Genomic DNA, 55,979 nt, shown 5'->3' with positions numbered 1-55,979 from the left:
GAAGCAGGAGATCGCCACGATCAGGATTTCCTGCCGGATCTCCGCCATCGAGCCCGGTACGCCCCGCCTGACCTGCAGCGCGAGCTGCATACCGATGACGATCAGGCCGGCGACGCCCGCCGCCGAAATGCACCAGGCCAGCAGGTTCAGAAGATTCAGCTGGGACGGGAGGCCGTTGCTCCCTTTCGCCTGGGACGGATCGTAGGTGGGGATGGTAGGCGGCGGAACCGGATCCGCCGTCACCGCCTTGAAACTGTCACAGACGAGTTTCGCCGCCTGCACCGTGCCGGACAGGGAGCATTCCTGGGCGCCTGTCACATCGACGTCCCGCTTGATCGGGCCGTGGAGGACGTGCAGATACATGACGAGGTGGTCGCCGGGGGTGTACGGAACCGAGAAATGGTGCTGCTGGCCCGCCAGCATGCCGCCGTGGCAGGGGCCGTCCTTGCTGCCCTGCGCGGCCGTCGTGTCACTGCCGACGCACGTCTTGATGGTGTACGCGCCGTGGTTCTCGAGATGAACCTTCCAGATCCCCGAGCCGGGACCCTGCCATCCCATGCCACCCGGCGCGGCGGCGGTGAGCGACGTCGTGGCGGTGGCAGTCGGCGCGGGCGCCGGTTCCGTGGTCGGCGCCGGCGCGGGATTCGTGGTCGGCAAGGGCTCCGCCAGGGCGTACGCGGGACTCATCCCCGTGAACCACACGATGACCAGGACGAGAACGGCGCTCACGAGCTTCATCGGCTTCACTGCGCGACGCCGAGTTCCCGGAGCTGCCGGTCGAGCAGGTCCACCTGCCTCGGCAGCCGGCGGGGCTGCTCGCCCAGCCGCCACTCGGTGATCCACGGAATCCGCTGCACCGGCGCGACGGAACGCAGCACGCGTACCCGGTTGAGGAGGGCGCGCGGCAGCGAGCCGGGCGCGTCGGCCACCAGGACCAGCGCGACGAGCTCCATTCCGGACGGATGCCGTCCCTCGCGCATCGCGTTCAACGTCTGCGATGCCGCCTGCAAACCACTGGCATGGGTACGCGCCACCAGGAACACCCGGGCCGGCTCGGCCCGGTCCGGGTCGGGCCAGCGGCAGCCCAGGTCGGCGCCGCCGAGCAGCCCGGCGAGCGTGCTGACACCGGCCCCACCGTGTGCCCCGATCCAGCCGGTGCCGTCCGGCGTGAGCCTGCCGACCGGCGCCGTCGCGGCGGGGTTCCTGCCTACCAGGCTCACCGTCCTGCGCCGTAGATCAACGCTCATCTCACTTCCCCGTCCTGGCCTTCGCGGAAAATCCCCTCTGACAACGGCGCGGATCCGAAACGGTTCACGAGGATCTGGCGGCCGGCGTGAGCCGAGGGTCCGGGCAAATCTATTTGCCGTAGACGATGATCGATGACATGGAGTTGTCCGGAATGCAGTAGCCCTGACCGTCCAGCTCACGGGTGTATCCCACGTTGATCCAGTACACCCCTCCTTGGGCGTTGAAGTCCGTGTAGATCCACGCGGTGTGATCGGTTTTGTTGATGATGGACGACGCGTTGTCGTTGACGGGCGTGCCGTCGGCGAAATGCCAGTTGCTGGTGAAGTTCCACGTGCCGGTCTTGACGATGAGCACGCTGCCCCTGAGATTGTGCTCGGCGTAGATGCAGACCTCGCCGTCCTGGCAGATATAGGCTGCTTGCGCGGCGGATTCCAGCCCGAACAGGCTCGCCGAAATCGCCAGCACGGAGCTGAGCGCAGTGCGCAGTAAGATGTTTGTCTTCATGGAGGCAATTCCGTTCCGGTCAAGTGTCGGCAGCCCGCCGCCGATGGAGCCTAGAAAGTAATTCGAGGCTCTTGACCATCACTTGATGAGAACTGGATCCCGGTCCACAGCCGGTCAACCCCGCGCGATTACGTTTCCCGCCACGGTGGCTCCTCGACGACCACCCGCCGTAACGGCCCGATGAGGAAGCAGACGAGGCGGGAGCCCCCACAGCATGAGAGACCTCAGCGCGGGGCCCATGACCGTCGCGGCCGGGTGCGTCCGGTGATGGGACCGGCCCTGAGGATGCGCGTGCTCGGACCCCTGCGGGTCTGGCGCGGCGACACCGAACTCGATCTGGGACCACGCCAGCAGCGATGTCTGCTGGCACTCCTCCTCGTCCGTGACGGCCAGCCCGTCGGCGTCACCGAACTCGTCAGCCAGATCTGGGGGAGCGACCCTCCCGCCACCGCCGTCAACACCATCCACAAGGGTGTCGGATCGCTGCGGCGGATACTCGAGCCGGGAATCCCGCCCCGGTCATCCGGGTCGTACCTGTGCCGGCACGGCTCCGGATACCGGTTCGTGGCGACGGCGGAGACACTCGACCTGGCCGCGTTCCGGCGCCTGGTTGCCGAGGCCGAGAGCGACCCCGGGGTTGCGCTCGACCGCTACCTCGAAGCGCTCCGGTTGTGGCGTGGGCAGACCGGCGATCTGGTGTCGAGCAGCGCCGTCGCCACGGCGGTGTTCGCTCGCGTCGACGGGGAGATGCTCGACGTCGCCGTCCGCGCCGCCGGGATCGCGATGCGCCTCGGCCGCGCGTCCGAGGTTCTTGTTCCGCTGCGTACGGCCGCGGGGATCGGCCGTTTCCATGAGCCGGTCCATGCGAGCCTCGTCGCGGTGCTCGCCGCCACGGGACATCGGGCTGAGGCCGTGGCCCATCGCCGGGAGGTGAGCGAGCGGCTCCGTGGGGAACTCGGTATCAGCCCCGGGCCGGCGCTACGGGAGGTCCACCGGAGGATGTCGGACCGTGCCGGTCCCCTTCTGCAGGCGCTCGTCGAAGGGTTGCGGGAGAGTTCACGTATCGGCGCCATGGTGATCGCGGTCGACGGCCGGCCCGGAGTGGGCAAGTCGGCGATCGTGCGACAGTTCGCCCATCAGTCAGCCGGGGATTTCCCGGACGGCCGGCTCTACGTCGACCTGCGCGGCGACGCCGGCCTTCCGGCCATCGACGCTCTACGTTCTCTCGTACGCGAACTCGGCGGCCGGGCGATCGCGGAACGGGAGACGATGGACAGCCTGATCGAGCGGTACCGGGTGCTGACCGTCGGAAAACGGCTGCTGGTCGTGCTGGACAGCGTCGCGGACTGGTCGCAGGCCCGGCACCTGATGCCGCACTCGGCGGAGAGCCTGGTACTGCTCACGAGCCGGGAGCCGCTGACCGGGCCGGACGCACCGAGAGGCGTCTGCCGCCTGCCGTTACCGGCGTACTTCTGAACAGCCCTTCCAGTGGCCGTCAACAATCCGCGGCTACCCTTCGTTCGTCCGCACATACCGTGACATGGCTGCAAGCAATGGGGAGGACAGCGATGGCGATCAGACGGATACGCTCGACCGAGCAGGTCGAGCAGTTGCTCCTGCACTCCCCGGACATCGAACTGCAGATGAGCCAGGACTGTGCGGACCTGGAGATCGAAACCGTCAGCGCCCAGTCGACCGACGGCACCGTGACCGTCACCGTGGGCGGGATGGGAAAGATTCATGCGGTACGCGTGGATCCCGCGGCTCTCGAGACCGGAGACCAGGCCGCATTGGAGTCGGCCGTCGCCGAGGCGTTGTCCGCGGCTGCCGGGCTCGCCTCGGACCTGGCGTCGTCACGGATCGGCCCGACGCGGGTCGCTCTCCACTGAGCATTGTCGTCCTGCGCGGCCGTCTTCGACATGCTGCTCGGCCGTACCCCCGTTGTTCGAAGGCCTCGCTACGGTTGGCGTTTCCTTCGACGGGTCCGGAACGGAACGGTGGCCGCTGCGTCCCGGCGTGATAAGGACGTCGTTCACTGCCGGTGTCTACCGTTGGTGTCTCCTGACGGCCTGGGAACAGATCCCCCTGCCATGAACCCTCGCGAACATTCTTCCGTTGTCTGATGGACGAGCCGATGCGGAGAGCATTCGGCCTCAGTTCCGGTGGAAGCTCTATCGGGGAGGGAAGTCGTGCCGTACGACCTGCAGAGCCTGGAATGTTCCTTCGGTAGCCAGGGAGGGGAACCGCCGCACTTTGCTCCGAAATCATTTTTCGCCGCGCCGATCCTGCCCTGCGCCAGTAATGCCGGTACGTCGCTGCAGAAGTCAGGGAAAGAGGTCGGGTGATGAGTTCTTCGGAAACTTCAGGAGCGGGTCAGCGGGCACCTTCGCAGGCGTCATCGGTCAGGTCTCAGCCGCAGATGGCGCCGGCGGTGCCGTATCGGTCGGAGCTTTTGGGTGCGTTGGGCACCGATGGGGTACTGCCTGTCCCGGGTGCGAGTTCGGTGCCTTCGCAGGCGTCATCGGTCAGGCCTCAGCCGCGGATGGCGCCGGCGGTGCCGTATCGGTCGGAGCTTTTGGGTGCGTTGGGCACCGATGGGGTACTGCCTGTCCCGGGTGCGAGTTCGGTGCCTTCGCAGGCGTCATCGGTCAGGCCTCAGCCGCGGATGGCGCCGGCGGTGCCGTATCGGTCGGAGCTTTTGGGTGCGTTGGGCACCGATGGGGTACTGCCTGTCCCGGGTGCGAGTTCGGTGCCTTCGGCCGGCGGATGGAGGCAGCCGTCATTCGCGGCGCCGCAGAACATGCAGTATGCCCCTGCCGTCTCAGCGGGACCGCAGATGATTGGCCACCTGCCGGGCGGATCCGGGCATCCTGCACCGACTACGAACCTCGCCCCCGACATGGGGCCGAGGCCGATGAAGACAAAGACCCAGGAGACCGACCGATTCTGGGCGGAGCACATTGCGGATTACGTCCGGAAGCATCAGTCCGGAGAATTGCGGAACCTGGAACAGTATGCGGTTTCGCAAGAAGACGTCAATGCAAGGACCATGTCGAATATTGTCAGTGGAAGGTTCCGGCCGGAAATTTTCAACAGCCTCGGCGCGCGCGAGCAGCATTACATCCTCGATCGCCTTGTCCTTCCTTCTGTGGCGATAGAAATGCGCGGAGTCTTGGCGGTGAAGCCGCGCCCGCAGCCTACTTCTTTGGCTGCGGTAGCAGCGCCGATGAGCGGCACGGATGCGTTTTGGCGGCATCATATCCTTGCGTTCATCGGACAGCGTCAGAGTGGGCAAGTAAGCGGTTTGAAGGAGTATGCTTCCACTAAAGCAGGTGTTGCCTACTCAACCATGCAGAATGTTATCAGTGGAACCACTCGAAAAGGCGTGTTCAACGACCTCGGTGCGGATGACCAGCATTACATTCTCGAACATCTGGTAACTGCCGAAACGGCGCGAGGAATGAGATCCCGACTGGCAATCAAACCGCGTCCGGAGGCTCCTGCAGGGAGATCTCCGTCTTACCCTTCTGGTCCGTCGGTTGCCGGGCCGTCCGGCTCGCAGATCGCGCCCGGGGGAGTCGGTGGCGCATGGGCGGGCTATGTTCCGCAGGAACAGGCGAGGGCTGAGTGGGGTGCGGGTTCTGGGCCTTCCGCGATGCCGGGCACCTCATATGGTTCGCAGTCTCAGGCTGCGATGTTGCGTTCCGCTGCCGGCCCGATTCCGCCCGCTGATCCCGGTCATGGATCCAGCGGGTACGGCCAGCACGGGTACGGCCAGCACGGGTACGGCCAGCACGGGTACGGCCAGCACGGTGGTCAGCAAAGTCATGGGCGCGGTAATTGAGGCTGAAACAGCTGTAGCCGACGGCGCAGGTCGGACCGGCATGCCGGGTGAGGGCGACGCCCGTGGGGGAGCGTGCCGCTGGCGCCGTGGCGTGACAATGATGGGCATGGATTTCCTACTGGACGTCGCCGACCGGATGATGGGTGAACTTCGCCGACGCTATCCGTGGGTGCTGTTCGGGGTGGCCATGGCGCTGTGGCTGCCGGTGCTGGTCTTTCTGACCCTGCTGATGCACGCCACCGGGTGGTGGCCGTTGGTGGTGCTGGTCAGCGTGCCTACGACAGTGCTGGCTGTCTCCGTCGCGGTGTGGGGGCTGCGGGATACGTGGACGACGGTGTGGGTGGTCGGGACCGGCGCGATCGTGCTGCTGTCCGGGCCGGCCCCGCAGTGGTGGAATCCGCCGGACGACTGGCATGCCACGGCCATCACGATCGGCGCGTTCCTGTACGCGCAGGTCTACTTCGGCCTACTGGGCGTGCTTCACCATTTCTGGACGCTGCGTCACCCTGAGGTCGGGGCGGAAGCGGAGGCTGGCGAGCGGTTCCGGATGCGCCGGATGCTGCAGGTGCGGCTGGCGCTGGCCACCCTGGTCGTGGTCTTCGGCGCGACCAGCGGCAAGACCGACGATTATCCGCGGGTGATGCCGATGGGGTTCCTCTTCGGGCTCGTCACCCTTCCGATGCTGGTGGCCCTGTGGTTCCGGGTGCGCCCGCTGGCGTGGGTGTCGGCTGCTCTGATCGTCGCCGCCCTGGTGCCGAATCTGCTCCTCGCCCCGGATGAGGGGTCGCTGCAACGGATGCTGATCGAGTACGGGTGGGCCCAGGCGGTCGCGATCTATTTGTGGATCAAGGCGGCCCGGGTCTGGTACTGGCCGGACGCCTTGATCCGTGAAATCAGGGACGAGAGCGGAGGCCGGCGGACCGCCTGGTGAGGACCGGAAACCGGCGCCGGGTGGGCGGACCGTTCACTGGAAGTCGCAGCCCGGGTTCGGGGCGTCGACGGACAGGGCTGAACCGGCCGGCAGGACGTAGAGGACGTCGAGGATGATCGGGACGTCGCCGTGGTTCACGCCGATGTGGACGTTGTCGGCGCCGGCGGGCTCCTGGATGACGCTGCCCTGGGGGTAGACGCCGTCGGACTCGCAGGTGGCGTCGAAGTGGCTCAGTGTGCCCTGCTTCACCCGGCCGTACAGCGGGCCGAGGTGGCTGTGCCAGCCGGTGGCCTGGCCCGGCGGGATGGTGATCTCGCGCAGGATGTAGTCGGTGCCGTGCACGGTGCGCTGCGAGAGGATCACGCCGCTGACGCCCGGTCCCGCGGGAGTGGCCAGGGCGGGCGTACCGGTGGTGAGCAGGGCGGCGACGGCGGCGATCGCGGTGATCCCGGCCCCGGAGGCGGTTCGTTTCGTGGGCAAGTGAGGGTCCCTTCCTCGTTGTGTCCATCCAAGGCTACGAATGCGCTCTTACCGGGGACTGAACGTCTCTGAAGTTTTCTCGTCGCGGATCGAACTTTCGGCTCGCGGGGCGCATCCGGTGTTCGGTGCGTTCGTCCGGGCGCCGGCCGTGAACGAGGAGACGCGAGGGGTCGATGGCAGTGCCGAACAAGAGGGAGCTCGGCGACGGGGTCCACCTGCAGGTTCTCGGCCCGCTGCGGGTGTGGCGGGCGGGCGTCGAACTCGACGCCGGCCCGCGCCAGCAGCGCTGCCTGCTGGCCCTGCTGATGGCGCGGGAGGGCCGCCCGATCAGCACGGCCGACCTGATCGCGCTGATCTGGGGGCCGGACGCGCCGGCCAGCGCGGTCAACGTCATCCACAAGTACGTCGGGGCGCTGCGCCGGCTGCTCGAACCCGGTCTGCCGGCGCGGGTCTCCGGGGCGCACATCGTCCGGCACGGCCCCGGATACCGGTTCACGGCGGGGTCGGCGGAACTCGACCTGGTCACGTTCCGGCGCCTGGTCGCCGCGGCGCAGACCAGCGTGCGCCGGGACCTGCCCGGTGAGGCGCTCGACCGGTACGTCCGTGCGCTGCGGCGCTGCCAGGGCAACGCCGGTGAGGCGCTGGCCGACGGCACCGCGGCCACGGCGGTGTTCACCGGTGTGGACGGCGAGTTCTTCGATGCGGTGGTCGGCGCGGCCGCGCTCGCCGTCCGGCTCCGCCGTCCGGCCGAGGTGCTCGCGCCGCTGCGGCTGGCGGCCCGGATGAGCCGGTTGAACGAGCCGGTGCACGCCTGGCTGATCACCACGCTGGCCGCCCTGGGGCACCAGGCCGAGGCGCTCATGGTCTACCAGGCCATTCGTGACCGTCTCGTCGAGGAATTGGGCATCGACCCCGGAACCGACCTGCGGGAGGCCCACCGCCGGGTGCTCACCCGGGTCGTGCCGGCGGCGGTGGCGCCGGCACGACCCGCGCGGCCGGTCCCGTACGTCCGTCCCGCGCAGCTGCCGCCGGACCTGCCGCTGTTCGCCGGCCGCGCGGACGAGACGGCGGCGCTGACGGCCCTGGCCGGCGCGCACGGCCGCGCGGCCGGGCGGCGGGCCGGCCCGCTGGTGATCGCGCTTCATGGGATGCCCGGGGTGGGCAAGTCGACGCTCGCCGTGCACTTCGCCCACCGGGTCGCGGCCCGGTTCCCGGACGGGCAGCTCTACCTCGACCTGCGGGGCGACCAGGACGAGGAGAGCCGCCCGGTCGGCGAGGCACTGCGACCTCTCCTGTACGCCCTGGGCATGCCGGCCGCGAACGTCCCGGACACCCCCGACGCGGGTTCCGGGATGTACCGCAGCCTCACCGCGGGCAAGCGTTTCCTGATTCTGCTGGACAACGTCCGGGACGTCGCTCAGGTGCGCCGCCTGCTGCCCGGCTCCGCGGAGAGCCTCGTCCTGGTCACGAGCCGCGGACCGCTGACCGATCTGGCCACGTTCGACGGCGCCCGCCTGATGCGGGTCGACGTTCCCGGCCGGGCCGCGGCCCGGGAACTGCTCGGCCGGCGTCTCGCCGCGGCGGCGGCCGGCGTCGCGGTGGACCCGGCCGTGGCCGACGAGATCGTCGAGCGGTGCGGGCGGTTGCCGCTGGCCCTGGCGGTGCTGGCGGCACGCCTCTGTGCCCGGCCGGCCCTGTCGGTGAGCACGGTGCTCGCCGAGCTGCGCGACGACGCCGGTCCGCTGCGGGCGTTCGAAGGCGGCCGTGGCGTCCACGATCCGCGTACCGCGTTCTCCTGGTCCTACCGGCGGTTGAGCCCGGACGCGGCCCGGCTCTTCCGGCTGCTGGCGGCGGGGGCGGGACGGGGCCCGCGCCGCGGCGGCGCCGACCTGGCCGAATTGGTGGCGTCGTCACTGGTGGCCGAGGATGCGGCCGGGCACATCTCGATGCATGTGCTCGTCCGGGCGTACGCGAAAGAGCTGGTGAAAGGGGTTGATCTGGTCATGTCACGTGGTGTAGCTGAACCGGCATTCGGTCACCCGGCCCTGGTCCTCGCGGAGCAGCCAGACGGCGGACGGCGGCTTGTCGACCCCCTCCTGGTGTGAGCGAAGGTCCGCGGACCAGTCCGGCGGGTAGAGGAAGTCAGCCGACCAGACGGTGATCCCGGGCCCGGCGACCACCTCGGTCAGCCGGTAGGTGAGGCCGTGTTCGAGGTCGAGGCGGAACACCTGGAACAGATAGTCCAGATCGGTGTTGAGCCCGTCCGGCCAGAGGAAACGCGCGTCGTCCGCCCAGCGCTGGTGGACCAGCGGCAGTGACACGGCGTTGCGGGGCGCCGTGAGGATCTCGGCGGCCTCCTCGCGGCGCCGGACGGTGAGCGCCGCGACATCGTCGTGGTCGGCGTCGCGTACCCGGGGGAGCGCGGCGGTGAGCTGGCGCCGGGCCTCGCTGAGACGGCTGCGCACGGTGCCGACCGGCGTCCCACAGGCCAGAGCGATCTCCTCGTACGTGTTGCGCGCCGTGAAGTACCGGAGCATCGCGACCAGCCGGGTGGCCGGGGTGAGCTGCCCGATGGCGTGCCAGACCCAGTCGCGCTGGGCGCTGCGCTCGACGACGGCGGCCGGGTCGTCGGTGTCCGGGGCGGGCAGGTGTTCCCCGGCGACCCCGACCGGGATCGGCCGACGGGCCCGCAGCATCATCTTGCAGTTGTTCCGCACGATCCGGTGCAGCCAGGCCCGGGCTGCCGCCGGGTCGCGCAGCTCGCCGATCCGGGTGAGTGCGGTGATCGCCGCGTCCTGGCAGGCGTCCTCGCCCTCCGGTCCGGGGCCGAGGATCCGGACGGCGACCGCCCGCATGCCGGCGTAGTGCCGCGCGTACAGCATCGCGAAGCTCTCGGCGTCGCCGTGCTGCGCGGCCACGACCAGGTCGGTGTCGCCGATCGCGCCGCCGGCTCCGAGGTTGCGTAACAGCATGGCGCGGATGCTAGTCCGGCCCCGCACGTCCGGCCCGGCCGCTCGGCGCTACGGGAACGGCGGTGAGATGGCCGTTCAGTGGAAATCAAGAAGGCGTTCTTACGGTCGGGATCGACGGCCGCGATGGGTGGCCGGTGGGAAGGTCTGTGATCCATGAAGTCTGTTCGCCGCGCTGCGGTGTTCCTGTCCTCCCTGGTGGTCGCCTCGACGGCGACCGTGTTCGCGGCGTCGGCCGCCCAGGCGGCCGCCACTTGTTACGACGGGGAGTTGTGCATCTATCAGACCCACGACTACACCGGGTCGGTCTACAAGGTTCCGAAGCGCCCGGACGGACGGCACCCCTGTGACCTCGACTTCCGGGACAACACCCTGTACAACGGGCAGAGCCTCGACAATCGGGCGTCCTCGATCAAGAACAACACGCACAACTCCCTGCAGCTGTACGTGGATCCCGAGCCGGTGCAGAGCACGCCCGCGACGTACATCCTGGCTTCGGAGCAGAGCGTCGCCGATCTGAGCAACGTCCCGGCGTCCGGGCCGTTTCCGCGCATGAACATCGACAACCAGCTGTCCGCCATCTGCTGACTCGTGGCCGGTGCCGCTGGACGAGTTCGGTGGGATCTGTTCGTCGGCGGCCTGGCGATCAATTGCAGATCAAGTCGAAGGCATTACCTTTCCCCCGGGTTTCCTGCTGGAGGAATACCCGAAGGTGGAACTTGGGGAGAAAGGGAGACGATGAAGAAGCGCAGAATCCTTCATGCGATTCTCGGTACGGCCGCGGCCGTGGTGGGCACGCTGGCCGTTCTGCCGGCACCCGCGCAGGCGGCGTGGAAGTGCCAGGAAGGATGGGTCTGCCTGTATCGTAACGATGCTGCCAGGGGCACAGTGGCCGTCCTCGGAGCACTCAACCCGAGAAGCGGCGGTTTTCTCGGCGCGGTGTCGGATTTTCGCGTTTACCGGTACACCAACGGCATGGACCTGAACGACTCCATCACGTCGGTCGTGAACAACACGGACAAGGCGCTGTACCTCTACGAGAACAGCAGCTACAACCGTTACGTCCCCGGTCGGAATTTCCGGATTGATCCGCACACCATCGGATACTTCACCCCGGAAAACGACAACGTGGTCTCGTCCGCCGTCCTGGCGTAACCCGAGCCTCGGTCCGGCCGCCACCCGGGGAGCTGATCGTCGGGGACTCGATCATGCAGGGTCCTCCGGGGGCTACACCTGGCGTCGGATCCGGGTCGCGAGGGCCGGTGCTCCGGGGCGGTCGGAGCACCGGCTCGACCGGCGAACCACCATGCACATCGGCACGACATGGGCGCCCGTCGTGCCGCCGCGATGATGGTCCCGCCGGTGTTCGCGGCCTGAGCCGCGTCGCCGCATCCCGGCGGATCGATGGCGTGACACTCGTGGTCGGGTCCTGTTCCCGGCGCCGCCGTGGCCCGCCTGGCCATGGTCCAGCAGGCCGCCACGGCCTGGCTCGTCTAGGAGTCGGCCGGCGCTGCCGGCATCGGGCAGGGGTGCCGGCCGGTCCCTTCGGCGGCCGTAGTGCCAGGGCGGAGCGCGGACGGTCGAGGTCGCGGATGCGGGCGTCGATCTTGTCGAGTCTGCCGGCGAAGTGATCGGCAGCACATGTATTTCAGATTTGAAATAGAGTGAGTGGGGGTGCGGTTGTGGCGGACGTGCGATCCACACAGGACCGCGAAGATCGAGGAGTGGTTCCCATGGCTAGCAAGACGATCGCTGTTGTCGGCGCCACCGGTGCTCAGGGCAGCGGTGTGGTGCGGGCCGTCCTGGCCGCCGGCGGAGACGAGTTCACGGTACGGGCGCTGACCCGGGACGTGACCTCGGCCAAGGCCCGTGAGCTGGCCGAACTCGGCGCCGACGTGGTGGCCGGCGACTACTCCGATCCGGAGGGCCTGGCCGAGGCGTTCGCCGGCGCGGACGGGGCGTTCCTGGTCACCGACTTCTGGACCCACATGGATCCGGAGAAGGAACAGGAGTACGTCCGCAACCTGATCGACGCGGTGCAGAAGGCCGGCGTACGACACGTCGTCTGGTCGACCCTGGAGGACACCCGGGAACTGATCCCGGTCGACGACCCGCGGATGCCGACACTGCTGGGCCGGTACAAGGTGCCGCACTTCGACGCGAAAGCCGAAGCGGACGAGTTCTTCCGGGCGGCCGGCGTGCCGACCACGTTCCTGCGCACCACCTTCTACTACGAGAACCTGGCCGACGCGCTGGCCCCGGCCCGCGACGAGACCGGCCGGCTGGTCCTGACCATCCCGATGGGCGACGCACCGCTGGCGGGGATCGCATCCGGTGACATCGGCCGGGTGGCGCTGTCGATCTTCCGGGGTGGGGACGCGTACATCGGCCGTACCGTGAGCATCGCCGGTGACGTCCTGACCGGCACCGAGATCGCCGCGGCACTGGGCGAAGCCCTGGGCGAGCCGGTCGAGTACCGGCCGGTCACCCACGACCAGTTCCGGGCCTTCGGCTTCCCGGGCGCCGACGAGTACGGCAACATGCTGCAGTACTACACCGACTTCGCCGACGAGTTCACCGGCCCGCGTGACCCGGCCCGGGTCCGCGAGCTGACCCCGGAGGTCCAGTCGCTGCGCGAGTGGCTGGCCACCGGGTACCGCCTGCCGACCGCCGCCTGACACATCAGCAGAAACCGAGGGGACGCGACCGGCGGTCGCGTCCCCTCGGCCGTCCCCGGTGGCGGTCGTCGTCGGCCAGGCCGATCCGTCGTTACCTTTTCGTTAGCCGAAGGCTGAAATCAGCCGGGCTCCCGGCGCGTGTCCGTGGCACATCAACAAGCCACACGTGAAGGAACCCCCATGCGTTTGATCCTCGTCGGAGCCGTCGCCACCGCCCTCGCGCTCACCGGATGCGCCGGCACGCCGCAGGCAGCCCCATCGCAGGCCGCCCTGCCGCAGGCCGCCCCATCGCAGGCAACCCCGCAGATGGAGCCGGTAGCGGCGGCGAAACCGGACGAGAAGGCGGTCAAGTCCAACCTGAGCCGGCTCAAGAAGCTTGGCATCACCATCAACGCCGGGGTCCTCATCGACGTCGCGGACGACGGCAAGGACCGTTTCCTCGCAGTCGGCAAGAACGGCAAGGTCGACTTCACCGGCACCGGGCGTACCGACACCACGATGATGTCGCTGCAGGCCGCGCCGGTCGCCGCCGAGAACCGTGTGGTGATCAAGCCGCCGTTCTGGAACGAGGACCTCGGCGCCGGCTACTGCGTCGCGGACACCAAGGGCGCCCCGCTCAAGCTGGAGACCTGCGAGACCGGCAAAGCCACCCAGATCTTCACCGTCGTGCCGGCCGGCGACTCCGGCCAGTTCGAACTTCGCGGAAAGTACGGCATCCTCCGGGTCGACGACGGCAAACTCACGACGAGCGGCAAGGGCCGCACCGGCCTGCAGACCATCAAGTACGCGCAGTGAGAACGAGTACATGCGTGATGCCGGAGACTTCGACGCGTTCTACGCGACGTCGTCGCGCCGGGTCCTCGCCCACGTCGCGATGATGGTGGGCGGTGCGGCCGAGGCCGAGGACTCGGTCGCCGAGGCGTACCTGCGCGCCTGGAACCGATGGCACAGGATCAGCAGATACGAGAACCCCGAGGCATGGGTACGCCAGGTCGCCTACCGCCACGCGGTGAGCACCTGGCGCAAAGCCGTCAACCGGCTCCAGGCCCACCGCCGGGACACCACCGACGGTCACGTGGCCGCGCTCGGCCCCGACCACGTGGCCATCGTCGCCGCCCTGCGCCGGATCCCCGCCGGCCAGCGGCGGGTCGTGGTGCTGCACCATCTCGTCGGCCTCAGCGTCGCCGAGATCCACCAGGAGACCGGGATCCCGTCCGGGACCGTCAGTACCTGGCTGGCGCGGGGCCGGCGCGCACTGGCGGACCATCTCACCGACGGTCCACCAGCGTTCTCAGAAAAGGACGGTTCGCCAGCGCTCTCAGAAAAGGACGGTTCGCCAGCGCTCTCAGAAAAGGACGGCTCACCGGCGTCGAAGCTCTCAGGAAAGGACGGTGATCGCGGCGATGCCTGACGACGAGATGCAGTCCAGCCTGCAGGCGTACGCCGATCATCTGCAGCGGGGGGCGACGATGGCACCTGCCACGGAGATCCGCCGCCGCGGTGACCGTCGTCGCCGCAACCGGGCCGCCGGGGGCACTTTCGCCGCGGTGCTGGTCGCGGCGGCCGGCGTCGGGCTCACGCTCGACCGCGGTGATCAGAATCAGCCGGTGCTTCCGGCAGGACCGTCGGCGAGCGCTTCGATCATTCCTTACACGCCGGGTACGCCGCTGAGCTCGGACGTCAGCCAGTTGGACCGGATCGGCGTTGATCTGGGAACCGGCACGCTGATCGACGTGGCGGACGACGGCGCCGACAGGTGGATGCAGATCGGCGCCGATGATGGCGTGGACTTCACCGGTACGGCGAAGGACGCGTCGACCCGGATGTCGTTGCGGGCCGCGCCGGTGATGGTGAAGAACCAGGTCCTGATCATTCCGGTGGCCCGGCCGGACAGCTGTGTGACGGCCGTGTCGCCGGTGACGCTGGCGCTGCAGCCGTGCCGGGACGGGGAGACCGCCCAGATCTGGGAGATCGTCCCGGCCGGGGACTCCGGGCAGTTCGAGCTCAGTGGTGAGCACGGGATTCTGCGGGTCGACGGGACACTGGTCGCGTCGGGTGGACGGAGCGGGATGCAGACGATCCCGTTCTGACGAGGGCGCGGCAGGGCATCGGTGCCAGGGCGAAGAGCGGAAGCCGGACCAGCCGGGCGGCGAGCCGGGCGTACGAGTCCGGAACGGTGTGCAGGCGGCCCGCCAGCGGACGGTCGCCCACGATCCGGCCGAGGGTGGTGACCGCGGTCTGCTGTCACAGGAAGATGCTCATGGCGAGCAGGTACGCCGTCACCACCGCCGTCCCGATCCGCGGCCGAGTCGGTTCCGGCAGATGCCGAGTCGGTTCCGGCAGATGGTGCAGAGGACTGGAGCCGGTGAGAACCCCGTCGCCGGAGACGAGTGCGGTCACCAGCCAGTGACCGAGAACCACGCCGAGAATCGACGGTTCTTCCCGACCTCCGGTGCCGGATACGGGGCTGAGCCGGAGAGCAGGGGCTGATCCGGCGGGTCCGAGTGCTGCCAGGGAGCCGTCCCGGGACTGGCCCTCAGGTACTACGTGCGGCGTTACCGCAGGTCATCGACCCGGGATCGCCGCCGCCGGTCGCGGCTCCGGGCCTGCGTGGCACAGGATCGCGATCAGTCCGGGAGGTGTGGGGTGTCCGGGACGGCCGTTCACGCGTACAAGATGAAGGTTTTGATCTTGAAGGTTCTCCGGCACGAGCCCCGGTTCGTCGGCCGTCGCGTCGGCGGGCACAATGGGAGGGTTGATTGTCTGGGGACCTGCAGGAGGAACGGTGGAGCTTCAGGAACGGCCCGAAACGTGCGTGGTGGCCGTCGACGGCCCGTCCGGATCGGGCAAGTCCACCGTTTCCCGGCGGCTCGCCGCGGCTGTCGAGGGCGTCTACCTCGACACCGGGGCGATGTACCGCGCGGTCACCTGGGCGGTGCTCAACGCCGGCGTCGACCTCGGCGACCCGGACGCGATCGCCAAGATCGCGCTGGAGACCGAGCTGTCGATCGGCACCGACCCGCTGGCGCCGCACTTCGCGGCCAACGGCACCAACGTCGACGAGGCCATCCGCGGCGCGGAGGTGACCGGCGCGGTGTCCGCCGTCGCCGCCGTCCCCTCCGTGCGCAAACACCTGGTCACGCTGCAGAAAGCGATCATCGACGGGCATCCGCGGATCATCGTCGAGGGCCGTGACATCGCCGCGGTCGTCGCTCCCGACGCCGACCTCAAGGTCTACCTGACCGCCTCCGCCGCCGCCCGCGCCGCCCGGCGCAGCGGCGAGAACGGATCCGACGTCGCCGCGACCGAGGCCGACCTGGCCCGCCGCGACAAGCTCGACTCCAGCCGGGCCACCGACCCGCTGCGCCAGGCCTCCGACGCTCTCGAGGTGGACACCACCGGCATGGGCATCGACGAGGTCGTCGCGCACCTCCTGCATCTGCTGAACAGCAAGGTAAGTAAGTGACTGAACTTCCCGCCGGCCTCGACATCAACGATTTCGAGGGTGGTTTCGATCTCTCCGCCGGTTCCTCCCCGGATTCCGACTCCCCGGAATTCGAAGGACCGGTGCCCGTCGTCGCCGTCGTCGGACGCCCCAACGTGGGCAAGTCGACGCTGGTCAACCGCATCATCGGACGTCGCCAGGCGGTCGTCGAGGACGTGCCCGGGGTGACCCGGGACCGCGTTCCCTACGACGCGTCGTGGAACGGCCGCCGATTCACCGTCGTCGACACCGGCGGCTGGGAACCCGACGCTCGCGACAGGGCCGCCGCCATCGCCGCCCAGGCCGAGATCGCGGTGCAGACCGCCGACGTCGTCATCTTCGTGGTCGACGTGACCGTCGGCGCCACGGACGTGGACGAGGCCGCCGTCAAGATGCTGCGTCGCAGCCACAAACCGGTCATCCTGGTCGCGAACAAAGCGGACAACCAGAACCTCGAGATGGAGGCGGTGTCGCTCTGGTCCCTGGGCCTCGGCGAGCCGCACACCATCTCGGCGCTGCACGGCCGGGGCTCCGGCGACCTGCTCGACGACATCCTGTCCGCGCTGCCGCCCACCCCGCCGATGCTCGAGGGCAACGTGCGCGGCCCCCGCCGGGTCGCACTGGTCGGTCGCCCGAACGTGGGAAAGTCCAGCCTCCTCAACCGCGTCGCGAAAGAAGAACGCGCGGTCGTCGACTCGGTCGCCGGCACCACCGTCGACCCGGTCGACAGCCTGGTCGAGATGGACGGCGACATCTGGCAGTTCGTCGACACCGCCGGCCTGCGCAAAAGAGTGAACCAGGCCTCGGGTACGGAGTACTACGCGTCCCTGCGCACCGCGGGAGCCGTCGAAGCCGCCGAGGTCGCCGTCGTGCTCCTGGACTCCGGCGAAGTGATCAGCGAACAGGACCAGCGCGTCATCACCCAGGTGATCGAATCCGGTCGCGCCCTGGTGATCGCCTTCAACAAGTGGGACCTGGTCGACGAAGACCGCCGGTTCTACCTGGACAAGGAGATCGACCGCGACCTGAAACGCGTCACGTGGGCCGTCCGGGTGAACATCTCGGCAAAGACCGGCCGAGCGGTCGACAAGCTGGCCCCGGCCATCCGCCGAGCCCTGGCCTCCTGGGAACAGCGCATCCCGACCGGTGCCCTCAACCAGTGGCTGACCACCCTGACGCAGGCCACCCCCCACCCGGTACGCGGCGGACGCGCCCCACGCATCCTGTTCGCCACCCAGGCCGGCATCGCCCCGCCGCGCTTCGTCCTGTTCACGACAGGGCCGTTCGACGCGGGCTACCAGCGCTTCATCGAACGCAAGCTCCGCGAGGAGTTCGGCTTCGAAGGCTCGCCGGTCGAGGTCACCGTCAAGCCCCGCAAGAAGACGGGGCCGGGGGGCCGCGGAAAAGCGCATGGGTGAGGTTGCTAAGCTTTAGGAGATGTCGCGCCGGGCTGAGGTTCGGGGCGGGATCGGGCTGTAGCGCAGCTTGGTAGCGCACTTGACTGGGGGTCAAGGGGTCGCAGGTTCAAATCCTGTCAGCCCGACTTAACAAAAGGCCAGCGTAGCTGGCCTTTTGCATATCTGGACATCGATGGAATCGTGGCGCCGGGACACGTATTTTTGCACGTACGCGCGTACGGTTTACGCCCGGATTCCGGCTGATCTTCGGAGCCGGCTCGTACTCAACAGCTCGTGATCGTTCTCCCGGAGTCGGCCTCACTGCCGGGGCGCCTGGTTGAGCAGGGCGTTCATGGTTGGAGTGATCGGATCTCGACGCGATAGGTCTCCCTGTCCGCGATACCGAACGTCGATGCACAGGATTCTCCTATGTGGATGATCACGACACCTCGATGACACGAACGTTCGTGCGGTGATCTTCGCCGGGGTTCGCCGGTCCTGTCTGGGGCCGGTGATTCCATGATCGTGCCTACTCGTGGGGTGCGGAAGTTGGCTGCGGTTGTCTCGGGTTGTCCGCGGTAGTCCCAGCCGGCTTGTCGGCCTGCCGTCGCGGCTCCGGTGGGGCCGATCGGGTTGCACCAGTTCCGGCATCTGGTCGCCGTAGAGTCTGGTCACCGGTCGGTTGCGGGGAGTGCGGGTGGGGTCCGGCGGTTGTGCGGCCGACTCGTCGCCCGGGTTCCCAGCGGTGTGTCTGTCCCGGCCGGTCGATCGCTCGTCAGAGCGGACGTTGATGGCGGCGGCGACGGTCCAGGCGATCCGGACGGTGTCGTCTTCGAGCGTGTACTGCTGAGTCCATTGCTTTTCGGGTGGATCAGGTTGCGTCGGCCTTATTGACCTCCGGATCCCAGACCGCGAGCGCGACATCGTCTCGGCAGTGAGCCGGGAGGCGAGCCGACGTCGGCACCCAGAACACGTCGGCTACGCAGTGTCACGTTGCCATCCCCGGGTGACCGGCGGCAGGGCCGTCGCTGGGGGTAGGCGCGACGGGTCGGCGGTCGATACCGCCCGCTTGGCTCTTTGGGAGAGTTCAGAGTTCAGCGTCGGCCCCTGGCTAGAGGTGAAGAGGCCGGTCCTCGACGATCGTTTTCATGACGAGGGTGGAGCGTAGGCGTTGGACGCCGGGGAGGGTGGCGAGTTGTTCGTCGTAGACCTCTTGGAAGGCGGGGAGGTCGCGGGTGATGACGTGCAGCAGGTAGTCGGGGTCGCCGAAGAGTCGCTGGGCGTGGGTGATGTGCGGGATGTCGATGAGGGCTTGTTCGAAAGTGTCGAGGGTGCGGCGGTCGGCGGCGTTCATGGTGACGAACACCTTGGCGTCGAAGGTCAGCCCGAGGGTTTTGGCGTCGAGGTGGGCTCGGTAGGCGCTGATCGCGCCGGCCTGTTCGAGGGCGCGTAGTCGGCGGTGGCAGGGCGAGACGCTCAGGCCGACACGTTCGGCGAGGTCGGTGACGCTGAGGCGGCCGTCCCGCTGGAGCTCGGCAAGAATCTTGCGGTCAAGCGCATCCATGCGGAATATCTTTCCCCATGTGCGGCCTGTTGGCGAGATTGTTGGGAACACTTGCCCTCGTTTCGCGCATAGACTTCTAAGCGGGACGACGTTGCCCGAGAAAGTCATCTGCGTTGGAACGGGGCTGCTCCATGGCTGTCAGCACGATCGCGGCGTTCTGGGCTGTGTCGTTCCTGTTCGTGATCACCCCGGGCGCCGACTGGGCCTACGCGATCACGGCCGGTCTGCGCTTTCGTACGGTGTTGCCTGCGGTCGGTGGGCTGTTGGCCGGACATCTGTTGGCGACGATTGTGGTGGCGGCCGGGGTGGCCGCGCTGGTCGCCGGGTCACCGGTGGTGTTGGCGACGCTGACAGTGGCGGGCGCGGGCTATCTGATCTGGTTGGGCATCGGCATGCTCCGGCAACCTCCGGGGCCGCAGGCAAGCACCGGGCGGGCACCGGGTTCCTGGGTGCGACAAGCGGTTACTGGTCTGGGGATCAGCGGCCTGAATCCGAAGGTGTTCCTGTTGTTCCTCGCGCTGCTGCCGCAGTTCACGCGGTCTACAGCGAGTTTGCCGATCGCGGCGCAGATCGTCGTGCTCGGGTTGGTGCATGTGGTCAGTTGTGCGGTGGTCTACACGCTGGTCGGCGCCGGGGCACGGCGGGTGCTCGGAGCACGGCCGGCTCTCGCGCGAGCTGTGACTCGGTTCTCCGGGGCCGCCATGGTCATCATCGGCGTGGTGCTGCTGACGGAGCAGGCCATCGGGTAGTACGAGCTCGTTGACAGGTCAGCCGCGCCCGGGTGGCGAGGTGCCTGTCGAGAGGGGGAGTCCATGGAAGACGGCGGTCAAGGTCAGGCGGACGCTGAGGTTCGCGAACGAATCGAGGCGAGCTTCGCCCGGCAGGGTTTGATGCGTCATCTCGGCGCCCGGTTGACGCGTGTCGCACCGGGATGCGTGCACATCGCCCTGGCTGCCCGGCCGGAAGTGACCCAGCAGCACGGCTACGTTCACGCCGGAGCTACCAGCGCCATCGCCGACAGTGCCGGTGGATTTGCCGCTCTCACGCTGTTCCCGCCGGACGCTGAGGTGCTCACCGTCGAATACAAGATCAATATGATGGCCCCGGCGACCGGCGATCATGTCGAAGCGGTCGGCAAGGTCCTGAAGTCGGGCCGGACCTTGACTATCTGTCGGCTTGAGGTCTTCGGCATCCAGGACGGACAGCGATCTCTGGTGTCGGCCGGTCAGCAGACGCTGTTCCGTATCGCCGCCACTGGCTGACCTCGGCACGCTAGGCGGCGGGGCGATCGTTTCTGGCCCGGGACCTGTCGCTGGCTCCCAGCGCCAGGTCCCCGCCTCGATCGGGCGGGATTTCAATGTCGGCGCCATGACGGGCAACGCGAACATCGGCTGGTCGACGAAAGCCGATCTGCATGGCGAGCAGCACGTGGGGCCTGGGGGAAAGCGGTGGCAACGTTGTCCAGCCGTCGTGGCGACAACCAGCGTGCCGTCGAGGTCGAGCAGCACCGCTGTAGCTCGGATCGACTACCAGTCGCCATGGGCGACCACCCAAGAAACTCGATGGCCGCCCTGACGATAATGGGAAGGCGCGTCAGAGGCCGAGGCCGCGGCGTCCGGTGGCATTCAAGTCTTCGATGTGGAACCGGTTGGGCCACTCGCGTTCGTAGTGCTCGGCCGGGAAGTCGCTGGGGCTCTCGCCCTTGGCGAGAGCGTCGCGCACCTTCGCGGCGTACGCCTCGTTGCGCGGGCACCAGGGCGCTGCCGGGATGTACATGACGTTGCCCCAGCCCTTCTGGGCCTCGACCGGCGCGACGCTGTGGATCATGTCCGCGTGCCACCAGACGGAGTCGCCAGCGCGCACGTCGGGGATGCCGGCGAGCGCCTCCATCAGCGGGGCGTGCCATTTGTGGCCTGCCGGGAAGACCTGGTTGACGGTCACGCCGCACATGTCGTCGTCGGGGACGTCGCTCAGCAGCGGGCGCAGCATCAGGTAGGCCATCGCCTCGGGGATCGGCACAGTGTGCAGGACGCCTTGGTCGTGGTCCATGTCGGACAGCGCGGTCCAGCCCTGGAACGTCCGGAACGCCGAGCACATGGTGGAGCCGGGGTACTGCGGGCCGGCGGTACGGTGGGCGGCGTCCCACGGGTCGTACTGTTCGACGCTGCCGTCGAACAGGTGCCGGAAAGCCTGCTGGTAGGCGCTCGTCATCCACAGATCGAGGGTGCCGGGGTCGAGGTGGGTGCCGAGGCCGGCCGAGTCAGCGCCCTCGGGACGGCGGCGGATGCGGTCGGGGTAGAGCGAGTCGCGGTTCGGGTCGAACCACTGGACGCCCTCCGAGGAGGACTTCCACTGGCTGTTGAGGAACGCCTGCACGTTCGCCATGCGGTCGCTCTGGCGGGCCTGCATCTGGGCCGGTGACCAGTAGATCGGGTAAATCTCAGGCTTGGATCCGACGCTGCCGAAGAAGTCGTCGCCGGGGCCGCGGTAGTCCTCGAAGAAGTGGTTGCCCTCGACGTAGTCGACTATGTCCTGATCCCACCGGAGGGCCTGGTCGCGCTCGAAGTTGCCGCGAACGATCAGGCAGCCGCGCTTGCGCAGGTGGGCGGTCTGCTCGGGAGTGACGGTGCCGTTGGCGATGTCGGCGTAGTCGATGACCGGCCAGACGCTTTCGCCCCGGCGGCGGGCGGCGACGATGTCGTCGACAGCGGCCTGTACGCGCTGTTCGACCACGGCGAAAACGTCCTCGACGGTGCGGCCGGAGGCGGCGATGCGCTCGCGCAGTGCCTGCTTGATTTCGCGGGTCGCCGCCTTGAGGTCGGTGGGGGTTTCCTCCCAGTGAGGCAGCGCGGTGGTCGTCGACACGGCAGTTCCCTTCAAGTTAGATATCCTTACTTGAAGAACTGTACGGGGGCTTCTCGCTTCAAGGCAAGGGCCCTGACTAGAATAGTTTGGTGGATTCCGCCAAGCCTTCGCTGGACCTGGTGCGGTCATTGACCGACCAGCACGTGCTGCACGCGCTCATGCAGCACCGCCGGCTGACCCGTGCCGAGCTCGCGACCATGATTGGCATCTCCAAGCCCACCGCCGGAGAGAGCGTGCGCCGCCTGACCGAGCGGGGCCTGGTCACCGACACCGGCGAGCGCACCCCGGGCGGGCGCGGCAAGGGCCGGGTGGGCTTCTATTACGCGCTTGCTCCGACGGTCGGCGCGGCACTGGCGGTGACTATCGCACCAGCGGGTGTGGTGGCGGAGTGCGTGAACATCTACGGCGAGCCGGGAGTGCGCGTCACCAGGCAGATTGATCGTCCGGCTCTTCCTGCCCGGGTTTCCGCGGCGTTGGAGGACGCCGTCGCGGAGGTACGGGAGACCGCGGGCCAGGACTTCCGCGTGGCCGTGGTCGGCGCTGCCGATCCGGTGGACCGGGCCACGGGCCGGTTGGTGCAGCTGCCCGACGCGCCGTTTCTGGTGGGTTCGCTGGACCCGGTGGCGGTGCTCGCCCCGTACGTCGACGGCCCGGTCGTGGTCGACAACGACGTGAACTGGGCGGCCCTGGCCGAGCGTGACGGTGCCGGCGCTCAGGTGCTGCGCGATTTCGCCTACATGTACCTCGGTGAGGGACTGGGCTGCGCGATCGTCAACGACGGCGAGGTGCGCCGCGGACACACCGGTCTGGCCGGCGAGGTCGCCCACCTGCTGACTCTCGGCCCCGGCGGACGAGCGGTCCGTTTCATCGAGCTGTTCGGCAAGCTCGGTCTTCGCCGCAACGGCTCCACCGCGATAGACGTCGACCGGCTCCTGGCCAGCCCGGCCGCCACCCATGAGGTTCTTGCCACGGCGGTCGGCGGGGTGGTCGCGGCCGTGATTGCCCTGGCCGATCCACAGGCAGTGCTGGTCGGCGGCCCATGGGGACCGGCGGTGGTGGACAACATGCGCGCGGCCACCGCAAACATGCCGCGCCACGTCCCCATCCGGGCGGCCGAGGTGACCGGCGAGCCCGTGCTCGCCGGCGTGCGTGCCGAGGCACTGAGCCGCCTGCGCGCCGAGGTCACGGCAGACGGCTGAGTTCTGCTTCTCGCCGGAACGCCGAGAGTTCCTCTGCCGTGGGCATGGCGGCCAGGTCACCGTGCCGGGTGGTGACGAGCGCGCCGACAGCGGCGGCTTGGTCGACGCGTTCCTGCAGCTTCGCGCCGGCGAGCTTCGCCGCCAGGTAGCCGGCGGCGAAGCCATCGCCGGCGCCGACCGTGTCCACGGCCTCCACCGCGAAGCGTTTCGAGTGCGCCGAGGCGTCCTGAGTGAAGGCGACCGCTCCCGGGGCACCCAGTTTGACGACGACCTCCTGCGCGCCGGCAAGCAGGTAGTGCCGGGCGATGTCGGCGGGAGCCTGACAGCCGGTCAGGGTGCGGCCTTCGGCCAGGCCGGGAAGCACGATGGTGCAAGCGGAGGCCACCGCGTTGACGGTGTCGCGCATGGCTGTGGCATCGGGGAACAGATTCAGCCGGAGGTTCGGGTCGAACGACGTGGTCAGGCCGGCGTCGCGGGCGGCGGCGAGCAGGGCCGTCGTGGTGCGTCGGGCGGCAACGGAGACGCCGAGTGGGATGCCGGTCAGGTGCAGATGCCGTCGGCCGGTGAGCGGGAGCAGCTCCGCGAGCAGGTCGTCGGCGTGACGCGCGAAGGCACTGTCCCGCCGTAGCTGTAGGACCTCGGGGTCGGTGCCTGAGCCGCCCGCTTTGAACATGATCGCGGTGTGGCCGGGCGCCTGGCGGAGCTGGGCGGTGATCCCCAGTTGGGTAACGGTGTCGCGGACGTATGCGCCGTGCGCGTCGTCGCCGACGACGCCGGCCCAGCCGGCGCTGACGCCGAGTCGCGCCAGAGCGACGGCCACGTTGAGCTCGGCCCCGCCGAGAAATCGAGTGAAGGCGGAGGCGCTCGGCAACGACGGTTCGGTGCTGCCGTACCCGACGAGCGCCTCGCCGAAGGTGAGAACTGCCGGGCTCATGGCGCGGCCGCGGATCGGACGGCGGCACATCGCCGTCGCAGAGCCGCCGGGTCGCCGCCGGAGAGAGCGTCGCCCAGCAGCGGTCCGCCGATGCTGACGGCCGCGGCGCCGGCGGTCAGCCAGACTCCGGCCGCCTCGACGTCCACGCCGCCGGACGGTATGGCGATCAGTTCGGGGAACGGTCCGTGCAGGTGGCGCAGATACTCGGGGCCGACCGTCTGGGCGGGGAAGATCTTGACGGCGGCGGCACCGGCCTCCCAACCGGCGGCGAGTTCGGTCGGTGTCAGACCGCCGGGCAGGATCGCGGTCTCGCCGCGTACGGCAAGGTCGATGACCGCCGGATACAGAGCAGGGGTGACCAGGTAGCCGACGCCGGCGTCGATGGCGGCGGAGGCCTGGGCCGGCGTGGTGACCGTGCCCAGGCCGACGTCCGCGACGGCGCCGTACCGGCCGACCAGCGTGGGAAGTGCGTCGAGGATGCCCGGAGTGGTCATGGTGAACTCGAGGCTAACGATGCCCTCCTCGACCAGCACGTCGCACACCGGAGCAAGCCGCTCGACGGTGTCGGCGCGCAGCACCGCGATGACCCGGCTCGACAGCGTCTTCTCGCCGAGCGGCCGGCGGGTCATCCGCGTACCACCCGGGCCAGGGTCTCGACGAAGAAGTAGTCGCCCCACATGACGCTCTCGTCGACGCCGAGCCCCTTGCGTTCGTGGTAGCTGCCGTGTTTGAGGACTCCTTCCCAGGCCGGGTCGATGCCGAGGAACAGCGGCTCGCACAGCCGCCGTACCGTCGTCTCGGCATGCCGGTGGTAACGCTGGGCCAGCGTGTCGTCCTCGACCAGCGCGGCGAGCATGATCAGGCCGCCGGCGGCGCAGGCGGCCGCCGAGGATTCCCACGGCCGGGTGGGATGCGGCTCGTCGAAGTCGTTCGGTGGCACCGGATCGGCCTGGGTGTGCTCGATCCAGTAGTCGGCGTTGGCGATCGCGGTCCGCAGCAGATGGGTGTCGCCGGTGAGCGCGTACATCGAGGTGAAGCCGTACAGCGACCAGGCGAGGCCACGCGCCCAGGAGGAGTCGTTGCGCCAGCCCTGTTGGGTGGTCTGCCGCAGGAACTCTCCGGTGCCGAGGTCGTAGATGCCCTCGTGGCTGACGGATCCGTCGCCGCGGACCAGGTATTTGCGGGTGGTGTCGCAGTGCCGCCGGGCGATGGCCATGAGGTTGTCGTCGCCGGTCTCCAATGCGGCCAGGGCGATGATGCCGATGTTCATCATGATGTCGATGAAGTTGGAGTCCGGGGCGAGGAAGGAGCGCAGGAAGCCGCCCTGGTCGTTGAGGCGAAGCGCCATGGTGCGGCCGCCTTGGACGACGACCTTCTTCTGTTCGGTGCCGCCGTCGAGCTCGGCCCACTTCTGCCAGGTCGGGCACAGGACGAAGCCGAGGTCGTGGACGTCGCGGTCGTGCTGTCGCTGTTCGACCAGAACGGAGTAGTGCTCGGCGCGGGCTCGCCATTGGTCGCCGAGCCCGAGTTCGTGGAAGAGCCACATCTGGCCGCCGAGGAATCCCTCGCACCAGTTGGTCCACGATTCCTTGCCGTGCTTCCACCGGCCTTCGTGCGTGTAGAGCGGGAAGTAGTCCGGGTGTTGTTCGGCGAGCCGCTCGACCTTGCCGGCGGCGACGCCCAGCGCGGCGCGTGCGGTGTCCCGGGTGGACGCGGCGAACGGCAGTGTGCGTTTTTCGGTGACCTGCCTGGAGTTCCAGTACATCAGTTCACCCACTTGGGCAGGGGCGCGCCGGTACGCACCACGATGCTCTTCTGTTCGGAGAACTCGTCGCAGGCGGTGCGGCCCAGTTCGCGGCCGATGCCGGAGGCCCCGTAGCCGCCGAAGCAGACCTCGGGGAAGCCTTCCATGTAGCAGTTGACCCAGACGGTGCCGGCCCGGGTGGCCTGGGCATAGGACATGGCCGTGCCGATGTCGCGGCTCCAGACTCCGGCGGACAGGCCGTACCCGGTGGCGTTGGTGATCTCGACTGCCTCGGCCAGGTCGCTGAAGGTGACCACGGACAGCACCGGGCCGAAGATCTCCTCGCGGGCCACCCGGGCGGCCTTGGGCACACCGGTGAGCACGGTCGGCTGGAAGTAGCGGCCGACCGGGGCGTCCAGCCGTTGTCCGCCGGTCGCGATCGTGGCGCCCTCGCGCTCGCCCAGGGCGACATAGTCGGTCACCACGCCCAGGTGGTGCTCGGAGATCAGGGCGCCGACCTTGGTGGCTTCGTCGAGCGGGTCGCCGACAACGACGTCGTGGGTGCGCTGGACGACCCGCTGGGTGAACTCCTCGGCGACGTCCTGATGGACCAGCAGCCGCGAACCGGCGTTGCAGCATTCGCCCTGGTTGAAGTAGGCCCCGAAGACGACCTTCTCCAGGGCGGCATCCAGGTCGGCGTCGGCGAAGACGACCTGCGGGTTCTTTCCGCCGAGTTCGAGGCTGACCTTTTTGAGACTGTCGGCGGCGGCACGGGCGACGCTTTTGCCGACCCGGGTCGAGCCGGTGAAGGTGGTCATGTCGGTGCCGGGGTGCTCGGCCAGCCACTGCCCCACGTCGCCGCCGCCGTGCACGAGGTTCGCGGCGCCCGGCGGTAAGCCTTCCTCGTGCAGGATCTGCACCAGGCGGGTGGTGGTGCCGGGGGTCATGTCCGATGGCTTGATCACGGTGGTGCAGCCGGCGGCGAGCGCGAACGGAAGCTTCTGGCTGACGATCAACAGGGGGAAGTTCCACGGCGTGATCACGCCGACGACGCCGACCGGTTCCTTGACAACCATGGCGAGGAAACCCTCGCCGAGCGCGTTGTGGGCATCACCGTAGGTCTGCTGGGCCAGGCCGGCCGCGTAGTGCCAGATGCCGGCAGCGCCGCGCACCTCGTCGCGGGCCTGGCTGATCGGCTTGCCCGATTCGACCGTCTCGATCAGCGCGAGCGCGTCGACCTCCTGCTCGATCCGGCTGGCGACGCGGCGCAGGACCGCGGCACGTTCGGCTCCTGACATTCGCGGCCAGGAGCCGGTGTCGAACTCGCGTCGCGCGGCGGCGACGGCAGCGTCGACGTCGGCCTTGCTCGCGCTGACGTAGCGCGCGGCGATCTGCGCGTGTCCGGGGCTGATCCGTTCGGCGGCAGAGCCGGAGCCGTCGAGGGCCTTGCCACCGATCAGGTTGGGCCAGTGCTGGGTTTCAAACGTGGTCATCAGAAGCCTTTCGGTAGTTCATGCGCCGTGGAATGTCGGGTCGCGGCGCTCCTGGAAGGCGGCGAAGCCCTCCACCGCGTCGTCGGTGTATGCGGTAGCGGCCGAAGCCAGTGGCTCCATCAGCCGGTAGGCGGGCCCGGAGTCGATCGCCTGCTTGGCCATCTGCACGGCGATCGGCGCACGTCCAGCGATGCGCTCGGCGAGCTCGACCGCGGTCGCGTGTACCTGGTCTGTAGGAACGATCCGGTTGACCAGGCCGCAGCCGGCCGCCTGTACGGCGCTCAGCGGGGTGCCGGTGAAGATGAGCTCCTTGGCCCGGGCGGCGCCGATGGCGGCCGGTAGCCGGCCCGTGCCTCCCCAGCCGGGCACGGTGCCCAGGCCCACCTCGGTGAGCCCGAGTGTCGCTTCCTCGGACAGGACGCGCAGGTCGCAGGCGAGCGCGAGTTCGAATCCGCCACCGTATGCATTGCCGTGGATCGCCGCGATCGTAGGTTGTCGCAGGCCGGCGAGCAGATCGAACACGCGCAGCCCGGTTCGGGTCCAGCCGGCCCACATGTCCAGCGGCGGCAGGGCCTTGAACAGCTTGATGTCGGCGCCCGCGCAGAACGACCGGGTCCCGGCGGCCGCGATGATCACTACGCGTACGGCGCGGTCGGCGTCGAGGTCGATCAGGATGCGCTCGAGTTGTTGCAGCATTGCCGGGGTCAGGGCATTGTGCTTGTCCGGCCGATCGAGCAGAACGGTGGCGACGGTGCGGTCGAGCGTGAGCGTGACTTGGCCGGTCATGCGCTGACCGCCTGGTCGTCGACGTCAGCGACAGCGCCGCCGAGCACGTGGTGGGCGCCCTTCTCGCCGATCATGATGGAGGTGGCCTGGGTGTTGCCGCTGATCAGCGTGGGCATGATCGAGGCGTCGATCACGCGCAGGCCCTCAATGCCGTGCACGCGCAGCGCCTGGTCGACCACCGCCAGGGGATCGGCGCCCATCTTGCAGGAGCCGACCGGGTGGTAGTCGGTCTTGGCCCATCGGCGGACGTACTCGCGGATCTGCGCGTCGGTGCGGATGTCCTTGCCGGGCATGTGCTCGCGCTTGACGAAGGGCGCGAACGCCTTGGTGGCCAGCATTTCCCGGCCCCAGCGGAAGCCTTCGAGGGACACCTTCCAGTCGTACGGGTCATCGAGGAAGTTAGGGTCGATGTCCGGCTCGTCGGCGGGGTCCGAGGAGCGCAGGGTGACCTGGCCGGTACTGCGTGGTCGCAGGTTGCAGGTGTTGATGGTCATGCCGTGGCCCTTGACCCGCATGCGGCCGTGGTCGATGACGTACGCGGGCAGTGCGTGCATCTGGATGTCCGGCGTGGCGACATCGGCGGAGCTGCGCACGAACATGCCGGCCTCGCAAACCGACGCGGTGATCGGCCCGGTCCGGGTGGTGATGTATTGCAGGCCGGCGAGCAGCGCCCTGTCCGGGCGGTCGGACTGGTTGTAACTGACCGGAACGGTCTCGGCGGTCAGGTAGACGTCCATGTGGTCCTGGAAGTTCTTGCCGACGCCGGGCAGGTCGTGCACGACATCGATGCCGAGCGCCCGCAGTTCGTCGGCGGGGCCGATCCCGGACAGCAGCAGCAGACGGGGCGAGTTGACGGCTCCGCCGGACAGGATGACCTCACGGTCGGCGTACGCCGTGGTGGGGTGTCCTTTGTGCAGGTAGCGCAAGCCGACCGCGCGGCCCTTCTCCACCAGCACCCGGGTGGCGAGGGCGTGGGTCTGGATGGTGAGGTTCTTGCGGCCGCGGATGGGCCGCAGATACGCGGTTGACGCGCTTTCCCGGCGGGCGTTGCGCTGGGTCACGTCGTACCAGCTGACGCCCTCCTGCCGGGCGCCGTTGAAATCGGCGATGAAGGTGACGCCGAGCTCTTGCGCGGCGCGGACGAAGGCCTTGCTCAGCGGGTTGTGCTGAATCTGCTCGGTGACGTTCATGGCGCCGTCGCTGCCGTGGAACTCGTCGTTGAGCCGCTCGTTGTGCTCGGCGCGTTTGAAGAACGGCAGGACGTTCGCGTAACTCCAGTCCGGGTTGCCGTTCTGGGCCCACCGGTCGTAGTCCTCGCGCTGGCCGCGGATGTAGATCATCGCGTTGATGGAGGTGCTGCCGCCGAGGGTGCGGCCTTGCGGGTAGTACATGCGCCGGTTGTCCAGCTGTCGCTGCGGCACGGTGTGGAAACCCCAGTTGACCTTGGGCCCGGAGAGTTTGGTGAAGCCGACCGGCATGTGGATCAGCGGCGACCAGTCGCGGCCGCCTGCCTCCAGCAGCAGGACGGTGGTGTGCGGGTCGGCGGACAGGCGGTTGGCGACGGCGCAGCCGGCAGCACCGGCGCCGATGACGATGTAGTCGTACCGGGATGTACTCATCGTTTGGGGGTCCTTAGGAGGCGAGGGGTGCGGTCGGGCGCGCCGTGAACCGGGAGATCCGGGCGGGCCGGCTCGGCAGGACCAAGCCGGTCGGTTCGGGCCGGAACAGGGCGGGGTCCATGAGTTTGAGCTGGTCGCTGACCCGCAGTGGGATCTCCGCGCGGCCGAGGACGTCACGTTCGAGGTCGACGCCGGGGGCGATCTCGATGACGGTGAGCCCGTCGTCACCCAGTTCCAGCACGCAGCGTTCAGTGACGTAGAGGACGTGTTGGCCGCGGCGGCGCGCCATCTTCCCGGAGAAGGTGACCTGGGCCACGGCGGGCACGAACTTGGCGACCGGGCCGTCCTGGACGATGACCAGAGCACCGTCGGCGATGCGGATGTCTTTGCGCCCGGCGGTGAAGAATCCCGAGAAGACAATCTTGGGCGCCCGGGTGACGATGTCGGCGAAGCCACCGACGCCGGCGGTCACGTGCGGCCGCGACGGCAGGTGCGAGACGTTCACGTCGCCGTGCTGGGAGACCTCGAGGAACGACAGCATCGCCGCGTCGAAACCGCCGCCCTGCAGCTGGGTGAACTGGTCGATGCTCTGCATCAACGCTTGCGGGTTCAGGGCGCAGCCGAACGCGAATCCGGTCAGCGGGAAGCCGCCGACGGCGCCCTGCTCGATGATCCAGGTGACGTCTTCGGCGTGGCCCTCCTCGAGCAGGATGCGCGGGACCGCGGCCGAGACACCGAAGCCGAGATTGACGGTGGCGTCGAGGGTGAGTTCGGCGGCGGCGCGTCGGGCGATCACCTTCTCCATGCCGAACTCGACCGGCTCGACGTCGTCGAGACTGCGGCGTTGTTGTCCGGAGAGCGCGGGATCGTAGGCGGTCTGGGTGGTCTGCAGCTGGTCGGGCGCCACGACGATGGCATCCACCAGGATGCCGGGCACGTGGACGTCCGGCGCGTCGAGCTGAGCGTCAGACAGTCGTTTGACCTGGGCGATGACGATGCCGCCGCTGTTGTGGGCCGCGTACGCCTGGTCCAGCGCGCCGAGCGATCCGCCCTCGTGCTCGTACGACAGGTTGCCCAGCTCGTCGGCGGTGGTCGCCCGGATGATCGCGACGTCCACCGTGATAGCCGGGTAGAACAGGTATTCCTTGCCGTTGACCTCGCGCAGTTCGACGAAGTCGGGCGTACGGGAGTTCATCTTGGCTCCGTCCAGCCGAGGGTCGGCATAGGTGCCGAGGCCGACCTCGGTGAAGACGCCGGGCTGGCCGGTCGAGGCGGCCCGATGCATCTGGAAGAGCACACCGGACGGGATGTTGTGGGCCTCGATCTGTTCGCCGTGGATGAGTTGCCGGATGAGGGGCGGATCGAGTTTCGAGGAGCCGGAGGGCAGCGAGCCGGCGAACACTCGCCGCAGCTGGCCGGGCCGGCAGAGGTGGTCGATGCCTTTGATGCCGTACATGTCGCCGGCGGCGATCGGGTGCAGGGTGGTCAGGTCGCGCGGGGCTGACTCGGCCGCGTATCGCTCGCCGATCGCGGCGAGGACGGCGTCAGGGCAGCCGAGACCGGACGAGGACGAGACCGAGATGACGGCGGCGTCGGGGATCAGCCGGGCAGCCTGCGATGCGTCCAGGACGGGAACGATGCGCATGGAGAGTCCTTCGTGCGTGATGAGTGTTCCGGTTGCTCGGCGTCGGCACGGCGAGCCGGTCGGGCTGCGTCAGCAAGGGACTGCAGCGGCGCTTAGACCGATCTAAAAGCGCGTGTGGCGAGATTGTCAAGGTGGGCGACGAGGGTTGTCACGGCACGGTGACGACGGCCTTGATGACCTCTCCTCGGCGCAGCGCGGGCAGCAGATCGACGAGTTCGGTCAGCTCGATGCGGTGGCTGACGATCGGCGAGAGGTCCAGCAATCCGCTTTCCAGCAGCCGGATCGCGTCGGGGAAGGCGTGCTGACCGACGAAGGAGCCGACGACCGTCAGTTCCTTCAGGGTGATCTGGGCCTGCGGCACTTCGGGCCGGGCGTGGTCGTTCAAGCCGAACAGCAGGATCCGGCCGCGTGGGGCGGCCAGGCCGACGGTTGTGGCGAACTGTGAGCCGACGGCGTCGATCACGATGTCGGCGTTGAGGTCGAGATCGTCCTCGGGGGACAGCACCCGGTCCGCGCCGATGGCCCGGGCCGCCTGCGCCCGGGTCGGCGAGATCTCCACGACCGTGACGCTGGCCGCGCCGCTGGCTTTGAGGACCGCGGTGAACAGCAGGCCGATCGCGCCGGCGCCGAGGACGACGGCATGTTCGCCGGCGCCGGGCCGGATTCGGCCGACAGCGTTGGTCACGCAGGCCAGTGGTTCTGTGAGTGCCGCGATGTGCAGCGGGAGCTCGGCGGAGAGCCGGATGCAGGCAGTCGCCGGGACCACGACCTTCCGGGCGAGGCCGCCATCGCGCCAGACCCCGAGATCGACACGATCGGTGCAGTGGTTGGGAATGCCGGACAGGCAGGCGCGGCAGGTCCCGCAGGTCAGGATCGGCCGGATCGCGACCCGGTCGCCGACGGCGACGTTCGTGACGCTGTCGCCGATCGCTGCGACGTCGCCGATGATCTCGTGGCCGAGGACGACACCTTGCTCGGCGGGGTAGCCGGGTGGGTCGCTGAGGATGTGCAGATCGGTGCCGCAGACGCCGCAGGCGCGGACGCGGACGATGACGTCGGCGGGTCCACCGAGGGTGGGTTCGGGGCGGTCTTCAACCGCGAGGACACCGATGTCCTGAAGGACGGCGGCGGGCATGGTCGTCATATCTCTCACCTCAAGAGGTCGCCCTCGCGGGCGACGCGGATGGCTTGGGCGGCGATGGTCAGGGCGGGGTTCATCGCCGCCGAGGACGGGAAGAACGAGCTGTCGACGACGAACAGGTTCTCGACGTCGTGGCTGCGGCAGTGGCTGTCCAGGACGCTGGCGGCCGGATCGGTGCCGGCGACGGCGGTGCCGCACATGTGCGAGTTTGTGGCGATGCCCATGGTCTCGTGCAGGACCACCGGGTATCCGACCTTCTTGAGCATGGTCCGAGCCTTGCGGATCAGGCCTCGATGGGCGCTCATGTTGTTCGGCCGCCAGTGGACGACGGGAACGTTGTCGCCGTTCAGAGTGATCCGGTTAGCGGGATCGGGCAGGTCCTCCGACTCCAGGTAGAAATCGGCGGAGTACTTCGTGGCCCCGTTCAGCAGCGGCAGGGGAAGGTAGGGGCGGGCGGACTTGATCATGGCGCCCTGCAGCTTGCCGAGCATCTGGATGTTGCCCAGCGGCTCGCCGAGATCGGAAGTCAGATACCAGTCGTTGATCGAGATGGTTTTCTGGAAATCCGTGTGGTTGGGCCGGCGGGGATCGAGCGCCACCATGAACGTGGCGTTGTGGACCATGTAGCGACGCCCGAGCAGCCCGGAGGAGTTGCCGAGCCCGTCCGGGTGCTTGTCGTTGGCGGACATGAGCAGCAGTCGTGCCGAGTTCACCGCTCCGGCGGAGACCACGAACGTACGAGCGCGTACCCGTACCTGCTCGCCGTTGCGAACGCCGGTGGCCTCGACGACCCGTGTGCCGGCCGGGTTGGTGTGCAACCGCAGGATTCGTACTGAGGTCTCGAGGCTGGCGTGGCCGCTCTGCAGTGCGGGATCGATGGCGCGGGTCTCGGCGTCGCCCTTGGCGTCCACGGCGCAGGGAAAGCCGTCGCAGGTCCGGCAGCGAATGCAGGCGCCACCGTCGCGCCGGTCGACGGCGATCGACGCCGCTGCGGGGGAGTAGCCCGCCGCTCGCAGGCGGTCCTGCAGGGCCGTCATGTACGGCTCGTGCGGCAGCGCCGGGTAGGGATAGTCGGTACTGCGCCACGGATCGGACGCGTCCTGCCCGGGTGTGCCGTGCACGCCGAACCACTGCTCGGCGATGCCGTAGAACGGCTCCAGATCGGCGTAACTGAAAGGCCACGCCGGGGAGAGGCCCTCACGGAACTGGATCTCGCCGAAGTCCTGCTCGCGAAAGCGGGCGAGGCTGGCCCCGTACATCTTGGTGTTGCCACCGACCCAGTAATGAACCCCCGGCTTGAACGGGTTACCGGTGGTGTCGAGCCACGGGGCGGCGTTCTTGTAGACGTCGTCGACGAACACTTTGCGCGGCGACCAGTTCTCCTCCGCCGCACGCGGCAGGCGGGTGCCGCGCTCCAGAACACAGGTGCGGATGCCCTGCTCGGCGAGAGCCCGGGCGATGACTCCGCCGCCCATGCCGGAGCCGATCACGGCGACGTCGGTTTCGATGGTGAACGTCATGGCTGGTCTCACTTCCGGCCCGGCGTTTCTAGTAAGCAGTCGTTACTTAGTGGCGGAGTGTAGACCGGCCGGAAATTCTAGGCAAGGGCCCTCACTAGAACGTATTCCATGGTGAGCACAAATCGGCTTACCCCATTGACAGCCTGCGCGACCTGTCCTTAGATCGGTCCAACTCGCAACTTAGACCGTTCTAAGCGACGGTACGAGACGCCTCCGTAACACGCCGGAACGTCGCCTGGCACGTGCATTCCGATCTTTCAAGGAGAGCTGATGATCAAGAAGCGGATGGGTGCCGGCCTCACCGTCGCCGTCTCGATAGCGCTTTTCGCCGGCGGCTGCGGCGGTTCTGGTTCGACCGGTGACGGCGACAAGAGCAGCGGTGGCAGCAAGAGCCTCGAGGTCTTCTCGTGGTGGACCTCCGGCTCGGAGTCCGAGGCGCTGCAGGTGCTGCAGAGCGCATTCACCACGGCCGCCCCCGGCGTCACGTTCAACAACGCCGCAGTCTCCGGTGGCGGCGGCTCGAACGCCCGCACCGTGCTGGCCACCCGGCTGCAGGGCGGCAACCCGCCCGATTCCTGGCAGCTGCACCCCGACCAGGACCTGATGTCGGCCGTGGAGGACGGCAGCGTCGCCGACATCAGCGACCTTTACACGTCCAACGGCTGGGACACCAAGCTGCCCGACACCGTGAAGGCGATGCTACAGAAGGACGGCAAGTACTACGCCGTGCCGGTCAACGCCCACCGTGCCAACGTGCTGTGGACAAACCCCGCCGTCCTCAAGAGAGCCGGCGTCGAGCTCACCGACACCTCCACCCCGGCGGACTTCGTCGCCGACCTGCCCAAGCTGAAGGCCGCCGGTGTGGCGCCGGTGTGTCTCGGTGCCAAGGACTCCTTCGCTCCGGCTCAGCTGCTCGAGGCGTTCATTCTCGGCGGCGTGGGCGTCGACGGCTGGACGCAACTGCTGACCGGAAAGCTGTCGTTCGACGACGCCAAGGTCCGCACCGCCGTGACTCAGTTCGCCGAGACGCTGAAGTACGTCAACGTCGACAGCGCCGTGCTCACCTGGGACCAGGCCGCGCTGCAGGTCACGGACGGCAAGTGCGCCGCCACCCTGATGGGCGACTGGGCTTTCGGAGAGTACCTGGCCAAGGGCAAGAAGGACGGCACCGACTTCAGCCACGTGATCTTCCCCGGCACGGCCGGCCTGTTCGACTACGTCGGTGATGCCTTCGCGATCCCGGCCAAGAACGCGCCCAACGCCGACGCCGAGAAGATCTGGCTCACTCAGCTGCTCAAGCCTGAGGTCCAGGCTCAGTTCAACCTGAAGAAGGGCTCCGCGCCGGTACTGGCCGGTGTCTCGCTGGACGGCTATCCCGACTACCAGAAGGACTCCGCGGCGGCGTTCCAGAAGCTGCCGGTCGTCAGCTCGCTGGCCCACGCCCAGGGCGCCCCGGCCGAGTTCGCGAACACCTACGTCGACGCGGTCACCTCGTTCCTCGGCTCGAAGAACGTCGACGGTCTGCTGAAGACCATGACCGAAGCCCAGAAGACCCAGCTCAACAGCTGACCCGGAGCCGGGGCGGGCGACCGCCCTGGCAACCGCCCCCGGACACCCGCTTTGGAGACACCGATGGCTGCCATCACGGCAACCCCACCCTCGACCCGGCCGGAACGTGCCCGGTCAACCCCCGGGCGCAGAAACCGGGGTCGGTCACGATTTCGCTCAGCGCCCTGGTTCATGGCCCCGAGCATCCTTCTCACCTTCATCTTCATCTACGGGTTCATCGGCTTCTCCGGCCTCATCTCGCTCTCCCAGTGGAAACGCCCGACCCGCAGTGACCTGGCCCTGCGCTCCCCGTTCGGCGCCACGTACGTCGAGATGTTCCAGGAGCAGCGCTTCCAGGCCGATCTTCGCAACGTCACCGTCTTCACGGTGCTGTTCCTGCTCGTCACCGTCCTCGGCGGCCTCGTCATGGCGCTGCTCGTACACCACGTCGTGGTCGCCAAGGGGCTGTTCCGCACCGTCTTCCTGCTGCCGTACGCGCTCAGCTTCATCGTCACCGGCGTGGCCTTCCGCTGGATCTTCAACCCCAGCAGTGGCATCAACGTCTGGCTCGGCGACCTCGGCGTCACGAACCTGCCCAAATGGTCGACCGACACCACCGTCGCGTTCACCATTCACCATGCCGGCGACGGTTTCTGGCAGATCGATCTCGGCATCCCCCGGGCCATCATCCCGATCGTGATCGCCGCGGCCTGGCAGCTCAGCGGTTTCGCGATGGCGATGTACCTGGCCGGCCTGGCCAGCATCCCCGAGGAAGAACTCGAAGCCTCCAGCATGGACGGCGCCGGCTACTTCCAGCAGCTGCGCTACGTCATCCTGCCGCAGATGTGGCCGGTGACTGTCACCTGCCTGATCCTGCTGCTGCACACCTCGCTGAAGATCTTCGACCTGGTCGTGTCCATGTCGGGATCGGGGCCCGGTTTCGTCACCGACGTTCCCGGCATCTACGTGTACGACATGATGGGCCGCGCCAACCGGTACGACAAGGGCACCGCCGCGGCGATCGTCCTGCTGATCATGGCCTGCGTGTTCGTGGTGCCGTATCTCGTTCGCGTCTACCGGAAAGAAGGGAAGGGCGCGTGACCTCCGCCGTCAACACCCTCAACACCACGGCGTCGCCACCGCCCACGACCGGGACGCGCCGCGCACGCAAAAACCGAGGCTACTGGCGCCCGCGATCGGTCGGTCAGTGGCTCACGCTGGCCGCCTGTAGTGTGCTGCTGATCTACTTCGCCTTCCCCGTCTACGTGATCGTCAGCACCGCCCTCAAAGGACCGGGCGCGGCCGGCGGTTCGCTCGGACTGCCGTCATCGATCGACATGTCCGGCTTCAGCCTCGCCTGGGGGCAGCTCAAGGGCAACCTCTGGAACTCCGTCCAGATCGCCGTGCCCGGCACGATCATCTCCTGCCTGCTCGGAGCCCTGAACGGTTTCGTGCTTGCCAAGACCCCGTTCCGCGGCGCCAAGCTGCTGTTCGTGCTGATGATGGTCGGGATGTTCATCCCGTTCCAGGCGGTCATCATCCCGCTGTTCGTCTTCCTGCGGGCGCTCGGACTGCAGGGCACGCTGACCGGCATCGTGCTGGTCCACGTCATCTACGGACTCCCGTTCGTCACGCTGATCATGCGCAACTACTACGTCAACATCCCGGACGCCATCATCGAGGCCGCCACCGTCGACGGGTGCGGCCTGCTGCGCACCTTCACCCGGATCGTGCTGCCGCTGTCGATCCCCGGCTTCGTGGTCGCCGGCATCTTCCAGTTCACCAACATCTGGAACGACTTCCTGTTCGGGCTCATCGTCACCTCCCAACAGACCTGGCCCGTGACAGTGCGGCTGAACAACCTCCTTGGCGACACCAGCGTCGACTACGGAACCCTGATGGCCGGCGCCCTGATGGTGGCCGCACCCACCGTGCTGGTTTACATCGGGCTCGGCCGCTACTTCATCGGCGGGTTGACCTCGGGCGCGGTCAAGTAGTTCGGGCTCGCGGGGCTCGCCGGCCCGGCGAGCCCCGCTTTCCTGCTGGCGCCTACGCGATGGCCGGGCGCGGGCAACCACAGGTCTCCCGCGGCTCGAGCCGCGTCGGCAACTCCTCGTGAATCGGATCAGTGGCCAGGCCCTGCGCTCGCTGCAGCACGATCTCTGCTGCCCGGCGCCCGGTATCACGCGCAGGGACGGCCACGCTGCTCAGCGACGGCCGGTTGTGCCCAGCCTCGTGGACATCGTCAAACCCGATGACCCGCACCGCCGAGCCGACCGGACGTCCGAGGTCCGCCAGCGCGTCCAGCACGCCGAAACCGACGACATCGTTGAAGCAGATGATGCCATCGATGTCCCGCTGCCGAAGCAATGCCAGCGCCGCCTGATGGGCGTCCGGGCGCAGGGGGGTGCACTCCGGAGCAAGCTCTGCGGTGAGGTCGAGCCCTTTGCTCGCCAAGAACCTTCGTACGCCGCCCGTCCGCTCCTTGCGGGCCGAGGAGTCCTCGAATCCGCCGAGGAAGGCGACGCGCCGGCAGCCATGCTGGTACAGATGTTCCGCGGCGGCTGCGGCGCCGGCCTCGTTGACGGCCCCGACGTAGTCGGCGACCACGCCGGGCAGCTTGCGCGCCATCAACACCAGCGGAGTATCCAGAAGGGGCGGTAGGTCCGCTGTAGTGGTGCCATGCGCGGGAATCAGCACGATGCCCTCCGCGCCGCGCTCCACCAGAGATCTGACGATCCGCGCCTGCTGCTCGCGATCCTCGTTGCTCACCCCGAGCAGCGGCACAATGCCCTGCTCGCCCAGCACTTCCTGCAAGCCGGCGGCGAACTCCGCGAAATAGGGATTGTTGATCTGCGTCAGGACGACCCCGATGACCCCGCTCTTCTGATTCCGCAACGACGCGGCAGCCCGGTTGTAGACATAGCCGAGTTCACGCATCCCCCGCTTCACCCGCTCCCGGGTCGAGTCGGCCACCAGGGGACTGTCCCGCACCACCAGGCTGACCGTCGCCCGCGACACGTTGCAGTGCCGAGCAACATCGTTCAGGGTTACCCGTGCCACCGCTTGCTCCTCCGTGCTCCCGGACTGCCGATTAGATCGATCTAAGTGGCATCGAATATACGTTTCGGCGGCCGGCGTGTCGATGACCATGAGACCCGGGAAACCTGCCAGGAGTCACCAGCTCCCGCTGTCTCGCCAGGCCGCGACTCACCGCAGCCGGGCGAGGCGACGCTGCTGTCTAGGCTTGCCGGGTGAAGCCCGCCAAACCGTCACTGGATCTCGTCCGGTCCGTCACCGATGAGCACGTGCTGCGTGCGCTCATCCAACACCGCCGGCTGACCCGGGCCGAACTGGCCGTCGAGATCGGCATCTCGAAACCGACCGCCGGCGAAAGCGTGCGCCGGCTGACCGAACGCGGCCTGGTCGCCGACACCGGAGAACGCACCCCCGGCGGCCGCGGCCGCGGCCGGGTCGGCCTGTACTACGGGCTCGCCCCGAAACTCGGAGTCGCGCTGGCGATCACGATCACCCCGGCCGGCGTCGCGGCCGAATGTATCGACGTCTACGGCGAAGTCGTGGCCCGGACGACCAGGCCGATCGATCGTCCTGTCCATCCGAGCCAGGTAGCTGCCGCGCTCGAAGAAGTGGCAGCCGAAGCCTGCGCTGCCGCAGGGCAGCCGGCCCGGCTGGCCGTCGTCGGCGCCGCCGACCCGGTGGATCGCGAGACCGGCCGGCTGGTCCAGCTGCCCGACGCGCCGTTCCTCGTCGGCGAGCTGGACCCGGCCGCCATCCTGGCGCCACTCGAGGTTGTCGTCGACAACGACGTCAACTGGGCGGCGTTGGCCGAGCCCGCCCTGCGCGACTTCGCCTACCTCTACCTCGGTGAGGGCCTTGGCTGCGCGATCGTCAACGACGGCGAGGTCCGGCGCGGCCACGCCGGCCTGACCGGCGAGATAGCCCACCTGCTCACGACCGGGCCCGACGGCCGCGCGGTCCGCTTCATCGACCTCTTCGGCGAGCTGAGCCTGCGTCGCGAGGGAACCACTGCGATCGACGTCGACCGCCTTCTCGCGAGCGGCTCCGCTACCCACGAGATCATCGGCACCGCAGTCGCCGGCGTCGTCGCAGCCGTTGTCGCGCTCGCGGACCCACAGGAAATCGTCGTCGGCGGATCGTGGGGACCAGCGCTGCTCGACCGCATCCGCCCCGCCGTGGACCGCATGCCCCGGCGGGTTCCCGTGCGAGCCGCCACCCTGACCGGCGAGCCGGTACTCGACGGCGTCCGTGTGGACGCGCTCACCCGCCTGCGGGCTTCGATGACCACCCACTGATCCCAGCCCTGTTCCTCGGTCTCGCGGCGTGACGCCGTTACCCTCGCGGGTTCACCATCCGCGGTGACGACCCTTCGCCCTTTACGGTCGTGAAGTGCAGCACTTTACGACCGTAAAGCTTTTGTGAGCGAGTCTCAGCCCACTAACGTTCGATTCCCGGACATCGGTGGTAGGGAGCGGACGTGGTCTCAACAGCGCGCAAGGTCACGGACAGCCAGCAGCGATTCCTCGACGCCGCGATCCACCTGTTCGCCCGGCACAGCGTCGCCGGCACCTCGCTGCAGATGATCGGCGACGAGCTCGGCGTCACCAAGGCGGCAGTGCATCACCATTTCCGGTCCCGCGCGGACCTGCTCACCGCCGTGGTCGAACCCGTCTGTGCCGGCCTTCGGGTGTCGGTCGAGGCCGCGGAGGCACTGCGAGGCCGGCATGTACGAGCGGACCGCGCCCTCACCGGTTTCGTCGACGTCGTCCTAGGCAACCGCGAACTGCTACCCGTACTCACCGGTGATCCCGGCGCCGCGGAACTGCTCGGCTCGCACCCCTGCCTCGGCGACCTGACCAGCAGACTGACGGCCCTGCTCGCCGAGGCGGAAGGCAGCGACGGCGGGCACCTGCGGGCCGACATCATCCTGTCCGGCATCGCCTGCGCCGCCGGACCCCGCAGCCGTCACCTCGACCCCACCGAACTGCGCGGACACCTGGTCGACACCGGACGCCGCGCTCTCGGCCTGCGCATCCCCCGCCCCTGAAAGCACTCCGGAAGGCATCCCCATGAGCAACGCCGCAGTACTCGTCGTCGGCGCCGGCGCCGTCGGGCTCTCCCTCGGCTACCACCTGCAACTCGCCGGCGCCGACGTCACCTTCCTGGTCCGCCCCGGCCGGCGGGAGGCGTTCGCCGCGCCGCGGCGGCTCTACGACTACAACGACGACACCGTGAGGACGTTCGACGGGTACCGCACCGTCGAGGACACCACCGAACTGGCCGGGCAGCGGTTCGCCTTCGTGCTGGTCACCCTGAACGGGCACGTCAGTCGCACCGCGCAGGGCGCCGCGACGCTCCGGGAGGTCGGCGACCTGATCAGCGATGATGCCGACGCGGTGGTGCTGATGGATGGCATCGGGGTCGGCCTGCGGGAGTTCTACCTGGAGACCATGGGCATCAGCGGTGACCGTCTGCTCCTCGGGTTCCTCGGCATGCTCGCCCATCAAGGATCAGCGGGTCTGCCCGTACCCGCAGGTGCTGATCCGGCGGCTATCGCCGCCGCCGACATCTGTTATGTCCACCCGGCAACGCGCACCGGATTCACCGTCGCCCGCAGCAACCCGGCGGCGGCGAAGAAGTTCGCGGCGCTCTACGACCGCAGCGGTGTGTCAAAAGTCGGCTTCATGCCCGCCAAGGTCGCCGACATCATCGGCAGCGCCGTGTTCACCATCTACACCGCCTGCGACATCGCAGGCTGGCCACCTGTCGCCCACGTCGTCGCCGACAAGCCGTTGTGGAGTCTGGCCGTCCGCGCTCAGCGCGAAATCCTCACCCTGCCCCGCAACGGGCTGTTCGGCAAGATCGCCGCACTGGTCATGGGTTCGCGGATCACCGCCGCGATCCACCTCAAACAGGAAACCGGCATGCGGCCGCTGGACACCGCGGCGTTCAACCGCTTCCACCACGGCGGCAAGGTCCGCGCACAGGACATGGACGTACTACGTGACTTCGCCGCCGAAGGGCAACGCCATGGACAGCCGATGACCGCCCTGCGCGCCCTGCTGGCCCGCGCCGAGCGCTCGACGCCCGGCGCCGCCGTCGCGTAGATCGGCCGGGCGGTCGTCACCACGGGGCGTGCGGCTTCCGCTTTCGGCACGCGTGGTTGGCCCACCGGCAGTGGGTGTGGCACTTTGAAGATCTCGTCAAGCTGCCCGGCGGCCTCCGTTGATCACGCCGCGTGAGACGTTTCTGCGTCGTACAGGTGCATCCATCGCGATGGCGGAGGCTGGGGCTTGGTGGGGGCAGCAACTGATGCAGCCCTACGGTCGTCGACCGCTGGATGGTGCGTCAATCTTCCGATTGACATCTGGCACTCGGCAGTTGCTGCCGTCGGCCCCCCGTCGTTGATGAAGGTGAACGTCCCTCCTATTTGGAGGGGCCGTTACTGGAGCTGAGGTGCGGGCCATGCCCGAGACCAGTGCCATCTTTCATGATCAGGTCACCGGGTTGTTCGGGTTCCGTCTGGAGCTGGGCAACGACAGCAGCGGGGTCCGGATGCAGGCGCGGCGGTCCGGGTTCGTCACGGTGAAGGCCGCGAAGATCGTGTACGACCGGCTGCGCCGGCAGCGTGATGAGCGGCATCCGAAACCGCGGCCGAGTGACACGATGCAGGCCATCTGCGAGGGCTGGCTGCTCGCCCGTAAGCAGGAGCTCGAACCCAACACCCGCTACAACTACACGTGGCTGCTCAATCTGATCTACCCGTATGTGGGCCGGGTTCGGGCGTCGCGGCTCAGTGCCCGAATGGTGGAGAACGCCTACCGCGACCTGGAAGCGGCGGGCTACTCCCGTACCAGTCTGCGGACCCTGGACCTGGTGCTGTCCAAGGCGTTCGAGGAACAACTCGGCCGCCGGTTGGGGACACGCAAGCCGCGGGAGAGCGACGACGAGCGGTTGGTGTGGACGCTGGCCGAGGCCCGCCGGTTCGGTGAGCATGTCGGTGAGGATCGCCTGTACCCGATGTGGCGGCTGCTGCTGGTGTCCGGGCTGCGGCGCGGCGAGTTGTGCGGTCTGCGGTGCGGTGACCTGGAACCCGATCAGGCCACGTTGACGGTGCGGCGGCAGATCGTGGTCGAGAATCCTGGCAACCGCAGCCGGACGCGGGTGAAGCCGCCGAAGTCGCACAACGGCCTGCGGACGCTGGTGCTGGATGCGGTGACGCTGCGGATGCTCGCCGGCATGGCGTCGGGTTCGGCGTCGCGGTATCTGTTCACCGGGCGTACCGGTCAGCCGATGCGGCCGGACAATCTCACCGACCGGTTCAACCAGCTCGCCGTCGCGGCGCAGGTCCGGCCGCTCGGGCCGCATCAGATCCGGCACATGCTCGCGTCGAATCTGCTGGACACCGGCTACGGCATTCATGAGGTGGCCGAGAGGCTCGGCCATGATCCGGCCACGCTGATGCGCTACTACGCAAAGGTCAGCGCCGTCCGGCGTCGGCAAGCCGGTGACCGGATTGCAGAACTGGTGGCACCGATCGAGCGTTGGGATAACACCACTGGCTCCATCGCGGTTCCATCCCCGACGCCTGCCGAGGCGACACGTGCTGAAAAGGAGGCGTCGTGGGGATGAACGATGGAGCTCAAATGGCGAAATACTATTTCGGAAGGCACGCTTGATTTCCGTATCGCCTTGCCTAAGGGCGGGGGAGGAGGCGCGCTTTCCGAGTCAAGGGGTCCACCTCGATTCGGGTTAGCATGCCGCTCGTCGCCCTGAATGCATGCGTCGAGGCTTCGGCAAAGTGCCGGTAAACGCCCGGGAGAAGGCTTCTGAGGAAATCTGGGTTGCAAAACTGCTGGTAGGAAGGTTGGGGATGGATCTTCGAGGGGTGGTTGGTGGCGACACCTTAACTCGCCCTGGTATGCTTATCGGTGACCTGGGAAAACGTTATCGAGCACGTCGCTGGGCCTTTCAGCTGCTGGGGGTCAAGGGGTCGCAGGTTCAAATCCTGTCAGCCCGACTTTTAAAAGTTCCCGCAAGTATCTGACTTGCGGGAACTTTTTTATGTATGCGCGTTTCAATGGAGCCCTTGAGTCGGCTGCTCCCCTGTCTGTTCAAGGTTCAGGCATTGACGAGCTATGTGACGAGCACGCGGCGGTCGGTAGAATCAGCAGCACGTCGGTAGTTCGGGGGCACACCTTGCCAAGTAACGTGCATGACGTCGCGGCCGCGGTCCTGGACCATGTCGGGCCGGTTGAGGCCATGAGGCTGCAGAAGCTCGTCTACTACAGCCAGGCCTGGCATCTGGCACTCGTCGACGAACCTCTGTTCACCGAGGTCATCGAAGCATGGCGCGACGGCCCGGTGACGGTGGCGCTCTGGGATCGGCACCGGGGTCAGCGGACTGTCAGGAACTGGCCCAGCGGTGACCCCGACAACCTGGCGCTTACCGGGGCCCAGGTTATATCGCTGGTCTGCCAGGTCTACGGCGACCTGTCCGGTGACGACCTCTCCGAGCTGACTCACAACGAACTTCCCTGGCGTATCGCTCGGCAAGGCCTCCCAGATCACGAGCCTAGCAAGGCTCGTATCCGCGATGAGGAGATGAAACGGTTCTACCGGCGACGTTCCCTGGCCGGCCGGCGCGTGGCTGATCTGGTGTCCGGTGGTCTCCACGGTCCGGCCGGCACCGAGATCAGTGCCGCTGAGAGGAGGCAGATCTTGGCTGACATCCGTTCCGACTTCCGTCACCAAACGCCTGACCACGATTCCGGAAGCCCGCAGCGCGTGGCTTCCGCGTTCACCACGGCCTGCGATCATGCCCAACCGCCGCGTGTCGCGGCCCGCATCAACCGGGAGCGCCCGCAGCGTGCCAGCGCACCACGAGGCTGAACCAGACCTCCACACCGTCGTTTTCGACCTCAACATTCTGTTGGATGTCGCGGATCTGCTCGGGCCGCCGTTCACCTGGGACAAGTTCCGGGATGCGGCGGCCCGCCACAGCCAAGCGCCGGTTCCGAACCGAGCCGACAGCCGGGTCGACAGCCTGCGGGCCGTCGCGCTCACCACGACCGGTCGGTTCGCGGGCCCGGAACTGCTCGAGGTGTGGACCTCCGACCACATTGCTGACCTGCTCGTTCTGAAGGCCCGGCAGCCTCGTGATGGGGCCATCGCCGAAACCCGCGGGCTCGGATGGTCACCCTAAGACGCCGAGAACCTGCTGCATGACTTCCTCTACGACCTGGTCTACGACATGACCAACGGCGGCCACGTCGAGATCATCAACGTGGATGGCCACCCGCCGCTCGACCATGAAGATGCGTGCGTGTTCACCACCGCCCTGCAAGCCGCCGATGATGCGGCGCCGCCATCGATCAAATACTGCGTGACACGCGACCATGGCTTCCGGCAGGCGACCAACCTCAGCCCGAACGTCCTCGTCCTGTACCCCTACGAGTTCGTCACGCTCGTGCGCCGATCACGCGGAGCCCTGGCAGCCAGGAAGATGCGCCCGCCGTTCCAGCAGCCGTAACTGGTCACCGACGTGGACCTCGGCATCGACTCGGTGGTCCTGCACGGTAAAGGCGGCAAGCAACGCCGTGTCCGGTTGGGTCCTCAAACGGCGCGCATACTCCGCCGATACATCCGATCCCGGAACCGACGTACCGGCATCGACGATGTGCCTCAGTTGTGGATCGCGTTGAAGGGGGCACGTCGGCTGCGGGCGGCCGGTATCAAGATCCGCCTCAAGCGGCTGGGAGAGAAGGCCGGCATCACCAATCTCTTCGCCCACCGGTGGCGGCACAGGTGACATCCGATGCCTCTCCTCAACCTCGACCGTCTGTGCGAAGGCCTCGAAAAGACCGACTGGGCCGGCCTCCTCAAAGACTGGGACAGTCACCTACGAGCAGACCCAGGAAAGATCGGCTACCGCTGCACAAGCCGGATGAACTCCGTGTCCAAGTTCCGGCGGTAAGGCCCCTTGCCGGCCTGGCCCCGCTTTCACCACTGCGGGTGACGGGCACGCGGCCGGTACCATGACCGGCCGTGGATGGCCTCATATTGTTCCTGATCCCGATCGCCGCGATCGCCGGGTGGGGCGTGATTTCGCCCCGCTCCCAGTGGCGGGTGCTCGAATCCTGGGCCTACCGTGACCCGGAGGCGAACGAGCCGAGCGAGGGCGCGTTCGTCATGCGCTGGATCGTCCAGTTCGTGATCCTCGCCGTGGTGGTGTGGCTGGTCGTCGACATCAGCCGCACCGACGATCCTCGTAGCGCCGCGAATTCCACCTCGGCGCCCACCTCCACCGCGAGCGCCGCCGAGCAGATCCTCGAGGACTTCGACGTCGAGGCGGCCACCGTCGTCATGGCCCCCGAGGTGACGGAGGCTCCGGAGCAGGCCCAGGAGGTGAAGATCGTCGAATACAAGGAGATCACCGGCGCTGCACCACCGGCGTACGTGGCACAGGAGTTCGCCGGGAAGTCCGGATCCTGGTTGATCCTCGGGGTCCGCGCCGACAAGCCGCCGACCGCTGTCCGCGTCAACGAGATCCAGAAAAGTATCGTCTTCGCCAGTGTCACCACCGGATGTGACGCGCCGTGCCCGACGGCGACCGTCACATCCGGTGAGACCTTCTACCTGGTGCCGGTGCAGCTCAGGAGGCCCCTGGGCCACCGGCACGTCTGGAACGGCGAACTCCCGGTCGGGGCGTGACAGGCCGTCACGGCTTGTGTTTGGCCCAGGCCGTGCACTGTGCCCCGTACTGATCCGCGCGGTCGCCGGCGTTGTCGATCTGCATGTCGGTGAGCCACCGGGGCTCGCCGTCACCGGTCTGGACGAGTTTGACGACGATCGACTCCAGGTTGGCCGGATCCTCCCGGACCTTCGCCTCGTCCTTCACCCGAAGCCAGTACCCCCGGTCGGTGCAGAAGTTCACCCGGACCACGTCCGGGCTGGTCTTCTCGACGCCCATCAGCTTGATCCAGAGCGGCCCTCGCAACGGGTCCTCGAAGTCGGTGACGCCGGCGAACGGCTCGTACACCTCCTGGAAGTGCTTCTCGGTGACCAGGTGCCGGGCGATCGGGATGATCGGGGTCCAGTCGGTCTCGCTGCGCTCCCAGTAGAGGAACGCGAGACTCCTCCGGGCGGCGAGGACCTGCTCGCTCTCCGGGGATTCGAGCGATTCCCAGGTGATCGGGACGGCGTCGGTGCCGTCGATGGGCACCTTCCGGTGAGCCTCCTCGTCGGTCATCGACGCCGTGGCCGGCGAGGACGGCGTACTCGAGGTGGAGGGCTCGTCGGTGCCGGTGCACCCGGCCAGCAGGCTCATCATCACGACGGCGGCCCCCGAGGTCAGTCGCTTCACTTCGGGGTTCCCGTCTGGTTGTTGTCGAAGGTGTTCCTCGCCGAGTTGTACCCGCTCTCGTAGGATTCCAGCGAGTCTTTGGATGCCCTGCCGACCGTGTCCAGACCCAACCCGTTCCGGTACGCGTTCCAGTCCTGCCGCTGGCCTTCGTCGAGTTGGTCCAGCGGTATCAGCTTGCCGTCCTGGTAGAGCGTCTCCGGGAGATGCTGCAGCCGTCCGGAGGTGTAGAGCCCCGCCTCGGCGAGCTCCGCGGCATAGCTGCGGCTGGTGCCGAGCATGGTGCCGACGTCGTAGGAGGTCCGGCCGGAGTTGTCGACCTTCTGGCTCTCCTCCAGCTGGCTCAGGACCTCGCCGGTGACTCCGTTGATCAGGTCGCTGGCGCCCGGGACTCGCGAGGTCGCCACACCCGCGATCGCCTCGGCGACCGGGCCGGCGAACTTGTACCGGTTCTCGATGGTGGTGTTCGCTGCGTCGTCGAGCGTTTGGCTGGTGTCGTGGTTCGCCAAGCCGGCGCCGTAGTCGATGGTCCCGAGCACAGCACCGTACTTGTGCGACTCGGCCGACATGGCGTCCAGGTTGGCGTAGATGTCGGCGTCCGGGTTCTGCTGGCCGGAGAGGATGTACTGGTACCTCTGCTCGGTGTAGATGGCCTGGGCGTCGGCGATGGCCGCGTGGGCGGTCTCGTCCTTGCCGACGTCGGCCAGGAACCGCGTGAGGTGGGTCTTGTCCACCTGGAAGGTGTCCGCCTCCACCGATCCGATCATGTTCTGGTTCACGTCGCTGATGTACGACGACACGATCCGGCCCATCGAGTCGCGCAGCTGCGGGCTGACCATGTCGGTCTTGGCGAAGATCTCGGACTTGCCGCTGTCGTTCGCGTTGAAGGCGTTCTCGTAGCCGCGGGCCGTCTCGTCGACGTTCGTCTCGAAGATGATCGACTCGATCAGGCGGCGGGAGTCGTCGCTGTGGTGGGTGATGGTGGCGTTCTCCAGGGCCTCACCGAACTTGTCGAGACCGCTGCTCTGGTAGTCCTCGCCCTTGTCCATCAGCACCGACATGAAGCCCGGGCCGCCGGGGACGTCCGGGGTGCCGGTCCAGTCCCGGTCGGTCAGCAGGTAGTCGAGACGGGTCAGCCGGCCGTCGGCCGGACCGTCGGCGGAGAACTCGGTGACCTGGGTGAGCAGGTCCTGCGTGGCGGCGCCGTTCTTCGACAGGCCCTCCATCAGGCCGTTCATCGGGTCGTAGCCGGCCGCCGCCAGGTCGTTGTCGTGGTCCTGCGTCCAGTCGAGGCGGATGTTCTCGCCGCGGCCGGTGTTCCACATGGCGCTCTTGTCCTCGTTCGACATCTCGAAGTCGACCATGTCACCGCCGACGTTGGTCAGGAAGGAGGCGTCGAGGTCGCTGTTGCGCAGCAGCGGGGAGAGCAACTGGTAGCCGTAGACGCCGTCGATGGACCGTCCCGGCTGGGTCGGGTCGCCGATGGTCATCGTGCTGCGCCCGGCCGTCATCAGGTCGGCCACCCACTGGCTGGACAGCTCGTTCTCGCCGGGGATGTAACCCTCGCCGTACGGGCCGGTCTCGACGCCGTTGCGCTCGGTGGCGGTCTCCAGCATGTTGCCGAGGCCCAGCTGCAGGGCCTTCACGGTGTCGGCCCGGTGCGTGTCGAACAACCAGCCGTCCTCGTCCTTGCCCGGCCGGTCCAGCTGGTAGGTCGCCAGGGTGCCGTTCAGCTCCAGCAGGCCCTGCGGCCCGAGCCTGGTGAGCATCTGGTAGGCGAACTCCGGGTCGTTGCCGTACTCGGTGATGAGGTCCGCAAGCTCGTCGAGCTCCGCCGCGGTCGGCTCGTACGTCGGGTCCTTGAGCTTCAGGGCCAGTTCCTGGGCGCGCGCGATCGTGCCGGCCTCGCCGGCCCACGAGCCGCCGCCCGGGGCACCCGGCACGTTGCCGTTGAGGATGCCGGCCGTCTCGTCGTCCTGCGCCTGCGCCCGGGTGACCACCTCGCGGAGCTCGTTCAGCAGGTTCCCGGTCGCCCGGCCGGTCTGGTCGAGGTTTCCCCCCATGTACGCCGACGCGGGCGCCTCAACGGTCATCGCCACCGGGTCCACGGTGTAGCCGGCCTCCTTCGCCGACGCGATGATCTGTTCGGCGTAGCGTCGCAGCGCCGCCATCGAGTAGCCGTGCAGTTCCAGCTGGTCGCCGATGTTCTTCACCGGGCTGTAGGCCGCGTTGGTCCGCTGGCGCAGTGTGGTGGCCTTCACGGCGGCGGCACTCGACCCGGTGCCCTTGCTCCACGCCTCCGGCAGGTCACGCACACCGTCGATCATCTGCTCATCGGTTCTGTCGAGTGCCTTGGCCAGGGTTCGCCAGGTGTCGGCGGCGGCCAGCCACGGGCCGGACTCGACGGCGAGGACGTCCGGCAAGGTCAGGTCGCTCATCACGGTGCCCCGTTCGCAGCGTTCCGCAGATCGTCGGCGTTGTCGTGGTCGGTGGCGGAGTATTCGTCCGCCGCCGCCTTGAGGCTCACCGAGAACCCGCCGATCTCGGACTGCAGGCTGCCCAGCTCGGTCAGCCAGGTCCTCTCCGCGGCCTGGACCGCGGTGAACGCGGCGGAGCCGGTCTGCGACGACGGCGCCAGCCCGGTGCCTGCCGCTTTCACCCCCGACTGCAGGGTCCCGGCGGCGTCCGCCACACCCGCCGCGATGCTGCGTAGCAGCTTCTCATCGAGGTCCAACTCAGCCATGCGGCCCTCCCCCGCTGATTGTCATCACGCGACAATAGCCACCCGACTACCGGAATGACCGGCTGGGCCGAGTGCTCATGATCATGAGTACTGCTGTGTCAGGGCTGTTGCGTTCTCGACTCATGCTCCCCTGAGCAGGGTTTTCGTGGGGTGATCGGCCGCTGCCGAAGCAGGGGGAGCCGGTGAGGCCGTCAAGGTGACCGTGACAACCCCCGGCTCTGACACGCCCGCACCGCCGGTCACCGGTAGTGAACACGCAGCCTTTCCTCCTTGGTCCCGGCCTCGATGAATATCATCAAATCATCGGACCGGGACCTTTCCCGGGGATGCCGAACGTGCTCCGAACAAACGCCGTCCACAGTGCTGGGTGTCAGCTCGCCCGCAGGGTGTCGAGGGCGCGGGAGCGCAGCGCCAGGCGGGCCGGCACGACGCCGCCGACGAGTCCGATGAACAGGGCGGCGGCGCAGATCAGTGCGTACGGGCCGGGGGCGAAGGGCAGCCACAGCGAGTGGGTGAAGATGTAGCCGTAGCCGAGCAGTGGCACTGCGGCGACGAGCGTGCCGAGGAGGATTCCGCCGGCCACGATGATCGCCGTCTCGCAGATCACGGCCCGGATGATGTACGCGGGCTGTGCCCCGGCGAGCCGCAGCAGTGCGAACTGCCCGCGTCGGGCCATGGCCGAGCTGACCAGCACATTGATGGCGGCGATTCCGGCGTAGCCGCCGATCAGGACGACGAGGAGATGGATGATCCAGGTGTCGCCGCTGCTCTGGGTCCGCAGGAATGCCATGAAGCCGTCCTTGGTGAGAGCCTCGACGTTCGGGTCCACGGAGCGCAGAGCGTCGATGCGGGCGGCGACGGCGGCGGGGTCCGCGCCGGCGTCGACCCGGACGAGCACCCCGGCGTCGTAGGGTTCGAGCAGGTGGGGCTGGGCCATCGAGCGTGGCATGAGGACGGACAGCGTGGCCGCGCCGGCGTCGAAGATCGCTGCCACCCGTACGCGTTGCGGGGTGCCGTCGTTGAGCAGCACGTCGGCCTGCTGTCCGGCGCGCCAGCCGTACTGGCTCGCCACGCCGCGGTCGACGGCGATCGAGCCGGCGCCGAAATCCTGCCACGCGCCTGCGGTCACCGGTACCCGGAACAACTCGCCCGCGGCGGCCGGGTCGACGGCCAGGGCCTCCACCGAGGAGCCGTCGCGCGGCACGAGAAGGCGCGTATTGATCATGCCGGTCGCCGCCGCGACGCCGGGTATGTCCGCGACCCGGCCGGCCAACCCGGGCGGCACGCCGAGCTGCTCGCTGCCGCGCACGGCGAGGTCGATGTGCAGCTGCTCGGCGTAGTTGCGGGCCTGCGCCTCGAAGGTGCCCTTCTCCTGGAAGATCAGCAGACACGCGAAAGCCACCATGAGCAGCAGCGGCGTGGTCACCCCGACGGCCCGGGACAGGTCGTTGCGGATCTGCCGGGTGGCCAGGAAGACGCCGAACGAGCGGCCCAGCAGCGGCGTGACCAGCCGCAGCAGCCCGGCGAGCAACTGCCGTCCGAGGAGCACCGCGGCCAGCACCAGGAAGGGCGCCGACAGGATGAACAACACTCCGGCCACGTCGATCGTGGTGTAGCCGCGGGTGCCCGCGACCACGGCGCCCGCGATGACGAAGTGGGCGGCGATGCCGAGCATCACGAAACCGGTGACGATCCGCAGCCGGCTCGACGGGGTGGGCTGGGCGTCGGCCGAGCGCATGGCTTCGGCCGGGGAGATCTTCGACGCCTTCCACGCGGGCAGGGTGCCGGCCAGGATCGCGGTGAGCACGGCGACGCCGGTGCCGGCCAGGAAGGGGGTCATGCCGACCTGCAGGCGTACGGAGTCCGCGATCATGCCCTGCGCCGCGAAGAACCGGATCCCCACGGCGCCGACGCCGACGCCGAGTAACCCGCCGAGCAACCCCGCGAACACGCCGATGAACGCGGCCTCGCCGACCACGAGGCGGCGTACCCGGGCGGGGGTGGCACCCACCGTGCGCAGCAGGGCGATCTCGCGGCGCCGCTGGTGCACGGACACGGACAGCGTGCTCGCGATGACCAGTGCCGCGATGCCCAGGGCGCTTGCCGCCATCAGCAGGACGAACTGGCTCGACCCGCCGGACAGCTCGGCCGTGCGCCGGTCCAGGATCAGCGCGTGCGACCGGTCGGCGGTCACCTCCGCCTCGGGCAGCGCGGCCCGCAGCGCGTTCCGCACCGCCGCCGGATCGCCGGACACCCTGACCAGGGCGAGCAGCGGGTCGCCGCCGAGTTCGGCCGCGCGGGCGTCGGTGAGCAGGACCGCGTGCTCATACTGGGAGCCGGGCCAGGTCACGATCCCGGTCAGCCGGTAGGCAGCCGTGCCCTTCAGCGTCACCAGCGTGACCTTCTCGCCGACTGTGACGCCGGCCGCCGCGGCGGTGTCCCGGTCCAGGACGACGTCGCCGGGCACCCGGGGCGCCGTGCCCTGGGTCAGCGTGACGGGTTCCGTGAGCGCGGTGCTCCACGGGTGCGCCCACGACCGCTTGGTGGTGTCGCCGATGGTCGCGCCGCCGGTCGAGACGTACGCGGGGGACGGGTTCTCGGTGGTGACCTCGGCGACGCCGTCCGTGGCGCGGATCCGCTCGAGTTGCCCGGCGGTCAGCCGGCGCCGGTCGGTGAGCGGCATCGTCCGGCCGTCGGCGGCGACCGCCTGGTCCGGCATCCGGACGACCAGGTCGGTGTTGCCGAGTGCCCAGGGCGTCGGGGCGCCGTCCGGGTTCGCGGCGGAGGCCGACTGCTGCAGGATCAGGGCCGCCGCCACCAGCGCGGCGCCGAGCATCACGGCGATGATCGAGCCGATCGCGGCCGGCCAGCGGGTACGCAGGCTGCGCCAGGCCATGGTGATCATGCGAGGCCCTCCAGCGCGGCGAGCCGGGCCAGCACGGTGTCTGCCGTCGGGCGGACGAGTTCCTCGACGAGCCGGCCGTCGCGCAGGAACAGGACCCGGTGCGCCCAGCCGGCCGCGAGCGGGTCGTGCGTCACCATGACGACCGTCTGCCCGGACTCGTCGACCGCTCGCCGGAAGAACCGCAGCACCTCCAGCCCGGTCCGCGAGTCCAGGTTGCCGGTCGGCTCGTCGGCGAACACCACCTCGGGCCGATACAGCAGCGCCCGGGCGACCGCGACGCGCTGCTGTTGACCGCCCGACAGCTCGGCGGGCCGGTGGGTCAGGCGGTCGCCCAGCTGTAGCGAGGTGACCAGGTGCGCCAGCCACTCCCGGTCGGCCCGGCGCCCGCCGAGCCGCTCGGCGAGCGTGATGTTCTCCTCGGCGCTCAGCGTCGGGATGAGGTTGAAGGCCTGGAAGACGAAGCCGAGCCGGTCGCGGCGCAGGGCCGTCAGACGCCGCTCCGACATCTGTGTCAGGTCGGCGCCGGCGATCGTGACCTGACCGGCGGTGGGCCGGTCGAGGCCGGCGACGCATTGCAGGAAGGTGGACTTGCCCGAACCCGAAGGACCCATGATCGCCGTGAACTGTCCGCGGCCGAAGTCGGCCGACACGTCGTCGAGCGCGGTGACCCGCGTGGCCCCCGACCCGTACGTCTTGGTCAGCCCGCGGACGGAGACGGCCTGGTCACCGTCGGGTTTGGGGGCGGTCTGCTTGGCGGATGTCTGTTCCGGACGCATGGATCAAGCTCATCAGGACAGGGCGTTCCGGACATCATCGTGGAGGTGAGTTCCGGGGGTAGTGCCAGCGTTACCTCCGGGGTACCGCTGCCTGGACCTCGTCCCGGTCGGCGACGTGAGCGGCCAGGGCCCGGAGCCGGCCGTCAGCCCTGCAGATAGGTCAGCACGGCGTGCACCCGGCGGTGATCGACGTGGCTGCGGGCCAGGTCGAGCTTGGCGAAGATGCCGTTGACGTGTTTGAGTACGGTCGCCTCGCTGATCGACAGGGTGGCGGCGATCGCGGTGTTGGTCCGGCCCTGGGCCATGAGGGCGAGCACCTCGGTCTCCCGCTCGGTCAGCCGCTCCAGCGGTGAGGCGTTGCGGCGGCGGCCGAGCAGTTGGCGCACCACCTCCGGGTCGATGACCGAGCCGCCGGCCGCGACCTCGTCGATCGCGCCGAGGAAGTCGTCCACGTGCCCGACCCGTTCCTTGAGCAGATAGCCCACGCCGCCGGTGCCCGAGGACAGCAGGTCGGTGGCGGACTGGTGGGTGACGTGCTGGCTGAACACGAGGATCCGCGCGCCCGGATCCTCCGCGCGGACCTGGACGGCGACCCGCAGCCCCTCGTCGCTGAAGTCCGGCGGCATGCGGACGTCGATGATCGACAGGTCCGGCCGATGCTCCCGGATCGCCGTGAGCAGGGCGTCGCGGTCGCCGGCCACCGCCACGATCTCGTGCCCGCCGGAGCCGAGTAACGCGACCAGACCCTCCCGGAGCAGGACGGAATCCTCACCGATCACGATGCGCACGGAAGCTCCATCGTGACGATCGTAGGACCCCCGGCCGGGCTGCGGACGAGCACCGTACCCCCGTACGCCTCGACCCGGTCGGCGATGCCGGCCAGCCCGCCGCCGGCCGGATCCGCCCCGCCCGTGCCGTCGTCGCGCACCTCGGCGACGATCCGGGCGCCGGTGGCCACGACCGACACCGAGGCTGCCGGCGCACCGCTGTGCTTGACCACGTTGGACAGCGCCTCGGAGATCGCGAACCACAGCGTGGACTCGATCCCCGCGGAGGGCCTGCGGGGCAGGTCCACGTGCAACTCGACGGGCAGCGGGTGATCGTCGGCCAGCTCGGCCAGCATCGCCGGTAGCCCCCGCTCGCGCAGCGTCGCCGGGTAGATGCCGTGGACCAGGTCGCGTAGCTCTCGCAGGGCACGGCCGGCGTCCTCGTGCGCCTTCTCGGCCAGCGTGCGGGCGTCCGGGTCGCCGTCGCGCAGGCGCACCCGCAACATGCCGAGGGTCATCAGCAGGGAGGTCAGTTGCTGCTGGGCACCGTCGTGCAGGTCCCGCTCGATCCGGCGCCGCTCGGACTCGAACCCGGCCACCACCCGGGTCCGTGACGCGGTGAGCTCCCGCACCCGGCTGCCCAGCACCACCTCCTGGTCGCCGACCAGCAGCGAGCGCACCACCAGCGCCCGGGCGGCGGTGATCGCGGTGATCAGATAGAGCCCGGCGGCCAGCAGCACCAGGCCCAGGACCGGGGCGAGTACGGCCCCGGGCAGGTGGGACGGGTCGAGACGCAACCAGGCGAGTACCTGCACCGCGTCGCCGCGCCGGCCGGCGGTGAGCGGGGCGAGGACCAGGGTCAGCGGGATGGCGAGCAGCATGAACGGTACGAGGAAGTCGACGACGCTGAGCGGCAGGAGCAGGAGGGCGTACCCCAGTTCCTGCCAGGTCGCCCGCTCCCGTAGCCGGTCGGCGAGCCACCCACCCGGGCCGGGCCGGGTGGGCCTCGTGTGCGGCGACGACGGCATGCCGCCCTGAACCCACGACAGACGCCGGCGTTCGACCGCGCCGAGTGGGATGCCGGCCCACGGTCCGAGCGGCAGGCAGATCATCAACCAGCCGTACGCGACCAGCGGCGAGCACAGCAGGTAACCCGCACACCGCCACGGCCACCAGGTGCCCAGCAGCCGCAACCGGCGGGCCGTCAGCGCGTCCCACGCCGTCTGTGTCATGCCGTGAGGACTGCGGTGAGGTCGCGTACCAGCGTCTCGTCGTTGCTGATGCTTCCGAATCGTCCTCCGCGTTCGGGGCGGGCGAGTTCTGCCCGGATCTGTGGCACCGCGGGTGCGGCGGCCGCGCCCATCCGTTTCAGGCAGGCGGCTACGTGATTGCCCGTCGCGGAGTTGTTCCGCCAGGCGTGCAGGAGCACGTCCAGCACGGCGGGAGCTTCCGGCTCACCGGCGACATCCCAGACGGCCGCGGCAGCGTGTACGCGATTCCAGTCATAGTCGGCCGTCAACAGTTCTCGCAGGCGGGGAAGGGCCGCCGCCGCTGGTGGGCCGATGCGGCCGAGCACGTCGGCCGCTTCTCGTAGCGCGAAGGTTTCGAGCAGCGCGAGGGCAGCCGGCATGACCTCGTCGCGGTCGCCGCTGACAGCCCAGAGGGTGGTGACCGCTGCGGCCCGGGTCCAGGTGTCCTCGACAGCGATGACCGATCGGATCTCGGCGAGCGCGGATGTCGCTGCCGGGCCGAGTGCGTGGAGGGCCGTCAGTGCGGATCGTGTGACGTCCCAGT

The 55,979-nt window shown here is 68.6% G+C and carries 54 protein-coding genes and 1 tRNA gene (2 of these 55 only partly in view); 29 read left to right on the top strand and 26 right to left on the bottom strand.

Features of this window, described 5'->3' with window-relative positions:
* The 3 genes from QSK32_RS13800 to QSK32_RS13790 all read right to left on the bottom strand — a co-directional run.
* Positions 1 to 738, bottom strand: partial view of a hypothetical protein gene (locus tag QSK32_RS13800; RefSeq protein ID WP_285472122.1) — the 5' portion only. It extends 54 nt beyond the left edge of the window; 738 of the gene's 792 nt are visible here — the first part of the coding sequence; it begins with the start codon at positions 736 to 738; its stop codon lies off the left edge, out of view.
* Between the two features lie 5 nt (positions 739 to 743).
* Complete coding sequence (locus QSK32_RS13795; protein WP_285472121.1) at positions 744 to 1,247, bottom strand: DUF6668 family protein; 504 nt, start codon at positions 1,245 to 1,247, stop codon at positions 744 to 746.
* 109 nt (positions 1,248 to 1,356) lie between these two features.
* Positions 1,357 to 1,752 carry a peptidase inhibitor family I36 protein gene (locus QSK32_RS13790; RefSeq protein ID WP_083448693.1) on the bottom strand — a complete coding sequence of 132 codons (396 nt, stop codon included), beginning with the start codon at positions 1,750 to 1,752 and terminating at the stop codon, positions 1,357 to 1,359.
* Positions 1,753 to 2,043: 291 nt separating this feature from the next.
* Here QSK32_RS13790 and QSK32_RS13785 point away from each other — a divergent pair, with 291 nt between their 5' ends.
* The 4 genes from QSK32_RS13785 (at position 2,044) to QSK32_RS13770 (ending at position 6,527) form a co-directional block, all read left to right on the top strand.
* Positions 2,044 to 3,228 carry a BTAD domain-containing putative transcriptional regulator gene (locus QSK32_RS13785; RefSeq protein ID WP_169792393.1) on the top strand — a complete coding sequence of 395 codons (1,185 nt, stop codon included), beginning with the start codon at positions 2,044 to 2,046 and terminating at the stop codon, positions 3,226 to 3,228.
* 92 nt (positions 3,229 to 3,320) lie between these two features.
* The gene (locus tag QSK32_RS13780; RefSeq protein ID WP_052720061.1) at positions 3,321 to 3,641 is read left to right on the top strand and encodes a YbaB/EbfC family nucleoid-associated protein; all 321 of its coding nucleotides are present in this window, start codon (positions 3,321 to 3,323) and stop codon (positions 3,639 to 3,641) included.
* Between the two features lie 1,025 nt (positions 3,642 to 4,666).
* Positions 4,667 to 5,596 carry a hypothetical protein gene (locus QSK32_RS13775; RefSeq protein ID WP_285472120.1) on the top strand — a complete coding sequence of 310 codons (930 nt, stop codon included), beginning with the start codon at positions 4,667 to 4,669 and terminating at the stop codon, positions 5,594 to 5,596.
* Between the two features lie 106 nt (positions 5,597 to 5,702).
* A complete protein-coding gene (locus QSK32_RS13770; protein WP_285472119.1) occupies positions 5,703 to 6,527 on the top strand; it encodes a hypothetical protein in 825 nt (274 codons plus the stop codon).
* A gap of 33 nt (positions 6,528 to 6,560) precedes the next feature.
* Here the strand turns inward: QSK32_RS13770 and QSK32_RS13765 are convergent, their stop codons facing one another.
* Positions 6,561 to 7,007 (bottom strand): cupin domain-containing protein, encoded by a 447-nt coding sequence (locus QSK32_RS13765; protein ID WP_285472118.1) that lies wholly within the window; start codon positions 7,005 to 7,007, stop codon positions 6,561 to 6,563.
* A gap of 173 nt (positions 7,008 to 7,180) precedes the next feature.
* Here QSK32_RS13765 and QSK32_RS13760 point away from each other — a divergent pair, with 173 nt between their 5' ends.
* Positions 7,181 to 9,112 (top strand): AfsR/SARP family transcriptional regulator, encoded by a 1,932-nt coding sequence (locus tag QSK32_RS13760; RefSeq protein WP_285472117.1) that lies wholly within the window; start codon positions 7,181 to 7,183, stop codon positions 9,110 to 9,112.
* Here QSK32_RS13760 and QSK32_RS13755 read toward each other — a convergent pair.
* Entirely contained in the window at positions 9,014 to 9,979 is a 966-nt protein-coding gene (locus QSK32_RS13755; RefSeq protein ID WP_285472116.1) for an RNA polymerase sigma factor, read from the bottom strand. The genes QSK32_RS13760 and QSK32_RS13755 overlap by 99 nt on opposite strands.
* 153 nt (positions 9,980 to 10,132) lie before the next feature.
* On the opposite strand from QSK32_RS13755, the gene QSK32_RS13750 reads away from it, so the two are divergent.
* The 6 genes from QSK32_RS13750 (at position 10,133) to QSK32_RS13725 (ending at position 14,744) form a co-directional block, all read left to right on the top strand.
* Positions 10,133 to 10,564 carry a peptidase inhibitor family I36 protein gene (locus QSK32_RS13750; protein WP_083448764.1) on the top strand — a complete coding sequence of 144 codons (432 nt, stop codon included), beginning with the start codon at positions 10,133 to 10,135 and terminating at the stop codon, positions 10,562 to 10,564.
* Between the two features lie 150 nt (positions 10,565 to 10,714).
* Positions 10,715 to 11,131, top strand: a complete 417-nt coding sequence (locus QSK32_RS13745) for a peptidase inhibitor family I36 protein (RefSeq protein WP_083448765.1) — start codon at positions 10,715 to 10,717, stop codon at positions 11,129 to 11,131.
* Between the two features lie 578 nt (positions 11,132 to 11,709).
* The gene (locus QSK32_RS13740) at positions 11,710 to 12,654 is read left to right on the top strand and encodes an NmrA/HSCARG family protein (RefSeq protein ID WP_045740244.1); all 945 of its coding nucleotides are present in this window, start codon (positions 11,710 to 11,712) and stop codon (positions 12,652 to 12,654) included.
* A 180-nt stretch (positions 12,655 to 12,834) separates the two neighbouring features.
* Complete coding sequence (locus QSK32_RS13735) at positions 12,835 to 13,449, top strand: hypothetical protein (protein WP_285472115.1); 615 nt, start codon at positions 12,835 to 12,837, stop codon at positions 13,447 to 13,449.
* 10 nt (positions 13,450 to 13,459) lie between these two features.
* Complete coding sequence (locus QSK32_RS13730) at positions 13,460 to 14,065, top strand: SigE family RNA polymerase sigma factor (RefSeq protein WP_502872528.1); 606 nt, start codon at positions 13,460 to 13,462, stop codon at positions 14,063 to 14,065.
* Entirely contained in the window at positions 14,058 to 14,744 is a 687-nt protein-coding gene (locus QSK32_RS13725) for a hypothetical protein (protein WP_045740247.1), read from the top strand. Before QSK32_RS13730 ends, QSK32_RS13725 begins: the two co-directional genes overlap by 8 nt.
* Before the next feature lie 154 nt (positions 14,745 to 14,898).
* On the opposite strand, the gene QSK32_RS13720 is transcribed toward QSK32_RS13725, so the two are convergent.
* On the bottom strand, positions 14,899 to 15,075 hold the full coding sequence (locus tag QSK32_RS13720) for a hypothetical protein (RefSeq protein WP_157410723.1): 177 nt from the start codon (positions 15,073 to 15,075) through the stop codon (positions 14,899 to 14,901).
* 364 nt (positions 15,076 to 15,439) lie between these two features.
* Between QSK32_RS13720 and cmk the strand changes: the two genes are divergently transcribed.
* The 3 genes from cmk to QSK32_RS13705 all read left to right on the top strand — a co-directional run bounded on the left by cmk (position 15,440) and on the right by QSK32_RS13705 (position 17,681).
* On the top strand, positions 15,440 to 16,120 hold the full coding sequence (gene cmk, locus QSK32_RS13715; RefSeq protein WP_285472114.1) for a (d)CMP kinase: 681 nt from the start codon (positions 15,440 to 15,442) through the stop codon (positions 16,118 to 16,120).
* Positions 16,117 to 17,556, top strand: coding sequence for a ribosome biogenesis GTPase Der (gene der, locus QSK32_RS13710; protein WP_281179036.1), 1,440 nt, complete (start codon positions 16,117 to 16,119; stop codon positions 17,554 to 17,556). Before cmk ends, der begins: the two co-directional genes overlap by 4 nt.
* Positions 17,557 to 17,607: 51 nt before the next feature.
* A tRNA-Pro gene (locus tag QSK32_RS13705) sits at positions 17,608 to 17,681 on the top strand.
* Positions 17,682 to 18,646: 965 nt separating this feature from the next.
* Here the strand turns inward: QSK32_RS13705 and QSK32_RS13700 are convergent.
* Positions 18,647 to 19,099 carry an Lrp/AsnC family transcriptional regulator gene (locus QSK32_RS13700; RefSeq protein WP_285472113.1) on the bottom strand — a complete coding sequence of 151 codons (453 nt, stop codon included), beginning with the start codon at positions 19,097 to 19,099 and terminating at the stop codon, positions 18,647 to 18,649.
* Between the two features lie 131 nt (positions 19,100 to 19,230).
* Here QSK32_RS13700 and QSK32_RS13695 point away from each other — a divergent pair, with 131 nt between their 5' ends.
* Positions 19,231 to 19,848: a LysE family translocator gene (locus tag QSK32_RS13695; protein WP_285472112.1), complete on the top strand. Its 618-nt coding sequence runs from the start codon at positions 19,231 to 19,233 to the stop codon at positions 19,846 to 19,848.
* 63 nt (positions 19,849 to 19,911) lie between these two features.
* Positions 19,912 to 20,361, top strand: coding sequence for a PaaI family thioesterase (locus tag QSK32_RS13690; protein WP_285472111.1), 450 nt, complete (start codon positions 19,912 to 19,914; stop codon positions 20,359 to 20,361).
* A 331-nt stretch (positions 20,362 to 20,692) separates the two neighbouring features.
* Here the strand turns inward: QSK32_RS13690 and QSK32_RS13685 are convergent, their stop codons facing one another.
* The gene (locus tag QSK32_RS13685) at positions 20,693 to 21,964 is read right to left on the bottom strand and encodes a YbiU family protein (protein ID WP_285472110.1); all 1,272 of its coding nucleotides are present in this window, start codon (positions 21,962 to 21,964) and stop codon (positions 20,693 to 20,695) included.
* Between the two features lie 89 nt (positions 21,965 to 22,053).
* Between QSK32_RS13685 and QSK32_RS13680 the strand changes: the two genes are divergently transcribed.
* Positions 22,054 to 23,163 (top strand): ROK family transcriptional regulator, encoded by a 1,110-nt coding sequence (locus QSK32_RS13680; protein WP_285472109.1) that lies wholly within the window; start codon positions 22,054 to 22,056, stop codon positions 23,161 to 23,163.
* Here the strand turns inward: QSK32_RS13680 and QSK32_RS13675 are convergent.
* The 9 genes from QSK32_RS13675 to QSK32_RS13635 all read right to left on the bottom strand — a co-directional run bounded on the left by QSK32_RS13675 (position 23,147) and on the right by QSK32_RS13635 (position 34,045).
* Entirely contained in the window at positions 23,147 to 24,097 is a 951-nt protein-coding gene (locus QSK32_RS13675; protein WP_285472108.1) for a sugar kinase, read from the bottom strand. The genes QSK32_RS13680 and QSK32_RS13675 overlap by 17 nt on opposite strands.
* Complete coding sequence (locus QSK32_RS13670) at positions 24,094 to 24,726, bottom strand: bifunctional 4-hydroxy-2-oxoglutarate aldolase/2-dehydro-3-deoxy-phosphogluconate aldolase (protein WP_285472107.1); 633 nt, start codon at positions 24,724 to 24,726, stop codon at positions 24,094 to 24,096. The genes QSK32_RS13675 and QSK32_RS13670 overlap by 4 nt, the downstream gene beginning before the upstream one ends.
* Positions 24,723 to 25,862, bottom strand: coding sequence for a glycoside hydrolase family 88 protein (locus QSK32_RS13665; RefSeq protein WP_285472106.1), 1,140 nt, complete (start codon positions 25,860 to 25,862; stop codon positions 24,723 to 24,725). Before QSK32_RS13665 ends, QSK32_RS13670 begins: the two co-directional genes overlap by 4 nt.
* Complete coding sequence (locus QSK32_RS13660; protein ID WP_285472105.1) at positions 25,862 to 27,334, bottom strand: aldehyde dehydrogenase family protein; 1,473 nt, start codon at positions 27,332 to 27,334, stop codon at positions 25,862 to 25,864. Before QSK32_RS13660 ends, QSK32_RS13665 begins: the two co-directional genes overlap by 1 nt.
* A gap of 18 nt (positions 27,335 to 27,352) precedes the next feature.
* On the bottom strand, positions 27,353 to 28,120 hold the full coding sequence (locus QSK32_RS13655; protein WP_285472104.1) for an enoyl-CoA hydratase/isomerase family protein: 768 nt from the start codon (positions 28,118 to 28,120) through the stop codon (positions 27,353 to 27,355).
* Positions 28,117 to 29,739, bottom strand: coding sequence for a GMC family oxidoreductase (locus tag QSK32_RS13650; protein WP_285472103.1), 1,623 nt, complete (start codon positions 29,737 to 29,739; stop codon positions 28,117 to 28,119). Before QSK32_RS13650 ends, QSK32_RS13655 begins: the two co-directional genes overlap by 4 nt.
* A 13-nt stretch (positions 29,740 to 29,752) precedes the next feature.
* Positions 29,753 to 31,384 carry an acyl CoA:acetate/3-ketoacid CoA transferase gene (locus tag QSK32_RS13645; protein WP_285472102.1) on the bottom strand — a complete coding sequence of 544 codons (1,632 nt, stop codon included), beginning with the start codon at positions 31,382 to 31,384 and terminating at the stop codon, positions 29,753 to 29,755.
* 148 nt (positions 31,385 to 31,532) lie between these two features.
* Positions 31,533 to 32,528, bottom strand: a complete 996-nt coding sequence (locus tag QSK32_RS13640) for an alcohol dehydrogenase catalytic domain-containing protein (RefSeq protein WP_285472101.1) — start codon at positions 32,526 to 32,528, stop codon at positions 31,533 to 31,535.
* A gap of 5 nt (positions 32,529 to 32,533) precedes the next feature.
* Positions 32,534 to 34,045 (bottom strand): GMC oxidoreductase, encoded by a 1,512-nt coding sequence (locus QSK32_RS13635; RefSeq protein ID WP_285472100.1) that lies wholly within the window; start codon positions 34,043 to 34,045, stop codon positions 32,534 to 32,536.
* A 270-nt stretch (positions 34,046 to 34,315) separates the two neighbouring features.
* Here QSK32_RS13635 and QSK32_RS13630 point away from each other — a divergent pair, with 270 nt between their 5' ends.
* From QSK32_RS13630 to QSK32_RS13620, 3 genes are all read left to right on the top strand, one after another.
* Positions 34,316 to 35,614, top strand: a complete 1,299-nt coding sequence (locus QSK32_RS13630; protein ID WP_285472099.1) for an ABC transporter substrate-binding protein — start codon at positions 34,316 to 34,318, stop codon at positions 35,612 to 35,614.
* A 171-nt stretch (positions 35,615 to 35,785) separates the two neighbouring features.
* Positions 35,786 to 36,694, top strand: a complete 909-nt coding sequence (locus QSK32_RS13625) for a carbohydrate ABC transporter permease (protein WP_285472098.1) — start codon at positions 35,786 to 35,788, stop codon at positions 36,692 to 36,694.
* Positions 36,691 to 37,590, top strand: a complete 900-nt coding sequence (locus QSK32_RS13620; protein ID WP_285472097.1) for a carbohydrate ABC transporter permease — start codon at positions 36,691 to 36,693, stop codon at positions 37,588 to 37,590. The genes QSK32_RS13625 and QSK32_RS13620 overlap by 4 nt, the downstream gene beginning before the upstream one ends.
* A gap of 52 nt (positions 37,591 to 37,642) precedes the next feature.
* Here the strand turns inward: QSK32_RS13620 and QSK32_RS13615 are convergent, their stop codons facing one another.
* Positions 37,643 to 38,656: a LacI family DNA-binding transcriptional regulator gene (locus tag QSK32_RS13615; RefSeq protein WP_285472096.1), complete on the bottom strand. Its 1,014-nt coding sequence runs from the start codon at positions 38,654 to 38,656 to the stop codon at positions 37,643 to 37,645.
* A gap of 191 nt (positions 38,657 to 38,847) precedes the next feature.
* Between QSK32_RS13615 and QSK32_RS13610 the strand changes: the two genes are divergently transcribed.
* The 9 genes from QSK32_RS13610 to QSK32_RS13570 all read left to right on the top strand — a co-directional run bounded on the left by QSK32_RS13610 (position 38,848) and on the right by QSK32_RS13570 (position 46,345).
* Positions 38,848 to 39,927, top strand: a complete 1,080-nt coding sequence (locus QSK32_RS13610) for an ROK family transcriptional regulator (RefSeq protein WP_285472095.1) — start codon at positions 38,848 to 38,850, stop codon at positions 39,925 to 39,927.
* Between the two features lie 182 nt (positions 39,928 to 40,109).
* On the top strand, positions 40,110 to 40,679 hold the full coding sequence (locus tag QSK32_RS13605) for a TetR/AcrR family transcriptional regulator (RefSeq protein WP_285472094.1): 570 nt from the start codon (positions 40,110 to 40,112) through the stop codon (positions 40,677 to 40,679).
* Positions 40,680 to 40,701: 22 nt separating this feature from the next.
* On the top strand, positions 40,702 to 41,739 hold the full coding sequence (locus QSK32_RS13600) for a 2-dehydropantoate 2-reductase N-terminal domain-containing protein (RefSeq protein ID WP_285472093.1): 1,038 nt from the start codon (positions 40,702 to 40,704) through the stop codon (positions 41,737 to 41,739).
* A gap of 358 nt (positions 41,740 to 42,097) precedes the next feature.
* Positions 42,098 to 43,264: a tyrosine-type recombinase/integrase gene (locus tag QSK32_RS13595; protein ID WP_285472092.1), complete on the top strand. Its 1,167-nt coding sequence runs from the start codon at positions 42,098 to 42,100 to the stop codon at positions 43,262 to 43,264.
* A gap of 579 nt (positions 43,265 to 43,843) precedes the next feature.
* Positions 43,844 to 44,524, top strand: a complete 681-nt coding sequence (locus QSK32_RS13590) for a Panacea domain-containing protein (protein ID WP_285472091.1) — start codon at positions 43,844 to 43,846, stop codon at positions 44,522 to 44,524.
* Entirely contained in the window at positions 44,502 to 44,837 is a 336-nt protein-coding gene (locus QSK32_RS13585) for a hypothetical protein (protein ID WP_285472090.1), read from the top strand. The genes QSK32_RS13590 and QSK32_RS13585 overlap by 23 nt, the downstream gene beginning before the upstream one ends.
* Before the next feature lie 48 nt (positions 44,838 to 44,885).
* The gene (locus QSK32_RS13580; protein ID WP_045739771.1) at positions 44,886 to 45,164 is read left to right on the top strand and encodes a hypothetical protein; all 279 of its coding nucleotides are present in this window, start codon (positions 44,886 to 44,888) and stop codon (positions 45,162 to 45,164) included.
* 12 nt (positions 45,165 to 45,176) lie between these two features.
* On the top strand, positions 45,177 to 45,443 hold the full coding sequence (locus tag QSK32_RS13575; protein ID WP_285472089.1) for a site-specific integrase: 267 nt from the start codon (positions 45,177 to 45,179) through the stop codon (positions 45,441 to 45,443).
* A 236-nt stretch (positions 45,444 to 45,679) separates the two neighbouring features.
* Positions 45,680 to 46,345 carry a DUF6199 family natural product biosynthesis protein gene (locus QSK32_RS13570; RefSeq protein ID WP_285472088.1) on the top strand — a complete coding sequence of 222 codons (666 nt, stop codon included), beginning with the start codon at positions 45,680 to 45,682 and terminating at the stop codon, positions 46,343 to 46,345.
* Positions 46,346 to 46,352: 7 nt separating this feature from the next.
* On the opposite strand, the gene QSK32_RS13565 is transcribed toward QSK32_RS13570, so the two are convergent.
* From QSK32_RS13565 to QSK32_RS13530, 8 genes are all read right to left on the bottom strand, one after another.
* The gene (locus QSK32_RS13565) at positions 46,353 to 46,997 is read right to left on the bottom strand and encodes a hypothetical protein (RefSeq protein ID WP_285472087.1); all 645 of its coding nucleotides are present in this window, start codon (positions 46,995 to 46,997) and stop codon (positions 46,353 to 46,355) included.
* On the bottom strand, positions 46,994 to 49,432 hold the full coding sequence (locus tag QSK32_RS13560; RefSeq protein WP_285472086.1) for a DUF6571 family protein: 2,439 nt from the start codon (positions 49,430 to 49,432) through the stop codon (positions 46,994 to 46,996). Before QSK32_RS13560 ends, QSK32_RS13565 begins: the two co-directional genes overlap by 4 nt.
* Positions 49,432 to 49,737, bottom strand: a complete 306-nt coding sequence (locus tag QSK32_RS13555) for a type VII secretion target (RefSeq protein ID WP_045739774.1) — start codon at positions 49,735 to 49,737, stop codon at positions 49,432 to 49,434. The genes QSK32_RS13560 and QSK32_RS13555 overlap by 1 nt, the downstream gene beginning before the upstream one ends.
* 370 nt (positions 49,738 to 50,107) lie before the next feature.
* The gene (locus QSK32_RS13550) at positions 50,108 to 52,642 is read right to left on the bottom strand and encodes an FtsX-like permease family protein (protein WP_285472085.1); all 2,535 of its coding nucleotides are present in this window, start codon (positions 52,640 to 52,642) and stop codon (positions 50,108 to 50,110) included.
* A complete protein-coding gene (locus QSK32_RS13545) occupies positions 52,639 to 53,418 on the bottom strand; it encodes an ABC transporter ATP-binding protein (protein ID WP_285472084.1) in 780 nt (259 codons plus the stop codon). The genes QSK32_RS13550 and QSK32_RS13545 overlap by 4 nt, the downstream gene beginning before the upstream one ends.
* Positions 53,419 to 53,561: 143 nt before the next feature.
* Complete coding sequence (locus tag QSK32_RS13540) at positions 53,562 to 54,206, bottom strand: LuxR C-terminal-related transcriptional regulator (protein WP_285472083.1); 645 nt, start codon at positions 54,204 to 54,206, stop codon at positions 53,562 to 53,564.
* Positions 54,194 to 55,417, bottom strand: coding sequence for a sensor histidine kinase (locus tag QSK32_RS13535; protein WP_285472082.1), 1,224 nt, complete (start codon positions 55,415 to 55,417; stop codon positions 54,194 to 54,196). The genes QSK32_RS13540 and QSK32_RS13535 overlap by 13 nt, the downstream gene beginning before the upstream one ends.
* Positions 55,414 to 55,979, bottom strand: partial view of a HEAT repeat domain-containing protein gene (locus QSK32_RS13530; protein ID WP_285472081.1) — the end only. The gene runs 1,471 nt beyond the window's last position; the window shows 566 of its 2,037 coding nt (coding positions 1,472-2,037); its start codon lies off the right edge, out of view; its stop codon occupies positions 55,414 to 55,416. The genes QSK32_RS13535 and QSK32_RS13530 overlap by 4 nt, the downstream gene beginning before the upstream one ends.

It is taken from the genome of Actinoplanes sp. NBRC 101535, from assembly GCF_030269225.1.
GTDB classification, from domain to species: Bacteria; Actinomycetota; Actinomycetes; order Mycobacteriales; family Micromonosporaceae; genus Actinoplanes; species Actinoplanes rectilineatus.
The sequence above is the reverse complement of the archived record's forward strand: the minus strand, read 5'-3'. Positions and strand labels throughout refer to the sequence as shown.

Bases quoted from the DNA above. Each gene is read 5' to 3' on its own strand.
- QSK32_RS13645 (WP_285472102.1), bottom strand. From the start codon at position 31,384: ATGCGCATCGTTCCCGTCCTGGACGCATCGCAGGCTGCCCGGCTGATC.
- QSK32_RS13635 (WP_285472100.1), bottom strand. From the start codon at position 34,045: ATGACGTTCACCATCGAAACCGACGTCGCCGTGATCGGCTCCGGCATG.
- QSK32_RS13725 (WP_045740247.1), top strand. From the start codon at position 14,058: ATGCCTGACGACGAGATGCAGTCCAGCCTGCAGGCGTACGCCGATCAT.
- QSK32_RS13730 (WP_502872528.1), top strand. From the start codon at position 13,460: ATGCGTGATGCCGGAGACTTCGACGCGTTCTACGCGACGTCGTCGCGC.
- QSK32_RS13595 (WP_285472092.1), top strand. From the start codon at position 42,098: ATGCCCGAGACCAGTGCCATCTTTCATGATCAGGTCACCGGGTTGTTC.
- QSK32_RS13745 (WP_083448765.1), top strand. From the start codon at position 10,715: ATGAAGAAGCGCAGAATCCTTCATGCGATTCTCGGTACGGCCGCGGCC.
- QSK32_RS13625 (WP_285472098.1), top strand. From the start codon at position 35,786: ATGGCCCCGAGCATCCTTCTCACCTTCATCTTCATCTACGGGTTCATC.
- QSK32_RS13580 (WP_045739771.1), top strand. From the start codon at position 44,886: ATGACCAACGGCGGCCACGTCGAGATCATCAACGTGGATGGCCACCCG.
- QSK32_RS13735 (WP_285472115.1), top strand. From the start codon at position 12,835: ATGCGTTTGATCCTCGTCGGAGCCGTCGCCACCGCCCTCGCGCTCACC.
- QSK32_RS13600 (WP_285472093.1), top strand. From the start codon at position 40,702: ATGAGCAACGCCGCAGTACTCGTCGTCGGCGCCGGCGCCGTCGGGCTC.
- QSK32_RS13700 (WP_285472113.1), bottom strand. From the start codon at position 19,099: ATGGATGCGCTTGACCGCAAGATTCTTGCCGAGCTCCAGCGGGACGGC.
- QSK32_RS13665 (WP_285472106.1), bottom strand. From the start codon at position 25,862: ATGTACTGGAACTCCAGGCAGGTCACCGAAAAACGCACACTGCCGTTC.
- QSK32_RS13675 (WP_285472108.1), bottom strand. From the start codon at position 24,097: ATGAGCCCGGCAGTTCTCACCTTCGGCGAGGCGCTCGTCGGGTACGGC.
- QSK32_RS13550 (WP_285472085.1), bottom strand. From the start codon at position 52,642: ATGATCACCATGGCCTGGCGCAGCCTGCGTACCCGCTGGCCGGCCGCG.
- QSK32_RS13655 (WP_285472104.1), bottom strand. From the start codon at position 28,120: ATGACCGGCCAAGTCACGCTCACGCTCGACCGCACCGTCGCCACCGTT.
- QSK32_RS13690 (WP_285472111.1), top strand. From the start codon at position 19,912: ATGGAAGACGGCGGTCAAGGTCAGGCGGACGCTGAGGTTCGCGAACGA.
- QSK32_RS13775 (WP_285472120.1), top strand. From the start codon at position 4,667: ATGAAGACAAAGACCCAGGAGACCGACCGATTCTGGGCGGAGCACATT.
- QSK32_RS13750 (WP_083448764.1), top strand. From the start codon at position 10,133: ATGAAGTCTGTTCGCCGCGCTGCGGTGTTCCTGTCCTCCCTGGTGGTC.
- QSK32_RS13660 (WP_285472105.1), bottom strand. From the start codon at position 27,334: ATGACCACGTTTGAAACCCAGCACTGGCCCAACCTGATCGGTGGCAAG.
- QSK32_RS13560 (WP_285472086.1), bottom strand. From the start codon at position 49,432: ATGAGCGACCTGACCTTGCCGGACGTCCTCGCCGTCGAGTCCGGCCCG.
- QSK32_RS13770 (WP_285472119.1), top strand. From the start codon at position 5,703: ATGGATTTCCTACTGGACGTCGCCGACCGGATGATGGGTGAACTTCGC.
- QSK32_RS13670 (WP_285472107.1), bottom strand. From the start codon at position 24,726: ATGACCCGCCGGCCGCTCGGCGAGAAGACGCTGTCGAGCCGGGTCATC.
- QSK32_RS13795 (WP_285472121.1), bottom strand. From the start codon at position 1,247: ATGAGCGTTGATCTACGGCGCAGGACGGTGAGCCTGGTAGGCAGGAAC.
- QSK32_RS13780 (WP_052720061.1), top strand. From the start codon at position 3,321: ATGGCGATCAGACGGATACGCTCGACCGAGCAGGTCGAGCAGTTGCTC.
- QSK32_RS13630 (WP_285472099.1), top strand. From the start codon at position 34,316: ATGATCAAGAAGCGGATGGGTGCCGGCCTCACCGTCGCCGTCTCGATA.
- QSK32_RS13740 (WP_045740244.1), top strand. From the start codon at position 11,710: ATGGCTAGCAAGACGATCGCTGTTGTCGGCGCCACCGGTGCTCAGGGC.
- QSK32_RS13555 (WP_045739774.1), bottom strand. From the start codon at position 49,737: ATGGCTGAGTTGGACCTCGATGAGAAGCTGCTACGCAGCATCGCGGCG.
- QSK32_RS13535 (WP_285472082.1), bottom strand. From the start codon at position 55,417: ATGACACAGACGGCGTGGGACGCGCTGACGGCCCGCCGGTTGCGGCTG.
- QSK32_RS13640 (WP_285472101.1), bottom strand. From the start codon at position 32,528: ATGACGACCATGCCCGCCGCCGTCCTTCAGGACATCGGTGTCCTCGCG.
- QSK32_RS13760 (WP_285472117.1), top strand. From the start codon at position 7,181: ATGGCAGTGCCGAACAAGAGGGAGCTCGGCGACGGGGTCCACCTGCAG.
- QSK32_RS13790 (WP_083448693.1), bottom strand. From the start codon at position 1,752: ATGAAGACAAACATCTTACTGCGCACTGCGCTCAGCTCCGTGCTGGCG.
- QSK32_RS13755 (WP_285472116.1), bottom strand. From the start codon at position 9,979: ATGCTGTTACGCAACCTCGGAGCCGGCGGCGCGATCGGCGACACCGAC.
- QSK32_RS13545 (WP_285472084.1), bottom strand. From the start codon at position 53,418: ATGCGTCCGGAACAGACATCCGCCAAGCAGACCGCCCCCAAACCCGAC.
- QSK32_RS13695 (WP_285472112.1), top strand. From the start codon at position 19,231: ATGGCTGTCAGCACGATCGCGGCGTTCTGGGCTGTGTCGTTCCTGTTC.
- QSK32_RS13650 (WP_285472103.1), bottom strand. From the start codon at position 29,739: ATGAGTACATCCCGGTACGACTACATCGTCATCGGCGCCGGTGCTGCC.